The sequence below is a fragment of the Sphingomonas sp. CROZ-RG-20F-R02-07 genome (assembly GCF_022662335.1).
GTDB lineage: Bacteria > Pseudomonadota > Alphaproteobacteria > Sphingomonadales > Sphingomonadaceae > Sphingomonas.
Genome location: NZ_JAKNQJ010000002.1, coordinates 286793 through 342885 on the forward strand (window position 1 = coordinate 286793; position 56093 = coordinate 342885).

The window sequence follows — 56093 nt, forward strand, 5'->3', positions numbered from 1 at the left end:
CCCGCAGGGCGAGGCGCTGGCTGAGCGGATCGTCGCCAACAGCTTCGCCGACACGGTGTTCTTCACCAATTCGGGCACCGAGGCGGTGGAATGCGCGATCAAGACCGCGCGCCGCTTCCATTTCGCGGAAGGCAATCCGCAGCGCCACACGATCATCACGTTCGAGAACGCGTTTCACGGGCGGACGATGGGCGCGATCTCGGCGACCAACCAGTCCAAGATGCGCGACGGCTTCGAGCCGCTGCTGCCCGGCTTCGCCTATGCGCCGTTCAACGATCTGGCGGCCGCCTTGGCGCTGATCGACGACGAGACCGCCGGCTTCATGGTCGAGACGATCCAGGGCGAGGGCGGCGTCTCGGTTGCCACGCCCGAATTCATCCAGGGCCTGCGTCGGGTGTGCGACGAGCATGGCCTGTTGCTGATCCTCGACGAGGTGCAGTGCGGCTATGGCCGGACGGGCAAGATGTGGGCCTATGAGCATTACGGCATCGAACCCGACATCATGCCCATCGCCAAGGGCATCGGTGGCGGCTTTCCGCTGGGCGCCTGCCTCGCCACCGAACGCGCGGCCAAGGGCATGGTGATCGGCACCCACGGCTCTACGTATGGCGGCAATCCGCTGGCGATGGCGGCGGGGCAGGCGGTGCTCGACGTGATGCTCGAAGACGGCTTCCTCGCGCAGGTCGAGGCGATGGGCGAGCGGCTGCGCGGCGGGTTGGAGCAACTGATCCCCAATCACGACCATGTGTTCGAGGGCGTGCGCGGGCGCGGGCTGATGCTGGGGCTGAAGCTGAAGGCGGGCGTCGAGCCGCGCGATTTCGTGGCGCATGCGCGCGACAACCATCAGTTACTGCTGGTCGCGGCGGGCGGGAACGTCGTGCGCATCCTGCCCCCGCTGGTGATCGACGAGCGCCATGTCGTCGAATGCCTCGACAAGCTGGCCACCGCCGCGCGCGTCTATGTGCCGGCGGCGGACGACTGAGAACGACAGGCTCCGATGCGGGGAGCGACGAAGCGGACCGTCGCGAGCGGGCGCCGCCGGGCAGGGCGGCGTGATCCCCGGTCGTCATGGGGGGAGAATTGAGATGCGCCATTTCCTGAACCTGTCCGATGCGGGGCCGGACGGCATCGCGGCGATGCTGGCCGATGCAATCGATCGCAAGGCCGCGCGCGCCGGCTGGCCCAAGGGGCGCGCCGATGCCGACGCGCCACTCGCCGGCCATACGCTCGCGATGGTGTTCGAAAAGAGCTCGACCCGCACCCGCGTGTCGTTCGACATGGCGATCCGTCAGCTCGGCGGATCGAGCATCGTCATGGATGCCGGCACCATGCAGCTGGGACGCGGCGAAAGCGTCGCGGATACCGCACGCGTGCTGTCGGGCTATTGCGACGCGATCATGATCCGCACCGACGATCACGCCAAGCTGGACGAGATGGCGCATCACGCCGGCGTCCCCGTCATCAACGGGCTGACCGATGCCTCGCATCCCTGCCAGATCATGGCCGACCTGTTGACGATCGTGGAGCGCGGCAAGGCGCTGCCCGGCCTGAAGGTTGCGTGGCTGGGCGACGGCAACAACGTGCTCGCTTCGATCGTCGAGGCCGCGGGGCTGATGCATTTCGACGTGGTCGCCGCCTGCCCGCAGGGGTTCCAGCCCGAGGAGGAGGCGGTGATCGCCGGCCGGGGGCGTGCGCGGATCGTCGCGGATCCGCGCGAGGCGGTGGAGGGCGCCGACATCGTCGTCACCGACACCTGGATCTCGATGGGCCAGGCGCATGCCGACACGAAGCTGGCGGCGATGATGCCCTATCAGGTGACGCCCGCGCTGATGGCGGCGGCCAAGCCCGATGCGGCGTTCCTCCATTGCCTGCCCGCGCATCGTGGCGAAGAGGTGACGGCGGACGTGATCGACGGCCCGCAATCGCTGATCTGGGCGGAGGCGGAGAACCGGCTCCACGCGCAGAAGAGCGTGCTGCGCTGGTGCTTCGGCCAGATCGGTTGATCGGGGAGCGTATCTCCCTATCTCCGTCATGCCCGCGAACGCGGGTATTCCGCTGCTCGACGCGGCGGTGAAGGAAGAAGCGGGATCCCCGCTTTCGCGGGGATGACGGATGGACGGACCGATTACCGATGACACCGATCGCGCGCTCGGCTTCGCGATCCCGCTGCGCCATGCGCGGGGGCGGATCGTTCGGCTGGGGCCGACGCTCGACACGATCCTGTCGGCGCACGCCTATCCGCCCGCGATCGAGGCGCTGCTCGCCGAGGCGCTGACCTTGTGCGCGCTGATCGGATCGACGTTGAAGGACGCCGCCGGCCAGTTGACGATGCAGACGCGCAGCGACAGCGGCGTCGTCCAGTTGCTCGTCTGCGACTATCGCGGCGGCGAGCTGCGCGGCTATATCCAATATGACGCGGACAAGCTGGCCGAGGCGCCCGAGAACCCCACGCTCTTCGCGCTGTTCGGCCAGGGCTATCTCGCGATCACGTTCGACATGGAAACCAGCGGCGAGCGCTATCAGGGCATCGTACCGCTCGACGGCGAGACGCTGTCGGCGGCGGCACAAAGCTATTTTATCCAGTCCGAACAGATCCCCAGCCTCGTCCGCGTCGGTATCGACAAGCGCGCCGACGGCACCACGATCGCGGGCGGCCTGTTCCTCCAGCATCTGCCCGAAGGCGAGGATGGCCGCGAGCGGCTGCACACCAAGCTCGATCATCCCGAATGGGAGCATGTCGCCGCCCTGGGCCTCACCATGGGCGCGGACGAGCTCGCAGCGCCCGAGATCGCGCTCGAAACGCTCGTGTGGCGGCTGTTCAACGAGGAGGATGTCCGCGTGCTCGCCACGACCGGGCTGGCGCGCGGGTGCCGCTGCACCGCCGAGCATATCGCGGGCGTGCTGGCCAAGTTCGGCGTCGAGGAACGGCGCGAGATGGCGGATGCGGACGGCATGATCCGCGTCGACTGCGCCTTTTGCGCCAGCGTCTTTCCGGTGCCGGCGGAGGAAGTGGGCGTTTCGTAACGCGTCCTTTACCTTCCTCTGCAACAGAGGGGTGGTGCTTTCGGCACGCTTTTCTCCCAATCGGCCGCAAGGCCTGCCTTAGGCCGCCACCGTGCGGCCCTTTTTTTGTTTGCGATGGCGGCGGAGCGGGCCTAGCGGCGTGGGGATCATGACATCTCCCAAGCTCCTTGCGGTCGCGCTCGTGTCGGGCGGGCTCGACTCGATGGTGTCCGCCGCCTCCGCGGTGGCGGACGGTTACCGCCTGCTCGCGCTCTCGGTCGATTACAACCAGCGCCACCGGGTCGAACTCGCCGCCGCGGCGCGCGTCGCCGAGGCGATCGGTGCCGAGCGGCACATCGTCCTGCCGCTCGATCTGTCGGCATTCGGCGGCTCCGCGCTCACCGCCGACATTGCGGTGCCCAAGGAGGGCGTGCAGCCGGGCATCCCCGTCACCTATGTGCCCGCGCGCAACACGATCTTTCTCAGCCTCGCGCTCGGCTGGGCGGAGGCGGCTGGGGCGCACGACCTGTTCATCGGCGTCAATGCGCTCGATTATTCGGGCTATCCCGATTGCCGGCCCGAGTTCATCGCCGGCTTCGAGGCGCTGGCCGAACTGGCCACCAAGGCGGGCGTCGAGGGCGAGCCCTTCCGCATCCGGGCGCCGCTGCAGATGATGAGCAAAGCCGATATCGTACGCGAGGGGCAGCGGCTCGGGCTCGACATGGGGCTGAGCTGGTCGTGCTACGATCCGACGCCGGCGGGCGAGCATTGCGGGCTGTGCGACAGCTGCCGGCTGCGCGCGCGCGGCTTCGAGGAAGCGGGCGTGGCCGATCCCACGGTCTACGCCGTTCGGCCGGATTGAGGGCCCCGTGAGCTATGCCGTCAAGGAGATGTTCCTGACGCTCCAGGGCGAGGGCGTGAACGCCGGCGCCCGCGCGGTGTTCGTGCGCTTTGCCGGTTGCAACCTGTGGTCGGGCCGCGAACAGGACCGCGCGACCGCGATCTGCCGCTTCTGCGACACCGATTTCGTCGGCACCGATGGCCTAGGCGGCGGCAAGTTCGCCGATGCCGCCGGGCTGGTCGCCGATGTGGTGCGACACTGGGGCGATGGCGGTACGAACCGATTCGTCGTGCTCACCGGGGGCGAGCCGATGCTCCAGATCGACGATGCGCTGGTCGATGCGCTCCACGCCTCCGGGTTCCGGATCGCGATCGAGACCAACGGCACGTTGCCGGCGCATCCGGGGATCGACTGGGTCTGCGTCAGCCCCAAGGCGGGCAGCGTGGTCGTGCAGCGCCGGGGCGACGAGCTGAAGCTCGTCTGGCCGCAGGCGGGCAGCGATCTCGATGCGGCGGAGCGCTGGGATTTCACCCACCGGCTGATCCAGCCGATGGACGATGCGAACGGTGCGGCAAATGTGGCGGCGGCGATCGCGCTGGTGATGGACCGGCCGCAATGGCGGCTGTCGCTCCAGACGCACAAGATGCTCGGGCTGCGCTGAGCCTGAAGCGGATGGCATTGGCTTGACCGGATCACGAGATCCGTTCGTGCTGAGCCTGTCGAGGCACGCTCTCCGCAGGCGCGCCTTCGCATTCTGAACAGGCCCTTCGACATGCTCGGGGCGAACGGATCGAAGTAAGCTCATCGAACTCCGCCCCCATCTCCGCCGGTGCGGGGATGGGGGCGGGGGGCTTATTGCGACGCCACCGCATTCGCCGGCGCCGCCACGGCGACCGCGGCCGGTGCCATGGCGGGTGGCCAGTTGATCGGGCCGCACTTCTTCTCGACCCAATTGGCCTTCTTGTCCCAGCAGATCGCATCGAGCCGAGGCAGCTTCACCTGCGCGGTGTCGCGGCCGATATAGCGCGGAAAGCGCTGCTCGCCCCAGGGCGTCAGGCTGTTGCGCAGCTCGCGCATCCGCCCCTCGACCAGCGCGCCGAGCTGGCCGCGCGGCGTGAAGATCGCCTCGCGGCCGATCGAATTGGCGGTCTGGCAGAAATTATACTGCGCGTTGACCGTGGCATAGGCCGAATAGCTGCGCGTGTTGAACTGGTCGAACGCGTCCTGACCGGCCTTCTTGGTCTTGGCCATGCGCGTGTAATATTTGCTCACGCCGTCCATGGCGGTCTTCAGTTCGTCCTTGTGATCGGTGAGCAGCGCGTTGTAGTTCGACACGACGAGCAGGGTGGGCTCGAACTGGCATTGCAGCGCGGCGACGTTCAGCGCCGAACGCATCGTCCAGATCATCGCCGCGCGCTGTTCGGCGGCCGTCGCGCCCGGCATGTTGAGCCCGATATCGGCCTCGTCGCCGCGCACCGGCTGGCCGCTCATGTCGTGCGGTTGAAGAAAGAACTGGGCGGAGGCGGAATTCGCCGTCGTCGCCATCACCAATGCAGCCGATATGGCCGCCGAACGCACGTTACGCATCTTACCCTCCCCGGGAACCGGGGTGGAATCTAAGGCATTTCGCGCGACGGCCCAAATGCTTTTTAACCACGATCCGTCGCAGCGGGGGCTCGGAACGGCGCTACGCCTGCGCAACGATCCGGCGGGAATGCGGCGCACGAAAAAAGGGCCGCCCGGTCGCCCGGTCGGCCCCTTTCCGTCCGAAGACGCGATCAACCCTGGCGGGTTGATTACATCGCGTTCGTGGTCGTGGTGTTGGTGGTCGTCATGGTGCTGTTCGCCATCATGCCGCCATTGCCCATCGTGTCGTTCGCCATCATGCCGCCGTTCGACGCACCGTCGACCGCCGTCATGTTGTCCGACATCGTGTCCATGCCCTCGGTCGAGTTCATGTCGGTGACCATCGTGTTCTCGGTGGTCGTGTCGGTCTTCGGGCCGCAAGCCGAAACCGCGAGTGCCGCACCGGCGATCATCGAACCGGTCAGGACCTTGGAAATGAGTGCACGCATTGGATAGCTCCCTTGGATAGAGGATTTGGACGGCGCGGGTCGCCCCTTTAATACCCAAATCACAGTGGACATTAAACCGAAGCGCTTCCGCCCTCAAGCCTCGTTTTGTCGCGACGAAGAAAGAGTTTCGATGAAGTGGCCTGCATTGGCCGCCAGCGCCGCGTCGAACGCCGCCAGATCCGCATCCCGGCCGAGTGCGGCAAGACTGGTGACCGGGAATTCGGCGAGGCCGCACGGCACGATCCCGCCGAAATGCGACAAATCGGGCGCGACGTTCACCGCAAAGCCGTGGAGCGTCACCCAGCGCTTCACCCGCACGCCGATCGCACCGATCTTGGCCTCCGCGCCGCCGTCGCGCGTCCAGATGCCGACGCGGCCGGGCACGCTGAACGCGGTCACGCCCAGTTCGCCCAGCGCGGCGATCACCCAATCCTCGAGCGCATGGACGAACCCGCGCACGTCACGCCCCCGCCGCCCGAGATCGAGCACGAGATAGCCGACGCGCTGGCCGGGCCCATGATAGGTGTAGCGCCCGCCGCGCCCGGTCTCGACGACGGGAAAGCGCGGATCGATCAGCTCGGCGGCGTCCGCGCTGGTGCCGCCGGTATAGACGGGGGGGTGTTCGAGCAGCCAGACAAGCTCGCGCTGCTCGCCCACCGCGACCGCGGCGGCGCGCGCCTCCATCGCCGCCAGCGATTCGGCATACGGGATCAGCCCTGGGCTGATGCGCCATTCGGGATCGGCGATGGGATCGGTCACGACCACGCATCTGCGCACGAAGCGGGGCGCTTGCAAGCGTCGGGGCAAGCGTGGGGGCAAGCGTGGGGGCAAGCGCAGGGCTCGCTTTGGCACGCCGCTTCGACTAGCATGCCAAGCGAGGTCGCGGCGAAAACGGGGGCAATCGCATGGTGAGCATCGGACGGGTCTGGGACCGTACCACCGAGGTGCTCGGCGGACGCGGCGGCACGCTGGCGGGCATCGCCGCGCTCGCCATCTTCCTGCCCACGGTCGTCCGTACCGCGTTCACCGCCTATACCGCCTATGGCGCGGTCACGCCGAGCCATTCCGGGATCGTCGCGCTGATCGCGATCGTGGCGGCGTTGGCGACGATCTGGGGGCAACTCGCGATCGTGGCGCTGTCGTCCGATCCCGCCGTCACGCGCGACGATGCGACCCGGATCGCGGCGCGGCGCCTGCCCGCCGCGATCGGCATCGTCCTGCTGCTCGGCATCGCGCTCGCAGTGCTTCTCGTGCCGTGCATGGTCGCGCTTGGCGCGGCGCTCGGGCCGTCGTCGCTGGTGCTGATGCAGGCGGGCGTGATGCCCCGGATCGCGCCCGGTGCCGCGCTCTTCGTCACGCTCTATATCCTCGCGCTCGCGATCGTCTTTCTCGTGCTGGGGGCGCGGCTGTTCCTGCTGAACCCGGTGATCGTCAACGAAAGGCTCGGGCTGCGTTCGATCCCGCGCGCCTTCCGCCTGACGCGCGGGCTGACGTGGAAGCTGATCGGGCTGCTGATCCTCTATGCCATCGTGCTGCTCGTCGGGATGATCGCCGCGCAGGCGGTGGTCGGCATCGTCTTCCGCCTGATCCTCGGCGCCGGCGTCACCGCGGCGTTTCTGGGCGGGGTCGCGGGGGCGGCGGTGACCACGGCCCTGTCGGTTGTGGCCACGGTCTTCGCCTCGCAACTCTATGTCGCCGCCAGGGACGCCGCCTTCACCGAATGAAAATCGAAACGATGCGCGTCCTGCGCGATGCCTGGGCGCTGTTCCGCCGCGACGCGGACCTGTTGCTGCGGATCGCGGGGCCTTTCCTGTTCCTGCCCGCCTTCGCGCTCGCGCTGCTGGTGCCGGGTCCCCCCGCCGCCACCGCGGAGTCCGGCGCGGGCGATGCGCAGACGCTCGCCTGGATCCAGTCGGTTTCGGATTGGGCGGGCACCTATGGCGGCTGGTATGTCGCGGCATATCTGATCGGCTATCTCGGCACCGCGACGATCCTCGCGCTCTATCTGGAGACGCCGCGGCCTGATGCCGGCCAGGCGCTGCGCCGCGCGGCGCGGATCTTTCCCCGTTTCGCGCTCGCGACCGTCGTGGGATCGCTGCCGGCAGGGGCGGGGCTGTTGCTCTGGGTGCTGCCGGGCCTCTATGTGCTCGGGCGGCTGCTACCGGTGGGGCCCATCCTGCTGGCCGAGGCGCCGATCGGTGCCTGGGCCGCGATCCGGCGCAGCCTGGCGCTGACGCGCGGATCGGGGCTGGCGCTGACCGGTCTTTCCGCCTTCGCCTATCTCAGCGGCTGGCTGATCGGCACGCCGTTCCTCGAGGCGGACCGGATCCTGCGCGAGGGCGGGCAGGGCAGCCCGGCGCTGATCGCGCTGGTCGATGCCGGCGCCGCCATCGCGGCGATGGGTTCGGGGCTGGCCACCGCGCTGATCGCGCTCGTTGCCTATCGCGGGCTGACGCGGCAGCATCGTGCGCGGGAATGACGGCATGACGCGGGAGACCGGAGTGACGGACGGGGATCGGGTGACGGTGCGCCCGCGCGGCTGGCGGCTGCTGGCGGTGGCGCTGCGCACGCGCAAATCGGCGACGATGCTGGCGTTCGGCTTCTCGTCGGGGCTGCCGTTCGCGCTGCTGATCGGCACGCTGAACGCATGGCTCGGCGAGGCGAAGGTGAACCTTGCCACGATCGGCGTGCTGTCGTGGATCGGGCTGGCCTATGCGTTCAAGTTCCTCTGGTCGCCGCTGGTCGACCGGCTGGAGCTGCCGGTGCTCGGCCGGTTCGGGCGGCGCAAGAGCTGGATCATGCTGTGCCAGGCGGTAATGGCGGCGGCGTTCGTCGCGCTCGCGCTGACCGATCCGGCGACGCATCTCGGCCAGTTCGCGATCTTCGCCGTGGTGGCCGCGATCGCTTCGGCGACGCAGGACATCGCGGTCGACGCGTGGCGGATCGACGTGGCGGACGAAGCGACGCCGGTGGAATTGCTGTCGGCCATCTATCAGTTCGGTTACCGGATCGCGAGCATCGTCGGGGGCGCGTTCGCGCTGTTCCTCGCCGCGCGGATCTCGTGGGAGGCGGTGTATCTGCTGATGGCGGGTTTCGTCGGCCTGATGATCGTGGCAGCGTCACTCGCGCCCGACACCGCCCGGCCGCCGAGCGGGGCGCTGCACGCGCTGCTCGCGCAACCGGGCGAGCTGAGCCCGCGGGCACGCGCCGTCGCGCTGCTGGTCGTGGGCGCGAGTTGGGTATGGGCGATCGCGGCGATCGCGCGCTTCATGGTGGCGATGCTCGAGGAGTTGCCGCCGGGCGCTGTGCGGCCTTCGGCGGCGGATTTCATGCGCTATACCGGCCCGTGGATCGTGATCGCGACGATCCTCGTGCCGCTCGCGGTGGCGGCGACGATCAACCGGTTGCGCGCGCGGGGGCGCTATGTGCAGCAGGCGGCGGATCCGGTGCGATCGGGCGTGCGGACCTTCGCCAACCATCTCTACGGGGCGCTGATCGCGCCGCTCGCCGATCTGGTGGCGCGTCTCGGCTGGGGCGTGCTCGGCGTGATCGGGCTGATCCTCACCTATTCGCTCTGCTACAATCTCTGGTCGTCCTTCGCCTTTCCCTTCTATCTCGATTATCTTCACTACACGAAGGACGAGGTGGCGTTCGCGTCGAAGGTCTTCGGTATCGTGATGACGATCCTGGGCATCGCCACCGGCGGCTATCTGTTCGCGCGGATCGGCCGTTTTCCAACGGTGATGCTGGGCGCGGTGCTGCCGATCTTCGGCAATTTCGTCTATGCCGATCTGGCCGAAGGCGGCACGCATCTCGACATCGTGGCGCACCTGCTACGGCTCGACGTGCTGGCGAGCGCCATGGGTAGCGACGAACGGATGGTTCGGCTGTTGCTCGCGATCTCGGGGGAAAACATCGCGACGGGCATCTCGGGCGCGGCGTTCGTGGCCTATGTGTCGGGGATCGTGAGCAAGCGGTTCGCCGCCGTGCAATATGCGTTGCTGTCGTCGCTCACCTTCCTGATCGGGTCGCTCGGGCGCGGCGTGGCAGGCGAGATGTTCGATGCCTATGGCTATGCGCCGGTGTTCCGCTGGGTGGCGGCGGCGGGGTTGGTGGCGGTGCTGTTCGTCGGGCTGGAATGGTGGCGCTCGACCCGTATGGGCGCACGCGGCGAGCCGGGGCATACGGGCGAGGCGGCCTAGATCGGACGCTATCCCGTCTTCGGTGACGGAACCCTCTTTCTTGCCGCCTTAGGCGATGATCGGCCGTCCCTCGTCGGCGAAGGCCGCCGCCACCGCCGCCGCGCTCGCCAGCACGCCGTCGACCTGGCGGATGCCGAGCAGATCCGCCATCAGCAGCCGTGCCGCTTCGGGGGCGGTTTCGACCCGCGCGAGGACGGTCAGCAGCGCCTGTTCGGACGCGGTCATGCGCGCGCAGCAGCACGGCGCGATCGCGATCCGCCCCGCCGCGCTGCCCGAGACATCCGCCATCAGCGCGCGGAGCAGCAGCAGCGGCCGGCGAAACCCCTCGCCGAACGCGGTGAACAGCGCGTGCGAGGCGCGCGCGTCGCAAAGCCCGTGCGCGCCCATTCTTCGGATCGCGAACAGGGCGAGCCGCGCATCGGGGCAGCCGGGCTGGAGGTGGGGGAGGATGGCGGTGGCGGTATGCGTATCGGACATGGGGAACTCCGCTTCGGTGCCCCATGGTCGCTTGACCGTTATTGCAAGTCAATAGCAACTAGGCCGGCGGCTCGTCATTTGCGGCGAGCACCACGCCGGCGAGGTAGAGCGAGCCTGCGATCAGCACGGTGACGGGCGCGGCCGCCTTCGCGATGTCGGCCATCGCGCCCTCGGTATCCGGCGCCGTGGCCGCGTCGGTGCCGAACGACCGCGCCAGGGCGGCGAGCGATTCGGGCGCGTGATGCGCATGGCCGGGCACGGGCACCGCGATCACGCGCGAGGCGGCGGAAGCGAGCAGGCGCAGCACCGCGCTCGCGTCCTTGTTGGCGAGCATGCCGATTACCAGCGCCACGGGCTGGCCGCGCGCCACGCTGCGCAGCGTGCGCGCCACGGGCGCGGCGGCGCTCGGGTTGTGCGCGCCGTCCAGCCAGGCGGTGCTGCCCGGCGGCAGGCGGTCGACCAGCGGCCCCGACGCCAGCCTTTGCATGCGCGCGGGCCATTGCGCCCAGTCCGCCGCGGCGCGCATCGCCGCCTCGGGCACGCTCACCGCGCCCTGATGACGCAGCATCGCGAGGGCGAGGCCGAGATTGCGCGACTGATGGGCGCCCACGAGCCGCGGCCGGGGCGTCACCACCGAGAAACCCCGATCGGCATAACACAGCGTGGTCCGCGCGGCCTCGGTCGTCCAGGCGGTGCCGCGTGCATGCACCGGCGCGCCGGCCGACTCGGCGACGGCGGCGATCGCGGTGCGGATCGGGCGCGCATAGTCCATCGTCACCAGCGGCACGCCGCGCTTGGCGATCCCCGCCTTCTCGCGCGCGATCGCGGTGAGCGTGGCGCCCAGAAACGTCTCGTGATCCATGCCCAGCGCCGCGATCCCCGTCACCGCCGGCGTGACGACGTTGGTGGCATCGAGCCGTCCGCCGAGCCCCACCTCGACGATCGTGGCAGCGGCGGGCGTGCGCGCGAACGCCAGGAACGCCGCGGCGGTCGTCACCTCGAAAAAACTCGCGCCGATTCCGTCCGCCCGGTCGAGCACCTCGCCCAGCAGTGCGGCGAGCGGTTCGTCCTCGATCAGCCGCCCGGCGATGCGGATCCGTTCGTTGAAGCGGACGAGATGCGGCGAGGAATAGACATGGACCGCATGGCCCGCCGCCTCCAGCGCGGCGCGCAGGAAGGCGCAGGTCGAGCCCTTGCCGTTGGTGCCAGCGACATGGAAAACGGGGGGCAGCGCGTGCTGCGGATCACCCAGCCGCCCGAGCAGTTTGGTGATCCGCTCCAGCCCCAGCACGTCGGCGCCGGGCGACAGCGCCCAGAGCCGGTCGAGCTGCGCCTGCACGGCGGGATGCGCGGAGATGGCGTGATCGGGCATGGTGCGTCCTCCTTCGCAGATGGAGGGGAGCGGCCGCTCTATGCCGCCTGCTTCGTGCCCAGATAGCCGATCGTCCGCGCCAGCGTCTCGCGCAGATCGCGGCGATGAACCACCATGTCGAGCATGCCGTGATCGAGCAGATATTCCGCGCGCTGGAACCCCTCGGGCAGCTTTTCGCGGATCGTGCTTTCGATTACGCGCTGGCCGGCGAAGCCGATCAGCGCGTTGGGCTCGGCGATCTGCACGTCGCCCAGCATCGCATAGCTGGCGGTTACGCCGCCCGTGGTCGGGTCGGTCAGCACGACGATATAGGGCAGGCCGGCGTCGTGGAGCATCTGGATCGCCACCGTCGCGCGCGGCATCTGCATCAGCGACAGGATACCCTCCTGCATTCGCGCGCCGCCCGCCGCAGTGAAGATGACATAGGGCGCGCCGTCCGCGATCGCCGCTTCGACGCCGCGCACGAACGCCTCGCCGACCGCCAAGCCCATCGATCCGCCCATGAAGGCGAAATCCTGCACGCCGACCACCGCCGGGCGGCCGAGGATCGTGCCGCGCGCGTTGATGAGCGCGTCGCCCTCGCCGGTGGCGGTGCGGGCGGCCTTGATCCGATCGGCATAGCGTTTCGAATCGCGGAACTTCAGCGGATCCTCGGGCACCTTGGGGGTGGGCAGCTCGGCCATGCTGCCGGCGTCGAACACCTGTTCGAACCGCACCTTGGGGCCGATCCGCTCATGATGGTCGCAGCGCGGGCAGACGGAGAGATTTTCCTCCAGCTCCTTGGTGAACACCATCTGCCCGCAGCCCTTGCACTTGTGCCAGAGATTCTCGGGCGTCGTCTTCTTGGCGACGAACGGGATGGCGTTGCGGACGCTGTTGAGCCAGCTCATGCGGTTACCTTTCGGGCGGCGGCGACGGCATCCGCCAAAGTCCGGATATAGGCGCGGACGGGCCCGGCCGCATCCGCACCATGCTGCGCGACGAGCTCGACGATCGCCGAGCCGACCACCACACCGTCCGCGACGCGCGCCACGGCGGCGGCCTGTTCGGGGGTGCGGATGCCGAAACCCACCGCGATCGGCAGGTCGGTCGCCGCCTTCAGCCGCGCCACCGCTTCGTCGATCGAGGCCTGTTGCGCCTGCTGCTTGCCGGTGATCCCTGCGACCGAGACATAATAGACGAAGCCGCTCGCGCCGGCCAGCACGGTCGGCAGCCGGGCCGCGTCGGTGGTGGGGGTGGCGAGGCGGATCGGATCGATCCCGGCGGCGCGCAGCTGGGGGCCGAGCGCATCGTCCTCCTCGGGCGGCACGTCGACGCAGATGACGCCGTCGACGCCCGCGTCGCTTGCGGCGGCGGCGAACCAGTCGGCGCCGCGGCGGAGCATGGGGTTGCCATAGCCCATCAGCACCAGCGGCACCTGGGGGTGGCGCGCGCGGAAATCGCCGGCGATGCGCAGGATGTCCGCGGTGGTGGTGCCCGCGCCGAGGCTGCGGATATTGGCCGCCTGGATCGCCGGGCCGTCCGCCATCGGATCGGTGAAGGGCATGCCGAGTTCGATCACGTCGGCGCCGCCGTCCACCAGCGCGTCGAGGATCGCGGGCGTCGCGGCGGCGGTCGGATCGCCCGCGGTGACGAACGCGACGAGCGCGGGACGCGGCTTGGCGAAGGCGGCGGCGAGACGGGCTGTCATATCGCCACCCCCAGCGCCTCGGCGACGGTGAAGATGTCCTTGTCGCCGCGCCCGCACAGATTGGCGAGGATGATTTGGTCCTCGCGCATCTCTCGCGCCTTGCGCGCGACCGCGGCGATGGCGTGCGAGGGCTCGAGCGCGGGGATGATGCCTTCCGTCCGGCACAGCAATTGGAACGCGTCGAGCGCCTCGACATCGGTGGCGCTGTCATACTGCACGCGGCCGATGTCGCGCAGCCAGGCATGCTCGGGGCCGATGCCGGGATAGTCGAGCCCCGCCGAGATCGAATGCGCCTCGGTGATCTGGCCGTCCTCGTCCTGCAGCAGATAGGTCTTGTTGCCGTGGAGCACGCCGGGGGCGCCGCCCGCCAGGCTCGCCGCATGCGCCTTGTCGAGCCCGTGGCCCGCCGCCTCGACGCCCAGCATCGCGACGTCGGGATCGTCGAGAAACGGGTGGAACAGCCCGATCGCGTTCGATCCGCCGCCGATCGCCGCCACCAGCAGATCGGGCAGGCGATCGATCCGCGCCAGCATCTGCGCGCGCGCCTCCTTGCCGATCACCGACTGGAAATCGCGGACCAGCTCGGGATAGGGATGCGGGCCGGCGGCCGTGCCGATGATGTAGAAAGTGTCGTGGACGTTCGCGACCCAGTCGCGCATGCCCTCGTTCATCGCGTCCTTCAGCGTGTGCGCGCCGCTGGTGACGGGGCGGACCTCGGCGCCGAGCAGCTTCATGCGGAACACGTTGGGCGCCTGCCGCTCGACGTCCTTGGCGCCCATATAGATCACGCACGGCAGGCCGAAGCGCGCGCAGACCGTCGCGGTGGCCACGCCATGCTGGCCCGCGCCCGTCTCGGCGATGATCCGCGTCTTGCCCATCCGCATCGCCAGCAGGATCTGGCCGATGCAGTTGTTGATCTTGTGCGCGCCGGTATGGTTCAGTTCGTCGCGCTTGAACCACACTTGCGCGCCCATCCCCGCGGGCGCGGATTCGCGCAGCGCCGCGGTCAGCCGCTCGGCATAATAAAGCGGGCTGGGGCGACCGACATAATGTTCGAGCAGATCGTCGAACTGCGCCTGGAAGGCGGGATCGGCCTTGGCCGCGCGATATTCGCGGTCGAGGTCCAGCACCAGCGGCATCAGCGTCTCGGCGACGTAGCGGCCGCCGAAATCGCCGAAATGGCCGCGCTCGTCGGGCTGGTTGCGGAAGGAATTGGGGGCGTTCATGCCGGATCGTCTAGCAGTTCGGAAAGCGCTGTCACCCCTTGGCGGGCAAAGCCCGGCCGCTACGCCGCGACGGCCGCCAGAAACGCCGCGATCTTCGCTGTGTCCTTCACGCCGGGCGCGCTCTCGACGCCCGAGGATATGTCGACGGTTTCCGCGCCCGTGCGCCGGATCGCCTCGCGGACGTTTGCGGGATCGAGCCCGCCGGACAAGGCCCAGGGAAGCGGGTGGGCAAAGCCGTCCAGCAGCGACCAGTCGAACCGCACGCCCATGCCGCCCGGCAGTGCCGCGCCCTCAGGCGTCTTGGCGTCGTAGAGGATCCGGTCCGCCGCGCCGATAAAGCCGCGCGCGGCGTCCAGATCGGCGCGCGTCTTCACCGCGACCGCCGCCCATAGCGCGCGATCGAACCGCGCGCGGATCGCGGCGGCGCGGGCGGGGGGCGTCTTGTGCAGCTGCACCGCCGCCAGCCGCCCGGCCTCGATCGCGCGCGCCAGCAATTCGTCGTCGGGATCGACGAACACGCCGACGCGGTCGATATGGCCCGGCACCCTTTCGGCCAGTTGGGCGGCGCGATCGAAGGACAGGTTGCGGGGCGAGGGACTGAAGAAGACAAATCCCACATGCGCCGCGCCGCCGCCGATCGCGGCGTCCAGCGTAGCGGGGGTCGACAGCCCGCAGATCTTGACGGCGACGGTCATGCGGCCAGCGGCTTTTCGAGGACGGTGAGGAACAGCGGCGGATCAAGGGCGATCGGAAATGGCCGGACTTCGCCGGTCGGAGCATAGCCGCGGCGGGCATAATAGTCGATGAGCGCGCCGCGCATCGAGATGACGGTCATCTCCATCCGCCTGGCCTCGAACGTCTCGCGCGCGGTCGCTTCGGCGGCGGCGATCAGTCGCTTGCCATGGCCGCCCGCCTGGATCAGCGGATCGACGCACAGGAGCCCAAGATGGGCCAGGCCATGATCCGCGTGCGCGATGCGGACATGCCCGATCAGCCGATCGCCCAGCCACCCCGCCAGCAGGCGCTCCTTTGGATCGGCCAGCATCGTGCGGAGGTCGTCGAGGGTGATCCGTTCGCCCTCGGGAATGAGGTCGGCCTCGTGCGTCCAGCCCCCGCGTGACGTCTCGCCGCGATAGGCACGCTGGATCAGCGCCTGGAGCGGGACGAGATCGGTGTCGGTCGCGGGACGGATGGCGAGGTCGGACATTGGTAGCGCCGTAGCATGGTGCGCGCGGCCGGCAACTACAGCGTCGCGCCGATCGCGCGGGCGGCGGCGTCGGGATCGTCGGCGGCGGTGATCGGGCGGCCGATCACCAGGATCGAGGCGCCCGCATCGGCCGCGGCGCGGGGGGTGACGACGCGTTTCTGGTCGCCGACATCGTCGTCGGCGAGGCGGACGCCGGGCACCACGAAGAAGCCGTGCGGCCACGCCGCCCTGGCCGCGGCAACTTCCGCGCCCGAGCAGACGATGCCGTCCACGCCGCTTTCGCGCGCGAGTTCGGCGAGGCGGACGACGTGATCGTGCGCCGATCCGCCCACGCCCGTCGCCGCGAGATCGGCCGCGTCGAGGCTGGTGAGCATCGTGACGGCGACGACTTTGGTGGCGGGGGGGGCGGCGGCCTTCGCATCCTCCAGCATCGCGCGGCCGCCCGCGGCATGGACGGTGAGGATGGCGGGTTCGAGCGGCGCCAGCGCCTGCACCGCCTTGGCCACGGTGTTCGGGATGTCGTGAAGCTTCAGATCGAGAAAGATCGGCAACCCCAGCGCCGCCATCTCGCGAACGCCGGCCGGGCCGTGCGCCGTGAAGAATTCGAGCCCGAGCTTCAGCCCGCCGACATGATGGCGCACGCGCTTGGCCAGCGCCTTGGCGCGGGCGAGATCGGGCGTGTCGATCGCGACATAGATGCGGCTCGGCATGTCAGAGCAGCGTCCCGGCCGTCGGCGCCGGCCGGTCGCCCAGGTCCGCGACGATCACGGGTTCGGCGACCGGCACGGGCACCGCGATCGCGCGCGCGTCCGCGATCATCCGCTCGCAGGTGGCGAGCCGCTGGCGCAACCGCCAGCGCACCGCATGATGGTACATCAGCATCGGCAGCCAGCCGACCAGAAAGGCGACGAGCAGCAGCAGCGGCAGGTTCACGTCCGCCACCATGCCGCCCCACAGATGGATCTCCACCCGGTCCCAATTGCCATAGGTGAAGATCGCCGCGAGGAAGGTGAGCAGGCACCAAAAGAGGATCTTCAGGAACTGCATCGGCGGGGGCTCACTCCATGAAAGCGCAAAGGCTACCGCGTCGGTGCGCTTTTGGCCAGCCTCCGGGCGGCGGAAGCGTCAGCCGACCTCGCGCCGCAGCGTTTCGAACAGCGCGGCGATGCTCGTCAGCCGCGGTTGCTCCTCGTCGAGGATCGCGCGAAAGGCGGCGCGCTTGATCGCCGCGACGCGGCCGGGGCGCAGCCGCGCGCGGGCGGCCAGGGTGGAGACGGTGATGTCGATCATCCGCTCCGCGCTGTGGAGCCGCCCCCAGAGATAGTCGTTCTCGCGGTAAGCGCGGCTGAAGAACGCGCCGAAGCTGTTGAACTGGATGCCCTTCAGCGTCGCCTCGGCGCCGCCTGCGCGGATCGATGCGGCATCGTCGGGAGCGATCCGGTCGACCTTGATCGGGTCGAACTCGTCGAGCCCTTCGCCCTGCAGCAAAGGCAGCGTGGCGGCATCGAAATAGGGGAAGCCGAGATAGCTCATCAGCAGCGGCCGGCGCAGCGGCTTGGCGAGCCCTGCCAGCGCCTCGGCCAGCCGCACGTCCGTTTCGGCATCGAGCCCCGTGAGGTCGAGCGAGGTCGCCAGCGCGTCGAGCAGCGGCCCGCCGTCGCCGCGCACCGCTGCGATCAGCCGCCGCAGCGGCGCATGCGCATCCGCGCGCTGCCGGTCGAGATAGGCGGACAGCGAATGGTAGATCGCCGCGCGCATTGCGGCGAGCGCGTCGTCGCCCGTGTCGTCGCCCACGTCGGCGTCGATATCGGCCAGCCGCCGGGCCAGCAGGCGAAGGCGGCGGATGCGAAAGCCCAGATCGAAGGTGCGCAGGAAATCGATCGTTGCGGCGTCGCCGGCGCCGTCCGGCATTCGTGCCGCCACCGCCGCCTCGATCGCGGCGCGAATCCGGCGCCAGCGCTGGGTGCCGGGCTCGCCGCCGGCGTGGTAGAGAAGCGTGGCGACGCTCTCCACGACGGCCGCCACCTTCCAATGGCCATAGGCGGCATAGCTATAGCCCGCGCGTGCCGCGGCGCCCTCCTGCGCGCGGCGGCGCCAAGCGAACAGCCGCTTGGGCGTGGGCGAATCGAGGAACAGCGTGCGCCCGAACAGCGAATCGATCTCCGCCTCCACTTCCGGGCGGATCGCATCGACGATGCCGCGCATCCGGTCGATCCGGCGCGAGCGTTCGGCGATGGCGTCGAGATTGTCGCGGATCGGCTGCTGACGCGGCAATTCGCTGATCGCCGCCAGGATCGTCTGGAAGAATCCCGGCGTCTCCCCGCCGCGCCCCAGCCGGATCTTCAGCCCCGGCGAGGGATCGATATAGATGAAGCGCCGGTCGATCTGCCGTCGCGCCGGTCGCTCGCGCAACGCCTCGATCGCGGGGCGGAACGGCGCGTTGGCGAGCACCGATCCGTCGATCAGCACCACCTGCTCCACTTGCCCGGCCGAGAATTGCCGCGGCAGGACGCGCTTGAGGAAGCTGCCCCGGCCGGGCCAGCCGATCCGGCGGCGCTTCAGCACCGAATCGAGCTCGCCGACGCGGAACGGCGGAAAGGCGCCGGGAAAGCTCGACGTGGCGCGTGCGGCGAAGGCGAGTTCAGGAATGGCCGCCAGCGTTTCGGCGGGTTCGCCATGATCGCTGAACCCGACGACCAGCCGGTGTTCGGTCTCCACCACCTCGGGCGGCGAGTTGATGCGCAGGCGTTCGGGATGGCCGGTGAAATCGGTAACCGTCACGAACAGGTCGAGCGGCTGGCCGGGCGGCAGCAGGCGGGGGCCGCGCGCGCCCTTCGCCATCGTCGCGAAGGCATCGAGCAGCAGGCCGACGAACGTCTCGCCGCCGAAAGGCGGTTCGAACCAGCGCGAGCGGATGAAGTGCGACAGCTTCGCGCGCACCTCGTCGCGCGTCGGGGCGTCGAGCGCCTCCACCGTATCGGCGCTGCGCCCGGCCGCCATCCACGCGATCGGCAGCGCCCACAGCTTAGAAAAACGCGAGGCCGGGCGCGCCTCGGGGCCGATCAGCGCCTCGACATCGGCGGAGGTGAGCCACAGATCGGTGAGCGGATCGAGGCTCTGCCCGGTGGCGATCGCTTGCGCGAGAAAGATGCCGTTGATCCCGCCCGCGCTCGCGCCCGCGACGATATCGGCCAGCACGCGCACCTTGGTGCCGCCCTGTTCGGCCATTTCGGCCAGCAGCGCATGATAGACGGCGGCGGTGGCACCCTCTGCGGCCACGCCGTCGTGGAACGCGCGAGACGCGCGGGCGAGATGCCAGATCTCCTTGGTGATGCCGTGCATGTAGACCGCCAGGCTGATCCCGCCATAGCAGACGAGCGCCAGCCGCAGCTCCTTCTCGCGCATCAGGCGCGGGGCTCCACCATGGCCCAGATCGGCAGATGATCCGACGTCTTGCGCGCCTGCGCGCTGGCGTGCACGCCGCAGCCGGTGACAGCGAGATCGCGCGAGACCATGATCCGGTCGAGCCGCCCCACCGGCCGGCGTGCATGGAAGCTGGGGCCGGTCTCCGCGCAGGCATAGTCGCGCGCGAAATCGCGCAGGCACCCCGCCGCCGCGGTCCATTCGTTCAGATCGCCCATCAGCACCGTCGGATAGGCGCGCGTGCTGGCCGCGACATGGGTGATGATCGCCGCCGCCTGGCGCCGCCGCCATAGCCCCGAGAGATCGAGATGCATGCCGACGACCCGCACCACGCCGCCGGCGGTGCGCACGTCGGCGACGACCGCGCCGCGCGGTTCGAGTGCAGGCAGGTGGATCGTCTCGGCGGCTAGGATCTCGGCCGATTTGCGTACCAGGATGACGTTGCCGTGCCAGCCCATGCTGAGCCCGCGCATCCCGAAATCGACCGCCTTCCAATCGCTATGCTCGGCCAGCAGCGCGAGCGGCAGCACGCCGGCCTTCGCGCCGAAGCGCCGGTCCGCCTCCTGCAGCGCCACCACGTCCGCGTCGATCTCGCGCAGCACCTCGATCACGCGTTCGGGGTTGCGGCGCCGGTCCAGCCCGATGCCCTTGTGGATATTGTAGCTGGCGACCTTCAGCATCGACCCCCTCGTTCTCGGATCCGCCAACGCCGCAGGCCGGATGCCGGTTGCAGGACCCTGGGTCTCCATGCCGTGGGAGCCGCGCGGGGTCGAGTGGCGATGTCTCGCGTTGTCGCGCTCGAACGCGTCCGCCTCCGTGCAACAGAGCAGGTCCTTGCCCATGATTTCCCTTCGCGCCCTTCTCGCCAGGACCGATCGCTTCCTGCTGCTGCTGATCGCCACCGTTGCGCTGGCCTCGATCCTGCCGGCGCGCGGTGCCGCGGTGCCGATCGTGGACCGGGGCACGATGCTGGCGGTGGCGTTGCTGTTCCTGCTGTATGGCGCTCGGCTGTCGCCGCGGGCGATCGGGGCGGGGCTCGCGCATTGGCGGCTGCAATCATTGGTGTTTGCCAGCACCTTCATCGCCTTTCCGCTCGTCGGGCTGGGCGTCACCGCGCTCGTCCGGCCCTGGCTGCCGCACGACGTGGTGACGGGGTTGCTCTATCTCTGCCTGCTACCCTCCACGGTGCAGTCGTCGATCGCCTTCACGTCCATCGCGCGCGGCAACGTGCCGGCGGCCTTGTGCAGCGCGTCGCTGTCGAACCTGCTGGGGGTGGTGCTCACCCCGCTGCTCGTCGCCCGGCTGCTCGCGGGCGCGAGCGGCGGCCTGTCGCTCCTGGCGCTGGAGGATATCGCGTCGCAGATCCTGCTGCCCTTCGTCGTCGGCCAGGCGATCCGTCCGCTCGCGGGGCGATGGCTGCTCGCGCATCCCAAGCTTACCGCAGTGGTCGATCGCGGATCGGTGCTGGTCGTCGTGTACGCCGCGTTCAGCGCCGGCGTGGTCGCAGGGCTGTGGAGCGCGCTGTCGATCGCGAACATCGGCGCGATCCTGCTGTTCGATCTCGCCATCCTCGCCATCGTGATCGCGGGAACCATGATCGCGAGCCGGCGGCTCGGCTTTTCGATCGAGGACCGGATCACCATCGTCTTCTGCGGCTCGAAGAAGAGCATGGCGAGCGGCATCCCGATGGCCGCCATCCTCTTTCCCGGCCGCGCCACCGGGCTGATCGTCCTGCCGTTGATGATCTTCCACCAGGCGCAGCTCTTCGTGTGCGCGGTGCTCGCCCGGCGCTATGCGGCGCGCGCGGAACCGGAGTCCGCCGCGGCGTGATCGCCGGCATGAGTCACGCGCCCGTCATATGCCGGGGCTAGCGAACTTTCCATTCTGCCGTGGCGCATGCTGCGGCGGTCGGTGGGGGGTCGATCATGAAGAATCGTTTGGGTTCAATCATTCTGTTGGCGCTGGGTGCGCTGCTTTCCGGTTGCGGGGGCGATCATGCGCAGGTCGCGCCGGCACCTTCGCCGACGCCGACGCCCGGCCCGGTGCGCACGATCGTGATGGTGTGGGACGGCCTGCGCCCCGACGACGTGAGCGCGACCGACACGCCGAACCTGCTGGCACTCCAGCAGGGCGGGGTGAACTTCACCGACAACCACTCGACCTATCCCACCTTCACGATGATGAACGGATCGTCCTTCGCGACCGGATCCTTCCCCAAGACCTCCGGCTTCTACGGCAACACCTTCTGGACGCCGCCGCAGGGCATCGGCAACACCATTCCCGCCGGCAATTCGGCGGCGGGCACCGCGCAGGATTACCAGGATCCCGTCTTCACCGAGGATTATCAGGTCCTCACCACGCTCAACAATTATTACGGCGGCCAATTGCTGCTGGTGAAGAGCCTGTTCGCCACCGCGCAGGCGGCCGGCGTCGTCACCGCGACGGTCGGCAAGAGCGGCGCGGCCTATATCCAGGATCTGGGCAAGGGCGGCTATTTCCTCGACGAGAACACGGTGCAGCCGCGCAGCCTCGTCACCGAGCTTCAGGCGAACGGCACCGCGCTGCCCGCCAACACGGTGAACGGCTATTCGGGCACCAACGCGGTCACGCTCGCCGCCAACAACGGCAATCCCACGGCGCGTGCGGGCTATGTCACGTTCAACACCACGGCCTATGATCCCAACGGGCAGCTAACGGTCGCCGCGCGCGACTCGAGCGACACGACGCAGGGCGCGCCGGAGGATGCCGCCAACAAATATATGCTGTCGGTGTTCACCTCCTACATCCTGCCCAAGAAGAACCCGATGCTCTCGCTCATCTGGTTCCGCACGCCCGACAATGTCGAGCATGGCTATGGCCCCGGATCGGCGAACGCGCGGGCGGGCCTACGCTCGCAGGATGCGCGGCTGGGCGAGCTGATGGCGGCGCTGAAGGCGCAGGGGCTGGATACGACCACCAACGTCGTGGTCGTCTCGGATCACGCGCATTCCAGCGTCTCGGGGCCGCTCAGCCTCTATCCGCTGCGCGCGATCGCCGCCTCGGGCACCGCGCCCAACGGCACGCCGGTCAACGGCGCGACCAGCGGCACCAGCGCGGCGACGCTGGGCGGCGCGAGTTCGACGGGCTATTCCTTCTCGGGCGACGTCCGCTCCGCCGATCTGCTGACCTATCGCGGCTTCAAGGCCTATGACGGTAGCGGCTGCTCCACGAGCGCGATGTACGGCCTCGGCACGACGGGCACGCCGACGGTGCCGGTGCGCGCGGACGTCAGCGGCGCGCTGTGCGGCGCGGCCAACACCAAATATCAGGCGGTGAGCGCGACGCTCGCGGCCCCAGTCGCCAGCTTCAAGGTGCCCGCACCGGGCAGCCTGCCCACCAACGGCATCGTGGTCGCGGCCAATGGCGGCTCCGATTATTTCTACGTGCCGAGCCACGACCTGACGACGATCCGCAACCTCGTCCGCTTTCTCCAGCAGCGTGAGGAATATGGCGCGATCTTCGTCGACAGCCGGTACGGATCGATCCCCGGAACGCTCGCCATGTCGCAGGTGAACCTCGAAAACGCGACCCGGCGCGACAATGGCCAGCCCGACGTCGTCGTTTCCTTCGCCTGGGACGACACGGTGTCGATCCAGGGCAAGACCGGGATCGAGTTCGAAAGCACCGGCGGCCAGCGCGGCATGCACGGCAGCTTTGGCACCACCGACGTGCACAACACGCTCATCGCCTCGGGCCCCTCGTTCCGCAAGGCGACGACGCTGACCACGCCGACCGGCAATGTCGACGTGGCTCCCACCGTCGCGTGGCTGCTCGGTCTGTCGATGCCGCAGGCGGACGGGCGCATCATCAACGAGGCGCTGGTCTATCCGCAGAGCGCGAGCACGGCGAGCGTCGCGGCCTCCGCGGTGACGCCGTCCGCCGGCAGCGCCACCGGCCTGTCGTTCGAGGTGCCGACCGATCCGACCGGCAACACGCGCGACGCGCTGTTCACCCGCGGCACCTATGCGATCACGCTTCAGGTCAAGGACCTGACGATCGACGGCAAGACCTATCGCTACTTCGATTATGCCAAGGCGACGCGCCAGTGAGGGTGACAATAGCCGGGATTGCGCTTCGATCGGCGGGGGCGGCCATGGCGATCATGGCCGCCGCGCCTCTCGCGGCGGTCGCCCCGGCCGCGTCGTTCGATCGGATCTTCTCGGCGGCGGGCGAACCGGCGGCGCTGCGCTACGACGTGATGTTCATGGGCGACGGTCGCGTCCACCGCATGACGGTGTGGCGCGACGGGGATCGGCGGGTGAAGCGCGTCACCGACGACGCGCTCGTCAGCGTCGCCACGCACCGGCCGGGCGACGCCGCCTATGACCTGACCCTGCTCGACATGAAGCGGCGGATCAGCACGCGGATCGGTCGCTCCAACCTCTACCGTGTCGGCAATTTCACCGACTGGTTCGATCTGACGCACGGGCTGCGCCATCCCAAGGGCGCCTATCGCCTGACGCCCGGCACGATGCCGGCGGGTCTGCCCAAGCCGGTGGCCGGCTGCCGCTGGTACGATCTCGCCCAGGGGCCGCGCGTCGATCATATCTGCTGGGATCCGGTCGCGCGCATCCCGCTGCTGATCGCCACGAAGGACGGCCGGCCGGTCTGGCGCGTCACCGCGATGTCGCGCGCCGCCATCGCGCCCTCCACCTTCGCGATCGATGATCGCGGCTTCGTCCGCAACGACGCCAACCACGACATCGATCCGGATTGAACGATCCGGATCGAACACCGGCACCGTCATTCGTTCGGTCATGAAACCGACACGGCAGCGTAACGATCCCTGGTCATGGGTCCGCCGACGCCGCAGCGGCGCGAAGGGGAACATCATGACCATCGTCCATCGCCTCATGGCTGGCGTCGCTCTCGCCACGCTCTCGATCCCGCTGGCGGCCCATGCGCAGGTCGAGCCGGCAGCGCCGACGGCCACCGCGGACGCCACCGCCGCGGCCGCCGCCGCGGCGGACGACGCCGATTCGACGAAGGACATCGTGGTCCTCGGCTTCGGCCAGAGCCGCCAGGTGCAGAGCGTCACCGCCGCCGACCTCGCCCGGCTGACGCCGGGTTCGAGCCCGCTGAAGGCGATCGAGAAGCTGCCCGGCGTCAATTTCCAGGCGGCCGACCCGTTCGGCGCCTACGAATGGGCGGTGCGCATTTCGCTCCGCGGGTTCAACCAGAATCAGCTCGGCTTCACGCTCGACGGCGTTCCGCTCGGCGACATGAGCTATGGCAACGTCAACGGCCTGCACATCAGCCGCGCGATCATCTCCGAAAACGTCGCGCGCACCGAAGTGGCGCAGGGCGCCGGTGCGCTGGGCACCGCGTCGACCAGCAATCTGGGTGGCACGATCGAATTCTTCAGCGCGATGCCGCACGACACCGCCGCGATCACCGGCAGCGGCACCTATGGATCGGACAACACCTACCGCGCCTATGCCCGGCTCGACAGCGGCGATCTGGGCGGCGGGCTGAAGGGCTATCTCAGCTATGCCTATCTGACGACCGACAAGTGGAAGGGCTATGGCAGCCAGCGCCAGCACCAGGCCAATGCCAAGCTGGTCCAGGATCTGGGCAGCCTCGGCAGCATCTCGGCGTTCCTGAACTTCTCGGACCGGCGCGAGCAGGACTATCAGGATCTGAGCTACGACATCATCGCCCGCCGCGGCCTGCGCGACGACAATATCGCGAACAACTATCCGCTCGCGCTGCAGATCGCCAAGGTCTTCCAGAACCAGGTCGCCGCGGCATCGAAGGCGGCACAGCCCTGGCCCGGTTACGGCACGACCTTCCCGGCCGGCTTCGGCACCGTGGACGACGCCTATTACGACGCCGGCGGCCTGCGCCGCGACTATCTGGGCGGTGTCACCTTCGATGCGCATCTCACGCCCGAACTGACGCTGAAGACCACCACCTATTATCACAACAACCGCGGCCAGGGATCGTGGATCACGCCCTATTCGCCGACACCCGCTGGCGCGTTCAACCAGGACGGGTCGGTCATCACCGCCGCCAGCCCGCTCGGTTTTCGCACCACCGAATACCGGATCAAGCGGTTCGGCGGGATCAGCACGCTGGTGTACGAAACCGGGCCCAACCGCTTCGAAGTCGGCGGCTGGTATGAAAACAACGTCTTCACCCAGGCGCGCCGCTTCTACGGGATGACCGACACGACCACGCCCAACCGGGACACGCTGGAATTCCAGCAGAATCCCTATCGCACCCAGTGGGACGGCAAATACGGCACCGACACGCTGCAATATCATGTCGAGGATACGCTGCGGCTGATGGACGAGCGGCTGGTGCTGAACGGCGGGTGGAAGGGCGTGCGCGTCACCAACCGCGCGATCATGCTGGGCGACACCACGTCGCCGCTCGCCACCGGCCAGATCACCGCGCGCGATCTGTTCCAGCCGCAGGCCGGTGTCCTGTTCAAGCTGACGCCCGCCGCCGAACTGTTCGCCGACTATACCGAGAATATGCGGGCGTTCACGTCGTCGGCGACCACCGGGCCGTTCTCGACCACGCAGGCGGGCTTCGATGCGATCCGTGGCCAGTTGAAGCCGGAACGCTCGAAGACCGCGGAGGGCGGGCTGCGCTTCCGCGAAGGGCCGTTCCAGGCGTCGGCGGTCGGCTATTATGTTGATTTTTCGAACCGGCTGCTCGCCTTCGCCAACGGCGCGGGCATCATCGGCAATCCGGCCACGCTCAACAATGTCGGCAGCGTCCACACCTATGGCGCGGAACTGTCGGCCAATTACCGGATCGTCACGCCCATCTCGCTGTTCGCCAGCTATTCCTACAACCATTCGACCTATGCGAACGACGTGCGCAATGCGCAGGGCGTGCTGCTCGTCGCGACCAATGGCAAGATGGTGGTCGATACGCCCGAACACATGGTCAAGGGCGAGCTGGTGTTCGACCAGGACGGCTTCACCGGCCGCGTCGGCGCCGACTATATGAGCAAGCGTTACTTCACCTATCTGAACGACGAATCGGTCGCCCCGCGCGTGCTGGTCGATGCGAGCATCGGCTATCGCTTCCAGGGCGCGGGTGCGCTCCACGGCGTCGCCATCGAGGGCAGCGTGACGAACCTGACCGACAAGAGATATATCTCGACGATCGGTTCGAACGGCTTCACCGCCAGCGGCGACAACCAGACGCTGCTGGCCGGCGCGCCGCGCCAGTTCTTCATCTCGCTGAAGAAGGGGTTCTAAGGCGGGATGACGTCACCTCGCTCCGTTCGCTCTGAGCCTGTCGAAGGGCCTGTGCGCACGCGAATGTTCGCTTGCGGAAAAGGTGCTTCGACAAGCTCAGCACGAACGGATTTGGAGGCTGGATCTAACTAACGTCACCCCGCTCCAAGCCCCGGCTCCACCACGCCGCCGCAACGGCCGGCATGGTGGATGCGCCTCAGGGGAGCGGCTGGGGTTGCCACGGGTTGATCGGCCCCGCCTGCGCGCCGATCCATTCGCGCCACAGTAGGATGAGCGCGGCCATGATCGCGGGGCCGACGAACAGCCCGACGAGCCCCCAGGTCTCGACGCCGCCCAGCACGCCGAGCAGCACCCAGACGAAGGGCAGGCGGGTGGCGCCGCCGATCAGGATCGGGCGCACGCTGTGGTCCGCCACGAAGATCACCACCAGCCCGGCGACCACCACGCCGATCGCGGCGATGACGTTGCCTTGCGCCAGCAGCACCGCGCCCGCGATATAGACGCACAGCGGTGCGCCGAAGGGCACCATCGCGAGCAGCGCGGTCACCAGCCCGAACAGCGCCGCCTGCGGCACCCCCGCCACCCAATAGGCGATCCCGATCAGCAGCCCTTCGCCCAGGCCCACCAGCACCAGCCCGTCGACCGTGCCATGCACCGAGCGGATCACCTGCCGCCCGACATTCTCGCCGGCCGGCCCGAACGCGCGGGTGGCGCCGATCCGCAACTGCGCCATGATCTCCTCGGCATCGCGCAGCAGGAAGAAGAGCGTGAGCAGCATGAACACGAGCAGCATCGACCGGTGGATCGCCTGCGCGCCGACGACACGCGCGATCCGCAACATGCTGCCCTGCGCGGCATGCCCCGCCAGCAGCGACAGCTGGCCGGGCTGGCCGACCTGCTGCTGCCACATCGCTACCAGCGTTTCGCCGAACGGCAGGTGCGCGAGGAAAGCGGGGGTGCCCACCCCGGTCTGCTGCACCTGCGCCAGCCACCGCGCGGCGGCATGCGCATCGGCGATCAGCGGCACCGCGACCAACACCACGGGCACGACGAAGCCCAGCAGCACCCCCAGCACGAACAGCGCCGGCAACAGCACGCGGCGGTGCCGCGGCCAGCGCCGCGCGAGCCGCTGGAACAGCGGCCACACCGCGATCGCGAACACCGCCGCCCAGACGAGCGCGGGCAGGAAATCGCGCAGCGTCAGCACGCCGCCGATGAACAGCACGCCGGCCGCGACCAGCCCGGCGCGGCGCTGCGGTGCGGTCATGATATCGCGCCGATCGCGGATATGCGTGCCGGCGGGGGAGTGGCTATGGGGTTCGGAGGTCATGTCGTGAAATTCATACTACAAAAGAAGCCCGAGCCGATAGAGTGGGTTGGCGCTGCGCCGTCACGGCGCGAGGCATTGGCCGCCATGAGTGGAATGGGAATCGCGTGAATCGCCGCACCAGGCATCGGCCCGACCGTCGCGGCGAAGCGGGCTGCGCGTGACGCTCGCCCTCTCCATCCTCGGCCTGCTGCTGGTGAGCGCGTCGCTGGTGGGGTCGCTGCTGCTCGTCTGGGCGGCGTGGCTCGCGGGGCGGCTCGGACGCGGCGCCCCGCCGCGCCCGCGTGACGTTCCGGTCACGCTGCTGAAGCCGCTGCACGGCGCCGAGCCGCGGCTGGCGGCCAATCTCGCCAGCTTCTTCGCATCGGCAGGGGCGGGGCCGGCGGTGCAGATGCTGTGCGGCGTCCACCGCTCCGACGATCCCGCCCATGCCGTCGCGGCCGGGCTGGAGGGCGTGCGGCCGATCGACGCCATGACGATCGTGGTGGGCGGCACGGCGCGCGGCGCCAATCCCAAGATCGCGAACCTGATCGCGATGCTGCCGGCCGCACGGCACGACGTGCTGGTGCTGAGCGACAGCGACATCGCGGTGGCGCCCGATTATCTCGACCGCGTGGTCGAGGCGCTCGACCGGCCCGGAATCGGCGCGGTGACGTGCCTCTATCGCGGGCGCGGCGATGCCGGCTTCTGGTCGCGGATCGGTGCGATGGGGCTCGATCTCCATTTCCTGCCCTCGGTGCTGATCGGTCTCGGCACGGGCATGGCGCATCCCTGCATGGGGTCGACGATCGCCATCCGCCGCGAGACGCTGGCGCGGATCGGCGGTTTTGCCGCCTTTGCCGATCGGCTGGCGGACGATCACGCGATCGGGGCTGCGGTGCGGGGACTGGGGCTGCGCGTCGTGGTGCCCGACATGCTGGTCACTCATGGCTGCGCCGAGCCCGATTTCGCCGCTCTCGTCCGCCACGAGTTGCGCTGGAACGCGACGGTGGCGGGGATCGACCCGGCGGGCTTCGCCGGCAGCATCGTGCTCCACCCGCTGCCGCTCGCGTTGATCGGCACGGCGCTGATGGGATTTCCGGCACTTGGCTGGGGCCCGATCGCATTTTCGCTCGCCGCGCGTGCCGCGATGGGCTGGCGGTTGCGGCGGATCACTTGTATGCGCGGGACGTCGCTGGCGTTGATCCCGCTGCGCGATCTGCTGGCGTTCGCCCTGTTCGTCGCCGGCTTCTTCGTGCGTTCGGTCGATTGGCGCGGGCGCAGGCTTGAAACGGAAGACGGCCGGATCGCGGCCACGGAGTCCTGAGTTATGATGCGTTCGCTGTTCCTCCAGGCGCCCTCGTTCGACGGTTATGACGGCGGCGCGGGTGCGCGCTACCAGATGAAGCGCGAGGTCAAATCCTTCTGGTATCCGACTTGGCTGGCGCAGCCCGCCGCGCTGGTCGAGGGCTCCAAGCTGATCGACGCGCCCGCGCACGACCAGTCCTGGGACGATATCAAGCACGAGGTGGACGACCGCGACCTCGTCATCCTCCACACCTCCACGCCGTCGTTCCGGCAGGACGTGCACACCGCCGAGCTCATCAAGCAGCGCAACCCGCGCATCCTGATCGGCCTGATCGGCGCGAAGGTCGCGGTGCAGCCGCAGGAGGCGATGGATGCGTCGCCCGCGATCGACTTCGTCGCGCGCAACGAATTCGACTTTACCGTGCTCGACGTCGCCAAGGGCATGCCGCTCGCCGAGATCGACGGCATCACCTGGCGCGACCGCGACGGCGCGATCATTCACAACCGCGATCGCAAGGTGATCGAGGACATGGATTCGCTGCCCTTCGTCTCGCCGATCTACAAGCGCGACCTGACGATCGAGAAGTATTTCGGCGGCTATCTGCTGCACCCCTATATCAGCTTCTACACCGGGCGCGGCTGCAAGAGCCGCTGCACCTTCTGCCTGTGGCCGCAGACCGTCGGCGGCCACAACTACCGCACCCGATCGATCCCGCATGTCATCGAGGAGGTGAAATACGTCATCGCGAACTTCCCCGAGGTGAAGGAGATCTTCTTCGACGACGATACGCTGACGGACAATCTGCCGCGCGTCGCCGAACTGGCGGTGGAACTGGGCAAGCTCGGCTTCGGCAAGCCGGGGTTCAAGATGGCGTGGAGCTGCAACGCCAAGGCCAACGTGCCCTACGCCACGCTGAAGGTCCTGAAGGAAAATGGCCTGCGCCTGCTGCTGGTCGGGTATGAGAGCGGCAACCAGCAGATCCTGCACAACATCAAGAAGGGCCTGCGCACCGACGTCGCGCGCCAGTTCACCAAGGATTGCCACGCGCTCGGCATCGTCATCCACGGCACCTTCATCCTAGGCCTGCCGGGCGAGACCGAGGAGACGATCGAGGAGACGATCCAGTACGCCAAGGAGATCGATCCTCACACGATCCAGGTGTCGCTGGCGGCGCCCTATCCGGGCACGTTCCTGCACAAGCAGGCGAGCGACAATGGCTGGTTCGACACCAGCAACGAGCTGCTGACCGACGACGGCAACCAGATCGCGCAGCTCAGCTATCCGCACCTGCCCTCCACCGTGATCTTCGACAAGGTCGAGGAATTCTACAAACGCTTCTATTTCCGCCCGTCCAAGATCTGGTCGATCGTGTCGGAGATGCTGCGCGACTGGAACATGATGAAGCGCCGCCTGCGCGAAGGCGTCGAATTCTTCGACTTCCTGCGGCGGCGCAAAGAGGCGGCGTGATCCGGCGTCTTCGATGATCCGACTGGTGGTGACCGCCGACGATTTTGGTCAGGCGGTCGCTGTGAACGAAGCGGTGGAACGGGCGCACCAGGAGGGCATTCTCACCGCCGCCAGCCTGATGGTGGCGGCGCCCGCCGCAGCCGATGCGGTGGCGCGCGCGCGGGCGATGCCGTCGCTCGGCGTCGGGCTGCACCTCGTGATGGTGGAGGCCCGGCCATTGCTCGCGCCCGATCGCATCCCCGATCTGGTGGGGGCGGACGGCCTGTTCCGCACCGATATGGCGCGCTTCGGGCTCGACATAGCGGTGCGCGGCACGGTGCGGCGGCAATTGCGCGACGAGATCGCGGCGCAGTTCGCCGCCTTCGCAGATACCGGGCTGCCCTTCGACCATGTCAACGCGCACAAGCATTTCCACGTTCATCCGGTGATCGCCGGGATGGTGATCGAACGCGCCGTGCATCACGGCGTGCGCGCGATCCGTGCGCCTGTCGAGCGTGGCCGGCCGCGCGGGGTGGACTGGTTCGCGGCGCCCTTTGCGCGCTCGTTGCGGACGCGCGCGCGGCGGCGGGGTATGACGGTGCCCGATCAGGTCTATGGCCTCGCTGCCTCCGGGCGGATGGATGCAGCGGCGTTGCGCGCGGCGATCGCCGATCTGCCGCTGGGGCTCAGTGAAGTGTATAGCCATCCCGCCACGTCCGACGATTTCGCCGGGCACGGCCCCGCCTATCGCCACCGCGACGAACTCGCCGGGCTGCTCGACCCGGCGGCGCGCACCGCGCTGGTGAAGCGCGGTATCCGGCTCGGCCGTTTCGCCGATTTCGCCGGAGCGGGGCGCTGAGCGGGCGGATCAACGGGCTGATCCTGATCGCGACGCTGATCGGGCTGGCGGTCGCGATCTGGGCGTTCGCGGCGACCGGGTTCGACGGCATCGTCCATGTCGTGGCGCGAATGGGGCTGAGCGGCCTACTGCTTTATTGCGGTTATTCGGCGTGTGTCTTCGTGATCCTGGGCGCGGCCTGGCTCGCCGCCGCACCCGGCGAGCCGGCGGCGAAGCTCGGCCTGTTCGCCTGGGGGCGGGCGGTTCGCGAGGCCGTGGCGGACCTGCTGCCCTTTTCGCAGATCGGCGGGATCGTGGTCGGCGCGCGCACGATCGCGGGCGGCGACGTGCCGCTCTACCGCGTCTATGCCTCGCTAATCGTCGACATGACGACCGAACTCGCCTCGCAGCTCGCCTTCACGCTGTTCGGGGTGGCGACGGTCGTCTCGCTGCTGGCGGCGGGGCCGGATGCGGACCGGCTGAAGCCGTTGCTGCTCGCGGGCGTCGCGGTGCTCGCGGCGATCGTGCTGGCGCTGTTCGGCGCGCAGCGGCTGTTGCTGCGGATCGCGGCCGGCCTCGCGCAACGGGTGCTGCCGGGCTCCGCCGCCACGATCGAGGCGATCGGCGGCGAACTTACGCGGATCTACGCGCACCGCGGCCGCGTCGCGCTGGCGCTGGCGCTCAATCTCGCCGCCTGGATCGCGAGCGCGGGGGGTGCGTGGCTGGTGTTGCGGCTGATGGGCGTGATGCTACCGCTCGGGACCGTGCTGGCAATCGAGGCGCTGATCTTCACGCTGCGCAGCGTCGCCTTCGCCATCCCCGGGGGGATCGGCGTGCAGGAGGCGGCCTATGCGCTGGTCGGCCCCGCGCTCGGCCTGCCGCCCGACGCCGCGCTGGCGCTGGCGCTGGCGAAACGCGGCCGCGACGTGGCGCTGGGCATTCCCACGCTGCTGCTGTGGCAGGCGGGCACGATGCGCCGCCTCGTGCGCGGCTGACGCTCAGCTTTCCTCGACGCGGCGCTTCTCGTCGGGCAGCAGAACCAGCGTCCGCCAGTCGATCTCCTCCTGCACCTGAAGATAGGTCTCCGCGCCGATCCGGTGCGAATCGTGCAGATCCTCCAGCCGCTGGCGCTCGGCCTTTACCGCGGCCAGGCCCAGCGTGCGGCGGCGGTGAAGCGGATCCGCGATCGGGGGTTCCTCGGCGGCCTGCCGTTCCGCCTCGTAGCTGTGGCGCAGCGCATCGGCGGCGACGCCGTCCTTGTCGTCGAGCGTGGCGAGCGCCGCCTCGGCGATGCTGCGCCGCGCGACCGCCAGGTCATGGGCATAGGCGTGCTGCTGATCGAGCCCCAGCCAGCGGATCAGCGGCGCCAGCGTCAGCCCCTGCACGACCAGGCTGACCATCACCACGGTGAACGCCGCGAGCATCACGGTGTCGCGTTGCGGGAAATCGGCTGGCAGCGCGAAGGCGGTGGCGAGCGTCACCAGCCCACGCATCCCGCTCCAGCTGACCAGCACCGCCTGGCCGATCGTCGCCGTTTCTGCGTCGTCCTCGCCGCGACGCCGCCACGCCCGGAATCGGTTATAGCCAATGACCACCGCGAAGCGCGTGAGGATCGTCGCCGCCACGACCAGCCCGGCAAACCCCAAAGCGTCCATGAACTCGGCGTGGTGCATCCGCCCCGCGATCAGCCGCGCCTGCAAACCCATCAGCAGGAAGGCGAGCACGTTCAGCAGAAAGACGACCGTCGACCACACCGCATAGGAATGGACGCGCATTCGGGCCGATGCGTTGATCTCGGTCGACCGTGCGACCGTCATCGCGCACGCAACCGTCGCCAACACGGCGGAAAGATGCAGCCGGTCCGCGATGATCCAGACCAGGAAAACCTGCACGAACTGCAACAGGCTGCCGCCGAGCGTTCCCACGACGTGCCGGTTGGTGCGGCGGACGATCATCGCGCACCCGATGCCGAACAGGATCCCGCCCGGCGCCGCCAGCCCGAGTTCCAGATCGACGGGCAGGGTGAAGCCGCCGCCCGACTGGACCGAGAGCGCTGCGGTGAAAAGCAGCAGCGCAGTGGCGTCGTTGAACAGGCTTTCGCCGCGCAGCACCGCGTCCGAACTGCGCGGGATCGACACGCCGGACAACACCGCGGTGGCCGCCGCCGCGTCGGGCGGCGCCACGATCGCGCCGAGCACGACCGCCGCCGCGATCGGCAGCCCCGCGACCGCCCAGCCGATCCACGCTACCGCCGATGCGGTGACCAGCACCGCCACGACCGCGAAGGCGACGAGCGGGCCCCATAATTTGCGCGCCGCGCCGACGGGAAAGTCGAACGCGGCGTCGAAGAGCGTCGGCGCCAGGAACAGCGCGAGCGCGGTGTGCGGATCGATCGGGATGGCGGGCGCGCCGGGGATTAGCGCCACCACCACGCCCGCTGCCGCCAGCATAGCGGGATAGGGCAGCGACAGATGGCGCGAGAACTGGAGCAGCACGATGGCCGCGAGCAGCAGCGCCAAGAGGCTTTCGAAGAAGGTCATGCCGCGCGGCTGGGCACGGTGGGGGCGTCAGCGCGGATCGTCGTCGTCGGTGTCGCCATGTCGATAGGTCTCCCATGTCTGTTCGCCATCGACCTCGGTCGGCACCGGCCGGCCCTGCGCGTCGGTCGCCGGGCGGTAGCGCAGGCCCCGGCGGATGCTGTCGCACACCACGCGGTCGAGCGGCCCGTTGCCGCTCGGCACGGTGACGCGACAGTCTGTCACGCGGCCCTTGACGCCCACCGTGAAGACGAGCTGCACCGTTTCCCGCTCGATGCCACGATAGGGTATGTCATTGGGGAAGCGAACCTTTTCCGACAATAGCCGCAACGGCGATCCTCCGCCGCCGCCATCGCCGTTCCCCGCACCGCCGCTGCCCGTGCCGTTGCCGATCCCGCCGCTGCCGGAGCCTGGCCCCCGCACCGGCGCAGCGCCGGCGGACGCCGCGGCGCCGATGCCGGCGACCGGCGCGGAGACGATCGGCGGCGGCAGGATGGGCGGCACGATCGGCGGTGGTGCGACGATCGGGGTCGCCTTGGCGCGCAGATTGGGCGGCGAGGCGGCGCCTTCCTTACGCGGGCTTGCCCGGTGTTCGGGCTCGACCTTGCGCTCAGGTGGGGGCGGGGGCGGCGGGATCACGTTGAACGTCGTCAGCGTGTCGCCGACTGCGCGGGGCAGTTCGACGCCGAGCCCGCGCAGGAGCGCGAGGCCGAGCGCCAGATGGATCACGACGACGGCAACTACCGAGGCCATACGGCCCCGGTCGATCATGGGCTCATCGGAGCGATAGCGCGCCATGGGTCGGATCGGAGGGGTGGCGGGCGAAGGCGCCCGTCACCCGCCCCGGATCAGCGGCAGCGGCGCGGTGCGGTGATCGTGCGGTCGATCGCGCGGCCGGCAAAGGCGCCCCCGACGCCGCCGGCGATCGTGCCGAGCGCGCCATGGCCGAACACCGAATTGCCAAGCAGCGCACCGCCGACGCCGCCTGCCACCAGGCCCGTCGTGCCGCTCGAATGGCGGCAGCGGCCACGATAATGGCGATAGGCGCGGCCGCGATAATGATGCCGATATTGCGCGCTCGCGCCCGCGGCCGGGATGGTCACCGCCATCGGCAGGCTGAGCGAAAGAGCGGTAAGCGACAGCAAGAATTTACGCATGAAACAATCCCCTGAAAAACGGTGACGCCTGCGTAACGTCCTGTGTCGCGGTAAGTTGCATCGGGCCGGTCGGAGAGGCGCGGCGCGCGCGTCGGCTGGACGCGCCGTTCCCGATCGTGCGAACGGTCGCTTTCCCGCACGATCGAATCGGAACCGCCATGACCGCCGCTAAGCCCCCCCTCATCGTCGGTATCGGCGGCACGATCGGCGGCGTCTCGTCGACCGAGCGGGCGTTGCGGATCGCGGTCGCCGCGGCCGGCGAGATCGGGTTTCGCACCCGCATCTTCGGCGGCGACGCGCTCGCGCAACTGCCGCTCTACGATCCGCGCGCGACCGAGCGCACGGAAGCTGAGCGCGCCTTTGTCGATGCGGTGCGCGATGCATCCGCGGTGGTGATCGCCAGCCCTGGCTATCACGGCAGCATATCGGGTGTGGTGAAGAACGCGCTCGATCTGCTGGAGGAGACCGCGCGCGATCCACGGCCTTATCTTGCGGACATGCCCGTGGGGCTGATCGCCACCGCTTATGGCTGGCAGGCGACGGGATCGACGATCGCCGCACTGCGCTCGATCGTGCACGCGTTGCGCGGCTGGCCGACGCCCTTCGCGGCGGCGATCAACACGCAAATCACCAAGTTCGACGACGAGGGCAGCGCGAGCGATCCGGCGGTGCTCGCACAATTGCGGCTGATCGGGGAACAGGTCGCGCGGTTCGCGCCGCTGGCCGGGGGGCTTGCGGTTCCGGGTTGATGGCTTCCGACCGGCGGCGTTCTCAGTCGATCAGGTCGAGATAGGCCACCACGTCGTTTTCGGTGGCGAGGAACAGCCCCGCCTGAACCTCGTCGCTCTCGCGCGCGGCGCGCGCCATCGCCTCGGCTAGGCTGCCGTAGAGCAGGGTGGTCGCCGCGCCCCCGTCCACCCCGTCCGCGCGGTGGTAGAGGCGCACCGACGTCGTTTCCGAGACGGTGCGCACCCCGTCAGTCCAGATCATTCTCGCTGATGACGATGATCTCCTGATCGGGATCGCGCGCCAGCGCGGTCGCGCCGATATGCGCAATCTCGTCGATATGTTCGCGGAACAGGGCGGCGGCGTCGCCCTCCGGGGAGACGGTGCTCAGTGCTTCGAGCACGTCATATTGTACGGCGAACTGATAGCGTTCGTCGCTCACCTCGGCTTCGAACTCAACCTGGCGGGAGTCGCTATTGTCCTCGATCGTGCGCATGTCGATGTCCAGCCGGTCTTCGGCCATGATGATCCTCCCGTTGACGCCGCGACACTGCGGCCGTGGGGGGCAAAGCGCAGCGACCCGCCCCGCGGTTCCCTGTCACGGGCTTATCGCGGAGTGCCCGGTCGAAAGCGAAAGATCGACGCTTGCCGGCTCATCCGCCATACACCATGTCTTCTCAAGACATGGGATCTGGCTGGACGATGCAGGACGACACGATCATCGAAACCGCCGACGGCCCGATGACCTGGGCCGAATGGAAGAAGAAGAACCCCGTTCAGATCCCGTCGCGGCGCACCAAGGGCAAGAAGCTGCCCAACAAGGTGAAGCTTCGCACCGACGAATGAGCGCCGCGATCCGTCAGCGACCGTGGCTGTCCAGGCTGGCGAGCTGCTGGGCATTCGCGTCGACCGTGTCGCTGTCGGGCGCCACGGCAGCGGGCTCTACGGGGATCGGGTCGCTCGAGGCGGCGTCGGTGACGATCACCGTCGTGCCGACATTGGTCACGCCGAACAGCTTCTTGGCGAAGGCGGCGGGCACGCGAATGCAGCCATGCGAATCCGGGAAGCCGGGATTGCGGCCCGCATGGATCGCGATGCCATCCCAGGTGAGCCGCTGCATGAACGGCATCGGCGCGGCATTGTAGAGATTGGATTTGTGCATCGCGTCCTTTTGCAGGATCGTATAGGTGCCGATCGGCGTGTCCTTGCCGTCGCGACCCGAGGACACGGTCGTCGCGGCGACCAGCGTCTTGCCGCGATAGACATAGGCGCGCTGAAGCGGGATCGACACGACGATCACCACGGGATCGAGGCCGGTGGCCGTATCGTTCCAGACGAACTGATTGGCCGAAAGGCCGCTCGACGCCGTCTCGATCGCGGCGCCCGAATCCGCACCGCTCGCCGCCATCGCCGGAACCGCAGTCATCGCAAGAAGCGTCATGGTCAAGCCGGTGAAGAAGCGCATGATCGGATTCCTTTCCAAGCCCGTTAATTTCTGTTGACATTCCAAACGCGCGACGATCGCGATGGTGCCATCTGTCGATGCGACGAAACGTGGGGCGATCGCGGCGAATGACGGGGCGAGGCGTGTAACTCCGTGGAAACGCAGCAGAAAATTCAGCAGATTTGCGCTACATCAAGGATCGAGGGGTCAACGACATTCCTGGAGCTTCGATGCACGACGATATGGCTGTGCGCACCCGGCGCGCGCTTCTGAAGAACGGCTTGGCCCTGACCGGCGCGCTCGCGCTCACCGGCGCGGCTGGGGCCACTGAACGGCTGACCGGGCGCATGCTGCGCCCCGTTAGCCAGCCACCCCTCCCGTCCGCGCCGCTCACCTCGCCGCGCGCCATTCGCCCCGAACTCTTCCGCCGCGCGCTCACCGCGCTCAACCAGCACGGCGCCGCGATCCCGCATCGCGACAAGATCGCCATCGCCGATTTCACCGCCCCCTCGGCCCAGCCCCGCTTCCACATCGTCGACATGGTCGACGGCCGCAGCACCTCGTTCCTGGTCGCGCACGGCAGCGGTTCGGATCCGGCGCACAGCGGCTATCTGAAGCGCTTCTCGAACGATTTCGGTTCCAACGCCTCGTGCGAAGGCGCGTTCGTGGCGTCGGATTACTATGTCGGCAAACATGGCCGCTCGCAGCGGCTGGAGGGGCTGGACGAAACCAACGGCAATGCGCTCGGGCGCGGGATCGTGGTGCATTCGGCCTGGTATTCCAATCCCGACATGCTGCGCACGCACGGCATGCTGGGCCGCAGCCAGGGCTGCTTCGCCGTCGGCGAGCACGACCTGGATCAGGTCTTCGCCCAGCTCGGCTCGGGCCGGATGATCTATTCCGCCAAGGTGTGACGCGTCCATCGGCGGTGCGCCCGGCGCACACCGCCGACCAGGCCGGACCAGAGCAGATCGCCTGCGCCGGCATAGCCCAGGCCCAGATGGGGCGGCCGGACGGCGATCACGTCGGCCACCCCGATCGTTCCCGCCCGCAGCCCCGCCCGCCCGATTCGCGCCCAGCGCAGCGCGGTTTCCCAGCGGATCAGCCGGATATCCTCGGCCGAGCAGGACGGGTGGCTCGCCAGGAACGTGGCCTGCAGCGTCGCGATGCCCCAGCCCAGTGCCGCCAGCGTGGCGCGATCGGGCACGGGCAGCTTGGTCATGTTGTGGCGCACCAGCAGGTCTGCGATCTCCGCGGCGCGGTCGCCGAGCGTTGCCGCATGCGCCTCCGCCAGCACGCGGGCGGCGCTCGTCTCCATCGTGCCGACGAAGCGTTTCGAGATGCCGCCCGCATGCTGGCGGTAGACCAGGAGCGGCGTGTCGAGCCGCGCGATGCCGCCGAACGGGCGGATGCGGTGATACAGGTCGAAATCCTCGGCATAGAGCATCGCGGGCCGAGTGAAGGGATCGAGCCGCCGCGCCGCATCGGTACGCAGCATCACCGACGACCAGACGAGCGGGTTCTCGATCTGGCTCAGCCAAGCGATCAGCGCGGGGCTGGTGGTGACGGGATAGATCGACGGCGTGACCTTGCCGTCGGTCAGATAGTCGGCGGCGGTGCCCAGCAGGGCGATCTCGGGATGCGCGTCGAGATAGGCCACCTGCGCGGCGAAGCGGCCCGGCCGGCACAGATCGTCGTGATCGAGCGCGGCGATATAGCGCCCACGCGCCTCGGCCACCCCCCGGTTGCGCGCCAGCACCGGGCCGCCGTTACTGTCCTGTACGATCAGCCGCACGCGCGGGTCCGGCCAACGCGCCACGAACGCGGCGGTGTCGTCGGTCGAACGATCGTCCACCACGATCGCCTCGAAATCGCCGAAGCTCTGCGCGGCCAGGCTGTCGAGCGTTTCGCCGATCAGCTCGGCCGCATTGTAGGCGGCCATGACGACGCTGATCGTGGGGGCCGCGCTCACGCCGCGGCCCGCCGGCGTTCGCCGAGGATGCGATCGACGATCATCAGCCCGACGTCGTTCTGCCACAGCCACAGGCCGTTGGCCTGCCCCGAGAAGCTGGCCTCGCCGCCCAGCGTGCCCCAGGGCACGAAGCCGGCGGCGAGGCCGATCCCGAACGCGCCCGGGATCGCGTCGCCCGCGCCATCCACGATCCGGCAATGGCGATCGACCATGGGTCGCCCGGCCTGCGCCGCGAGCGGGATCGGCGCGCCCGTCACGTCCGCCAGAGGCAAAGCAAGCGGCCGGTATCCCAGCGCGGCGACGACCAGATCCGCGGACTGCACGATCCGGCGGGCCGCCGCGTCGTCGTCGCCGGTGATGCGGTGGAGCGCGACGCGCGGATCGGGCGCGCGGCCGTCGATCGCCAGCATCCGCAGCACGAGATCGCGCGCCTCCAGCCGGAAGCCCGCAAGCCGATAGACGAAGCCCGAGACCGGGCAGACATCGTCAGGCCCGAAATCGGTGAAGCCCTCCGCCCGCGCCGCCTCGATCGAGGGGTAGAAGGGCCGCAACGGCCGCCGGTGGAGCAGGGTGACCGCACCCGCACCCAGCGGCAGCGCGGGTTGCCCCTTCAACAGGCGCGCCACCGTCATCAGCGCGCTGGTCGAACCGCCGATGACTGCGATGCGCGGCGCGCGCCGGCCCGAAAGTAGATCGCTCATTTTTTCGAAGCCGCCGAGCGTCAGCACCTCGTCGGACTGGACGAGGCGACCCGCCGCCAGATCGAGGAGCCGCGCCCCGGCGACCTGCTGCGCGGCCAGCCGGTCGAGCGGCTGGTGACCGCCGGTCGCGACGACGATGTTGCGCGTCAGTCGGTCGAACTCATGCCCGTCCGCCTGGCGCCGAAGCCGCACGCTCCACAATCCATTGCCCACTTGCCGCGCGCCGATCGCGGCGTGACCCGTCAGCACGGTGCCGCCCGCCGCGCGCACGATCCCCGCGAGCGCCTGGCCCGTGGCGCGCAGCAGCGGCCCCACCTCGGCGAGCGGCACGCCCAGCGCGCCGGCATGCGCCGCCACTGCGCGCGCGGCCGGATGATCCGCCAGCGCGGCGATCTCGGGATGGATAGTGTCGCTCACCGCGGTGAGAAACGTCTCCGCGGTGGAATCGGAGGTGATCGCGTATCGCCCGAGCTGGCCGCCGCCGATTCCCGCATCGCGCTCCACCAGCACCAGCCCCTCGGCAAAGGCGGGAAACAGCCCCCGCCTGGTCGCCGCGGTCAGCAGCGCGGTGCCGGCCGGGCCGCCGCCCACGATCAGCACCTCGGCGACGGGCGACGGCGCGACTCGTGCGGGTTCGGCGCGGCGGCAGGCGCGCGCGAGCGCCCCGGCGGCGCGCGCCGCATCGGCGACGCTCATCGCATCGCTCATCGGCAGCGACAGCATGCGCGCCGCCAGCGCGTCCGCCACCGGCGTCGGCTCGATCGCGGCGGTCGCGCGGATCCAGGGCTGCTCGCCCAGATGCGGGCTGAAATAGGTGCCGCAGCCGACCCCCTCGGCCGCCATCGCCGCAACGATCGCGGCGCGCGCGCCGGCCAGCCGCTCGGGCAGCAGCACGGGCATGAACTGCATCGCGCGCCGTGCGCCACGGACGCGCTGAAGGGTGAAATCGCCGAGCGCGGCGCGGTACGCCGCCTCCAGCCCCGCGCGGTGGGCGCACACGCTATCGATCTCGCGCAGCTTGGCGCGGGCCATCACCGCGAGCACTTCGGGCAATTTGGCGTTGAGGCCCGGCAAGGTCGCGCTGCGGCCGCTCTCGAAGCCGAAATTCGCCATCGCGCGAAGCCGCGCGATCAGCCCCGCATCGCCGCTGTGGATCAGCCCCCCTTCGGCCACCGCGAACGTCTTGGTGGCCTGCATCGAATGGACCACGGCGAACGGCGCATCGGCACCGAAGCCCATGCCGGCATCGTCGCTCGTGCCGAGCGAGGATGCCGCATCGACGACCACGCCGATCCCGTGGCGCGCCTGCAACCAGGCATAGCGGTCGAGATCGATCGCGTTGCCGAACGTCGCATAGGGCACGATCGCGCCGATCCGCCGCCCGTGGACCGCGATCAAGCGGTCCTCGGCGCGCGCGCAGGCGCTCCAGTCGTCCGGACCGACGTCGCATACCAGCGGCGTCAGCCCCGCCCAGGAAGCCGCCTGCGCGGTGGCGGCGAAGGTGAGCGCGGGCATCAGCGCATAGGTGCCGGGCTGCGGGTCGAGCCAGGCGGCATGGCGGATCGCGATCATCAGCCCCAGCGTGGCATTGGCGACGGCCAGGCTCGCGCCGCGGCCGTCGAACAGCGCGTCGGTCACCTCCGCCTCGAACGCGCGCACTTCGGGGCCGTTGTTGCTGAACAGGCCCGAGGCCTCGACGCGGCGCAACGCCTCGCCCGCTTCGCTCAGCCGCGGCGGATTGGGGGCGATGAGGGGCAGGGGCGGCATAGGCGGATCCACGGCGAGGCACGTCGCCCCGCTATGTCGCGCCGCCTCCTAAGAAGCGGTTACGCAGGGCCGATCGCGCGGAACGGTTGAGGAGGGAGCGTGCGATAATCGGACCCGTTGGACCGATGCACAATCGGCCATGATGCGGAGCCGAAGCGGAACTCGCCATGTTCGTTTCCGGGCACTTTGTCGACCAGCCTGCCAGCCTCTGGCAATCCCGAACGCGTCATGCCAACCTGAAGCGACAGGAGGGCCGACCCTTGGCGACGATCGATCAGAGGACGGTGTTCGACGACCGGACCGACAGGCTGAAGGCATGGGAGATCGCGCTTGATAGCGACGGCTTGCCGGGTTTCGTCACCGAACGCCTGCGCGGCGCGGCGGCCGGGAGCGGGGCATGGGTCGCGACCATGACGCCGTCGGAACTGCTGCTGGCGCGGAGCCACGGCATTCGACCGATCGCGACGGTGTCGGGAACGTGCTGGTTCTACTATGGGCAGAGCTGGACGGAAGGGCACGCGCAGGGGTGGCACGAGGCGCTCGAGAGGATCCAGAGGGAAGCCGCGGCGGCGGGCGCCAACGCCGTCGTCGATGTCCGGCTGCGCACGCTGCGCCATGCCATGGGCGCCAGTATGGACTATACGCTCATCGGCACGGCGGTGCGGATCGAAGGGCTCGCGCCGAGCCCGCATCCGGTGATCGCGACCGTCCCCGCGCTCGAATTCGTGCGTCTGCTGGAGGCGGATATCGTGCCGGTCGGGATCGCGGTCGGCGCGCGCTACGACTGGCTGGGCAATCCCTATTCCGGCGGCGGAGACTGGACGGCGCTGTCCGACATCCAGGCCAAGCTGCGGTCGTTCCGCAGCATCCCCATCATGACGCTTACGGATTTCTGGGAGCGCATCCGGCGCGAGGCGCATGCCGATTTGCGTCAGAAGGCGGCGCGTCAGGGCAACGGCGTTCTTGCACACACGCATTTCGGCCAGTTGCTCCGGCGCGAGCGCGACAAGCAGCCGCCCGCCTATCTCGGGCGTCACATCGTGGTGGGGACGGTGGTGGACACCAGGCCCGGGGCCCGCGTGCCGCATCCGATCGAGATGGTCGTCGACATGCGCGACGGCCTGTCGCCGCTCCGCAGTCCAGACGGGCCGAAGCGGTCGGCCTATGAGAACGACGTGATGGATCAGGAGGGTGGGATTTGATGGCCGATCAACAGGGCATTCCGGAACATGCGCTCGCGCGTCTCGCGGGCCTGCGGCGCGAAGGCCATCCGGGCGGCGTGTTCACCTCGGATTTCTCGGTCAACGAGTTCCTCCTCGTCCGCAAGGCAGGCTTCGAACCCGTCGGACTCTGCGTCGGGTCGTGCATCTACCATCTCGGTTTCCAGATGGCGGGATGGGGCACGAGCGTCGAACTCGATGTGCTGAGCACGGCGATGTACGAGGCGCGGGCGCTGGCGATGGAACGCATGCGTCAGGAAGCGGCCAACATGGGGGCCGACGGCATCGTCGGCGTCCGCCTGACGGTCAAGCGGCTGGAATGGGACACCAAGGTGCTCGAATTCGTCGCGATCGGCACCGGAATCGTCCATGCCAAGGGGCACAAGGGGTTCAAGGGGCCGCGGGGCGAGCCGTTCACGTCCGCTTTGTCGGGCCAGGATTTCTGGACGCTGCTGCAGGCGGGTTATCGTCCGCTCGAGATGGTCATGGGCAGCTGCGTCTACCATGTCGCGCGGCGGGGGCCGTTCGCCTCGATGGGAAGCATCGGCCGCAACGTCGAACTGACCAACTTCAGCATCGCCCTCTACGAGGCGCGCGAGATCGCGATGGAGCGGATGCAACTGGAGGCGACGCAGGCCGGCGCCGAGGGCGTGGTCGGCGCGGACCTGCACGAGGGCAGCCACGGCTGGTCGAGCCATGTCATCGAATTCTTCGCGATCGGCACCGCCGTGCTGCCGATCGAGGGGCATGCTGCGACCGAGATTCCCGATCCCGCGCTGGTGCTCTCCGTGAATAGCTGATCCGAGGTCGTCGCCTCAGTTCGTGCCGCTCTCATATTTCAGTTCGAGGAACCGCCGCTGTGTCGCCAGTTCTTCGAAGGCGCCGCGGGCGAGCTGCACGGTCATGCGTCCGATCTCGTCGTCGATGACGCGAAGGCCATCGGCGAGTTGCGCGTCCGGGCTGCTTCCGCCATCTCGCGCGGAGGCTCGCATGCTTGACGGCACGCTCTGGTAGCCGCCGACGAGCGCCGGAATATCCGTCGCCAGGAGGCGCCTTACCGCATCGGCCGCAGGGCTGGCAGGGTCGAGCGCGCGCAGTTGCGGCGCCATGTCGCCGAGACGGAGGGAGATGGAGGCGATCGACGCGGCCGCCGCGTGTGGAAGCGATGGCTGCTGCCGATCGAGCCAGGTCGCGGTCTGCCGAGGAAGCGCATCGAGACTTGTCGTCCCGAGTTGCTCCGCCGAGACGGGACGATCCCGCGAGAGCATGGCGATGATGCTGCATGCCATGATGACCGCGATGAGGGTGACGATCACGCCTGCCGTGTGCAGCGACGCCACCTCGCTGTCGATCAACGTCGCAACGAGCAGGATGGCGGCCGTTGCCGATCCCATCCGCACGCCGGTTCGGACGTTCCTGCGTCGACGCCGTTCGTGCGCGATGCGCGCCTGCTCGCGGCCTTCGGGCGAGACGCGGTGTATCATGGCTTCCGCCTGCGAGCGCACTGGGAATCGATCCGACATGCCGTCCTTATCCACCAGTTCGGTGCCGGTTCTCAAGATCGGTGATGCGAGAGCAGGGCAGGGTGATGACGTAGATCGTGACGGGTTCTCTCCAGGTGGGGGAACATGAGCCGGCGCGCTGGGCGCAGCGACCTTACCCGCCTTGGGCGGTGCTTCCCCCGTCCGATCGTCCCTTCTGCCACGGCCAACGCCCATCGATTTCGACTTCGAGCGAGAAGCTCAGGAAGGTCCGGATGATGACGATGCCGGCCAGAACGAGGAGGCTCTCGATCGTCGGCTCCACCGCCACGGTGTTGATGATGTCGGCGGCGACCAGGAACTCCAGGCCGAGCAGGATCGATCGGCCGAGGCCAGAGCGAAAGTCGGCGACAAGCGTCGGCCGGCTCGTCGCGCCTCTGGCCAGCCCGATCAGAAAGGCCGCCAGCGTTCCGAACGCGCCCACGACGATGATGGCCGTGCCGACGATCTCGACGACACTCGTCGCCAGGTGGATCCAATAGGCTTCGTTCGTCATCATGGTGCCTCATGCCTCGACGGCATATCGGGCCGTGCGAGCAGCTCCGCCAGCCGGACCGGTCGGAAGTTCCGGGCATCGACGCCCACGTCATGCTGGCGGAGCATGGGCTTCAGCCTGCCATGGCTGTGGCCGTGCAGATTGATCGCGCGGCGGTGCTGGCCGTTCCAGCTCCTGAACGGATAATGGCAGAGGACCAGTCGGTGCCCGTCCTCCGTCAGTTCGACATAGTCGCCGACGCTTGCCCAGCCCGCCGCTTCGCCCGTCGCCACGGGATCGTTGTTGCCGCGGATCAGATGCTTGGTGCCGTTGAGACGGGAGAGCAGCGCCGCCACATCGGCCGGTCGCCGCGCCACATCCCCCAGGTGCCACACGACGTCGTCCGCCCCGACGATCGCGTTCCATGCCGTGACGAGCGCCTCGTCCATCTCGCCGACCGTGGCGAACGGCCGGCGATGGATGTTCAGCGTCCGATGATCGCCGAAATGGGTGTCGGCGGTGAAGAACAGCGCCATGGCCGCTCAAAGCATCTCGAGCGGCCGGCGGCCGCGTGGGGGCGGGAAGGCGGCTTCGAGCGCGGCCATGTCCTCGGCCGACAGCGCCAGATCGACGGCGGCGCGGTTCTCGCGGACATGCGCAGCGGTGCCCGCCTTGGGTATGGCGATCATGCCGCTCCGTCGCAACGTCCAGGCGAGGGCGACCTGCGCAGGGGTGGCGCCGATCGCCTCGGCGATCCTGCGGAGCGTCGTGTCGGCGACGAGGCGGCCCTGCTCCACCGGGCTGTACGCCATCGCCGGGAGGGCGCGGGCCTCCAGCCACGGCAGCAGGTCGTGCTCGGGGCCGCGGCGCGTGAGATTGTAGAGGATCTGGTCGACGGCGCAGCCATCGCCGCCGGCGGCGAACAGCTCCTCCATGTCGCGCGTGTCGAGATTGCTGACGCCCCAGTGGCGGATCTTGCCGGCCGTGCGCAACGCCTCCATCGCCTCGGCCGTCTCGCCGAGCGGCACCGACCCTCGCCAGTGCAGCAGGTAGAGATCGAGCCGGTCCGTTCCGAGCCGCCGCAAGCTCGCCTCGCAGGCCGCGCGCAGCCGCGCGCGCGACGCATTCTGGGGATAGGCCTTGCTGACGAGGAAAAACGTGTCGCGAACGTCGCGCAGCGCTTCGCCGATGAGTTCCTCGGCCGCGCCTTCGCCGTACATCTCCGCGGTGTCGATCAGCGTCATGCCGAGATCCACGCCCAGGCGTAACGCGGCGATCTCGTCCGACCGGCGATCGGGTCGCTCCCCCATCATCCACGTGCCCTGGCCCAGCGCGGGCACCTGTTCGCCGCCCGGTAACGACACTGTTCGCATGATCTGCCTCGGCTATCCTGTTGCAGCGGACAAACGAACGACGTCGCCGTCCGGTGCATGCCGGTCGATGACGCATGCGCCCAAATGATGAACGAGGGTCGCCTAGCGCGGCGCGGATCGAAGCGCCGCGCCAGATCGCGCTGCCATGAAGGCGGATCGTCGAACCCGATCAGTGCGTTAGCGTGAAAGGATGGGTCCGAAGAGGATGTGGACGTGGTCGCTGTCACGAAGATCATGGATGGCGTCCGCGCGCGATCCGATCGCGAGGTCGCGGCGCTGGGCGGTCCGCACGAGCGTATCGACGGGCCGCTCAAGGTCTGCGGCGTGGCCGATTTTCCGGGCGACACGATCCTGCCGGGCATGGCGCACGCTGCGCTGGCGGTCAGCGCGATCGCGTGCGGGCGGATCACCCAGATCTATCGGGAGGCCGCCACCGCTATGCCGGGCGTGCTGCTGGTCCTGACCTATGAGGATGTCGGCGAGGCGATAGCCCCGATCAAGCATCTGATGGCGGGCGGATGGGCGAACAGCAGTTGGCGGCCGCTGTCATCGCCCGCGATCCGCTATGCCGGGCAGATCGTCGCGCTGGTCGTCGCGGAAACGCCCGAGATCGCGGCAGCCGGAGCGGCGGCGATGCGCTTCGCCTATGCGGGCGAGCCGCCGGTGGCGACACTCGCCGACCCGCGCTGCACGACGCAGCCGCTGGCCGAGGTCGATCCCGAGCACATGGACCGCCGCAAGGGCGATCTGGACGCAGCATTGGCGCGCGCCGCGGTGCGGATCGACGCACGCTACACGACGCCGATCCAGCACCACAATCCGATCGAGCTGCCGAGCACGACGTGCGTCTGGGAGGGCGACACCCTGACCGTGCTGGAGCCCACGCGCTATATCGGGGCGGCGCAGCATGGTCTGGCGGCGCAATTCGGATTGAAGCCCGAGCAGGTGCGCATCGTCTCGCATTTCATCGGCGGGCATTTCGGCTCGAAGCTCGCGCTGTCGCAGCACACCGCGCTCTGCGCGCTGGCGGCGCGAAGGCTCGGGCGGCCGGTCAGGCTCGAGGTGAGCCGGCGCGACCAGTTCACCGTGGCGAATCACCGCACCGAGACCCGCCACCGCGTTCGCCTGGGCGCGACACGGGACGGCACGCTGCTCGGCGTCGGCCACGATGCGGCGACAGCATCCTCGCGCTTCGACGATTTCGCGATGGAGGGCACCGACGTCTCCACCGCGATCTATGCCGCCGAGGCGGTGGCGGGGCACGAGCGGTTGGGCCGGGTCGACCGCAACACGCCGGGGCCGATGCGCGCGCCGCCCGAGGTGCCGTTCCTCTTCGCGATGGAAAGCGCGATGGACGAACTGGCGCATGCGCTCGCCATGGATCCCATAGAGCTGCGCCGCCGAAACGACACGCTGGCCGATCCGGTGACGGGCAAGCGCTTCACGACGCGCCCGCTGATGCGGTGCTTCGATGCGGCGGCCCAGGCGTTCGGCTGGTCGAGCCGGATCGCCCAGCCGCGGGCGACGCTGCGGGACGGCTGGTGGATCGGCCATGGCTGCGCGGCGGCGGCGCGCCCGGTGAAGATCGGGCCCGCGAGCCTCCGGATCGCGCAGGACGCGACGGGCGCGGTGCGGATCGAGACCGCGCATCACGAAATCGGCAACGGCCTCTACACGCTGCTGGCGACGATCGCGTCCGAGCGGCTGGGCGTGCCGCTGGGCGCGGTGACGGTCGCGCTGGGCGATACGCGGCTGCCGCCCGCGGGCATCTCGGGCGGGTCCTCGACCACCACCAGCTTGGCGAACGCGCTCGCCGAGGCGTGCGCGGCGCTCAAGCGGCAACCCGACGGCGCGCGCGAGGTGGCGTTCGATTATGTGCCGGCAGGCGCGGGCTGCGATGCGCTCGACGAGCTTCGCGCAGGGCACATCAAGCTGCTGACATTGCCCAAGGACCAGCTCGCCTGGGCATTCGGCGCGCACATGATCGAGGCGCACGTCCATGCGGCGACCGGCGAAATTCGCATCCCGCGCCATGTCGGCGCGTTTGCCGCGGGCCGCGTGCTTAATCCCCTCACGGCGCGCAGTCAGTATCTGGGCGGCATGGCCTGGGGGCTGAGCTCCGCGCTGCTGGAGAAGACCGAGGTCGATCCGCGGACCGGCGTCTATCTCAACCGCGACCTGGCGGAGTATCTCGTGCCCACCGCGGCCGACATCGCCGAACAGGTGGTCGTGATGGTGCCCGACGACGATCCGACGGTGAACCGCGAAGGCATCAAGGGGCTCGGCGAGATCGGCATCATCGGCGTCGCCGCCGCGGTGGCCAACGCCGTCTTCAACGCGACGGGCGTGCGCGTCCGCGACCTGCCGATCCGGGGCGAGATGCTGCTCGATTGAGTCGCGTCGGCTGGACCGCGCGATTGTTGAACGGGCCATGCTTTGGGCGCCGCGAACGGTCTGTGCCGAGCGTCGATGACGCACGGCACCATCGTCAGGCCTGGGCAGAGGCTGCCGCGACCTCCCGTTCGGCCTGGACGAACCCATAGGCGGGAACGATCTCGCCGGTGCGATCGACAAGCGCCGGCCAATGGGCGATGACATGCTCGCCGGCATCGTCGCGGGGCGCCTGCAACCCCGCCGTGAGCGTGACATGCGCTGCGGCGAAATGGCCGGCGCCGGCGCACAGGATCGCGCGGGTGGGCGCGTCGTCCTCGACCAGCGCCAGCAACGCCGGACTGACGAGTGCCGGATCGAGCAGCGCGAGGCTTTCGGGTGGAAGGACGCCCTCCGTCATTCCGGTCGCCGCGGTGGGCGCAAGGCAGTTGACGCGGATGCCGTATTTTTCGCCTTCGATCGCCAGCGTCTGCATCAGGCCCACCAGCGCCATCTTCGCCGCAGCGTAGTTCGCCTGACCGAAATTGCCGTACAGGCCGGACGAGGAGGTGGTCATCACGATGCGCCCGAAGCGCGCCTCGCGCATCGGCTCCCACACCGCCTTGCAGCAGACCGCCGCGCCCATCAGGTGGACGTCGATCACGGCGCGAAAGTCGGCGATGCTCATCTTGGCAAAGCTTTTGTCGCGCAGGATGCCGGCATTGTTGACGAGGACATCGACGCGTCCCCAGCGGGCGAGCGTCGCCGCCACCATCTCTGACACCGCGGCCTCGTCGGTCACCGATCCTGCCGCCCCGATCGCCTCGCCGCCTGCCGTGACGATGGCATCGACGACCTTGGCCGCGGCATCATCCGACAGATCGTTGACGACCAGCCGCGCGCCCTTGCTCGCCAGATACATCGCATGGGCGCGCCCCAGTCCGCCTCCCGCTCCGGTCACGATCGCGACACGACCCCGTATCGACATCCCCGTCTCCTCGAATTTGCCGCCGTTTAGCCCTGGCGACGGACACTATCAAGAGAGTGAATATCAGGCTATCATTCGGTGGGGCGGCGGCAGATCTCGATGAAGCCTGCGGCCATGAAGCTCGCCATCCGCTGCTTGATGGCGACGAAATCGTCCGAGCGGTTCATCCCGTTCGACAGCTTGTCGATGCGCCCGGTTCGCGCGAGCGTCAGCATCAGCGCACCGGTGACGAAGTGATAGCCCCAGAAGATGTCGGCTTCGGCACAGTCGGGCAACGCGCGTCGCAGCAGGCGGACGAGGCGGAGGACCACCGGATCGAAATGCTGGTCCATCAGGTCGGCGCCCCAATGCGGTGTGTTCGCCACCTGAGCGCCGAGCTTCGCGTAATTGCGCCAGCCCTCGTCGCCTTCGATGTAGAGATCGAGATCGGTGTCGAGAAACGCCCGCAGCGCACCCTCCACGGTGGGCGCGTCGCCCGCTTCGCGCTCATAGGCGTCGAGCGCATGCATCCGCCGTTCGCTGGTCACGACCGCGCGGCGCGCGAACACCGCGTCGAACAGCGCTTTCTTGTCCGTATAATAATAGTTGAGCAGCGTGTGGTGGACGCCGACCTGCTTGGCCACGTCCTTCAACGTCACGCCGTACAGCCCGTGTTCGGCGAACAACGCTTCGGCCGCGTCGAGGATCTGCTCCGTCATCGCGGCACGTTGCTCCGCTTTTCGCGATCGGCGGACGGGTTTGGCTGCTTCGGTCACGCCCTTCGCCTTCCAGCTCGCCGGCGGTGCGTCAAGCCGCCGCCGTCGTGCCGCCGAATATTCACACACGAGAGAGCGTCCATTGACAAGTCGGATGCGGCGTTCATGATGGCGGAAAGCGGCAAAGCATCGCGAGGAGAGGATTTTGGTAGCCGACAGGGCCATACGGACGGTCGCGTCCGATCGCGCCGGAAGACCCGTGCGTCGCTGGCTGGTGCTGGCGATGCTGACCTTCGTTTACGTTCTCAATTTTCTCGATCGGCAGTTGCTCGGCATCCTGGCCAAACCGATCCAGGATTCGCTTCATATCACCGATGGGCAGCTCGGGTTGATCGGCGGCTTCTACTTCGCCCTGTTCTACTGTTTCATCGCGGTGCCGGTAGGCTGGTTCGCCGACAAGACCAATCGCGTCGCGATCGTGTCGCTCGCCTGCGCGATCTGGAGCGGCGCGACCACCGCTTGCGGCCTGGCTGCCAGCTATCCGCAACTCGTCGCGGCGCGGATGGTCGTCGGCTTCGGCGAGGCGGGGGGCGTGCCGCCCTCCTATGCGATCATCACCGACACCTATCCGCCCGGACGGCGCGCCACCGCGCTGAGCCTTTACAATCTGGGACCGCCGATCGGCGCCGCGCTCGGCATCGCCTTCGGCGGCTGGATCGCGGCGACCTTCGACTGGCGCCGCGCCTTCGTCGCCATCGGATTGGTCGGCATGGTGACGGCGATCGTCGTCCGCCTCGTGGTGCGCGAACCGGTGCGCGGCGGCCTCGACCCATCCTCCGCGCACCCGCAAGGCGGTGGTGTGTTCTGGGGCACGGTGCGGATGTTCGTCACCAGCCCGGTGCTGATGCTGGTCGCGCTGGCGAGCGGCGCGACCCAGTTCGTCACTTATGGGCTGGGCAATTTCGCCGTCCTCTTCCTCATGCGGGAAAAGGGGATGCGGCTCGAACAGGTCGCGATCTGGTATGCGCTGGTCGTCGGGGTCGGCATGGCCGCCGGCATCTTCGCCTCCGGCCGCATCCTCGACCGGCTGACCCGCCGCTCGCGCGTGGCTTATGCGGCCGTGCCGGCGGTGTCGTTGGCGGGCGCGCTGCCCTTCTATCTCGGTTTCGTCTGGGCGCCGGGCTGGCCGCTGGCGCTGGTGCTGCTGGCGGCGGCGATGTTGCTCAACTATTTCTACCTCTCCGCCGCGGTCACGCTGGTGCAGGAGGAGGTGCGGCCCGACCAACGCGTGCTGTCGGGGGCGTTGCTGCTGCTCATCATGAACTTCATCGGGCTGGGGCTCGGCCCGACCTGGGTCGGCTGGGCGAGCGACTGGTTCGCCGCGCAGGGCCACGCCCACGCGCTGCAGCTCGCCCTCTACACCCTCGCGCCCTGCTACATCGTGGCCATCCTGCTGTTCGCCTGGCTTGCCCGCATTCTCCACCGGTCGAATCATTCCCGAAAGGTCGTCGCATGACTCCGTTCCGTCGCCTGCTCGCCGCCTCCTGTCTTCTGCTTCCCGCTCCCGTGCTCGGCCAGAGCGGCGCCCCGGTCGTCACGGCGCCCGCTGGCGCGATGGCCGGCATGACGCAGGGCGATCTCCGCGTGTTCCAGGGGATACCCTACGCACAACCGCCGGTGGGGGCGCTGCGCTGGAAGCCGCCGATGCCGATGACGCGCTGGCAGGGCGTGCGACAGACGACCGCCTTCGGTCCCGCCTGCGTCCAGCCGCAGGGCGGCCCCGCGTCGGTCTATTCGCCGGCGGCGCCGCTGCCGGTCAGCGAGGATTGCCTGACGCTCAACATCTGGGCGCCCGCGCACGCGGAACGCGCGCCGGTGTTCTTCTGGATCCATGGCGGCGCGCTGGTGACCGGATCGAGCCGCGAGCCGCTCTACGAGGGCCGACGCCTGGCCGAGCGCGGCGCGGTGGTGGTGTCGATCAACTATCGGCTCGGTGTGCTTGGCTGGATGGCGCATCCCGGGCTGAGCGCGGAGTCCCCGGCGTATATTTCGGGCAACTACGGCCTGATGGACCAGATCGCCGCGCTGCAATGGGTGAAGCGCAACATCGCCGCGTTCGGCGGCGATCCGGCCAATGTGACGATCGCCGGCGAATCCGCGGGCGCGCTCAGCGTCCTATACCTGATGAGTTCGCCCCCCGCGCACGGCCTCTTCGCCAAGGCGGTGTCCGAAAGCGGCTATATGATTGCGATGCCCGCGCTCAAGCGCAGCCTCTATGGCGCGCCCTCGGGGGAAGCGGCGGGGCAGATGCTCGGCGCTGCGCTGCATGCCCCCGACATCGCCGCGCTGCGCGCCCTCGATGCGCAGGCGCTGACCGATGCGGCGGCGAAGGGCGGGTTCGGGCCTTGGGGGCTGGTCGACGGCAAGCTGTTGCCCGAACAGATGGTCGACGCGTTCGATGCCGGGCGGCAGGCCAAGGTGCCGCTGCTGGTCGGCTTCAACCAGGGGGAGATCCGGTCGCTCAAGATGCTGGCGCCCAAGGTGCCCGGAACGCCGGCCGACTATGAACGGATGATCCATGAACGCTATGGCGAACTCGCCGATGCGTTCCTGCGGCTGTATCCGTCGGCGACGATGCAGGAGAGCGTGTACGCGACCACGCGCGACGCGCTTTACGGCTGGACCGCGCAGCGCATGGCGATCAAGCAGACCGCGATCGGCGAGCCCGCCTATCTCTACCTGTTCGATCATGGCTATCCGGCTGCCGACGGGGCCGGGCTGCACGCCTTCCACGCCAGCGAACTGCCGTTCGTGTTCGGCAATATCGACCGTACGCCGCCGCGCTGGCCCGCGATCCCCGACACGGCCGGGGAACATGCGCTGGCAGACGCGATGGTCGGCTATTGGACCAGCTTCGCGCGCGACGGCCGGCCGAGCGCGCCCGCTGCGCCGGCGTGGCCGGCTTATGGCACCGAGGGCCGCTTCCTCCATGTCACCGACACACCGCGGGCCGAAGCCGGTCTGATGCCGGGCATGTACATGCTGACCGAGCAGATGGTGTGTCGCCGCCGCGCCGACGGCAAACAGCCATGGAACTGGAATGCGGGGCTTGCCGCCCCCAAGCTGCCGCCGGCGACCCCGCGCTGCCCCTGATCCGGAAGGATCAGCGGCCGATCACCGCCCCGGTGATCCGGCCGGCGGCATAGTCGGCCCGGAGCCGCGCCTTGTCGATCTTGCCGGTTGCGGCGAGCGGCATGGGCGCGACTTCGGCGATCTCGGCGGGGATCCACCAATCCGCGACCTCGCCGCGGAGCAGCCCGAGAAGCATGGCCGGGTCCAGCCGCTCCGCCATCTCGACGATCAGCACCGGCCGCTCGCCCCATTTGGCATCGGCGCGGGCGATCACCGCGACGTGGCGGATCGCCGGATGGCGGCCGATCACCGTCTCGATCTCGGTCGGGTTGATCCACTCCCCACCCGATTTGATCAGATCCTTGGCACGCCCGTTGATCGTGAGGTTGCCGTCCGCATCGATGGTGGCCAGGTCGCCGGTGTCGAAATAGCCGTCCGCGTCGAGCAGCGACACGTCGGACTTGTAATAACGGTCGATGACGCTCTGCCCCTTGACCCACAGCCGCCCCTCGACGCCGCGCTGCTCGGCCAGGGTCGCGCCTTCGGCATCGGTCAGCTTCAGGTCGACGCCGATGATCGGCCGCCCCGAGCCCGTCGATGCGCCGGGCACGTCGCCCGGGGGCGCGATCGTGCCGGTCGGCGACAATTCGGTCATGCCCCAGCTCGTCTGCACGCTGGCGCCGAGGATGTTCTCCATATGGCGGATCAACGCGTCGGGGCATTTCGAGCCACCGATCACGACGCGACGCAGCGAGGGGAGGGCGATCCCATGCGCCTCGACATGATCCGTCAGGCCCAGCCAGACGGTCTGCACGCCCACCGCCACCGTCACGCCCTCGTCGCGGATCAGCCGGGCGAGGCTGGCCCCGTCGAGAACGCGGCCGGGCAGGACCAGCTTGGTTCCGGCCGCCGGCGCCGCAAACGGCAGGCCCCAGCCATTGGCGTGAAACATGGGAACGCCGAGCAGCAGGACGTCGCTGGCGGTCAACGCGATCGAGTCCGCCTGCAACGTGCGCAGCGTGTGCAGATAGTTCGACCGATGGGTGTAGACGACGCCCTTGGGTGGCCCCGTCGTTCCCGAGGTGTAGCAGAGGCCCGCGGGCGTCTCTTCGTCGAACCCGCCCCAGGCACGGGACGCGCCGTGTTCGCGCAGCAGCGCCTCATACGCGATCGCCCCGTCGGGGGCGGGCGCGTCGTCGCGGGAGTCGAGCACGATGACCTGTTCGACCGTGGGGCAATGCGGCGCCAGTTCGCGCCACAGGGGCATTAGGTCTGCGGCGACCGCGATCATCCGATCCTCGGCCTCGCGGATCATGCCGACCAGATGCGCCGTCGACAGGCGCGGGTTGAGGGTGTGGCACACCATCCCCGCGCCCATGACGGCATAATAGAGTTCGAGATGGTGCAGCGTATTCCAGGCAAGCGTCGCCACCCGATCGCCCGGCCTCAATCCCATATGGCCCAGCGCGCCCGACAGGCGATTGCTCCGCTCATGCATCGCGGCATAGCCGATCCGCCGAACGCCGGTGCCATGGGCGGCCTCGACGACCTCCCGATCACCGAACCATTTCGCCGCGTGATCGAGGAATTTATCAACGGTCAGAGAATAGGGTTGCATAGATATTGTCGCATGAGATCCCGTTGAAAAGACCGGCCGCAAAAGGATATCGCGGCCGGAGACCGGGGAGATCAGAAGGTCTTCAGGATCTTGACACCGTACTGGCGCGGCGGTCCCGCGAAGTCGAGGCTGCTGTTCAGCGCGGCGACATAATGCTGGTTGGTCAGGTTGGTCGCATAGCCGGTGACGGTGAAGCTGCCATGCGTGAAAGCCAGCTGTGCCGCGAGGATGTTGCGTTCACCTAAACGGTCGCCGAGTTGCGGGTTCTCGAACAAGGTCGCCCATTGTGGCGCGATGTGCCCGAAGTTCACGCGCGGCGTCAGCTTGTCGCCATTGCCGAACTCGAAGTCATATTGCGCCCCGGCGTTGATGGTGAAGTTGGGCGCATAGGTTTGTTCGCGCCCCTTCAGATCGATGCACGAAGCGCTGGCAGGACCGGCGGCGATGCTGCACGCCGTTGGTGCCGGGAGGCGGGAGTCGGTCGCGAAGAACTGGCCGAGGCTGCTGTGCAGGACGTTGACGCCGAAATCGAAGGAGAAGTGGCCGAACTTGACGTCGGCGTCCGCTTCGGCGCCGTAGATCTTGGTCGAATTGGGCACATTGACCTCGATCCCGAACACGGGAATCGTCGGATAGCCGATGATGACCTGGAAGCCCTTGAAGTCATTGTAGAAGCCATCAACCGTGGTGCGGATATGGCCGCCCG

At 68.9% G+C, this 56093-nt stretch carries 55 protein-coding genes (2 of these 55 running past the window's edge); 24 read left to right on the forward strand and 31 right to left on the reverse strand.

Annotated elements, in window-relative coordinates:
- The 5 genes from L8H00_RS05150 to queE form a co-directional block, all read left to right on the forward strand.
- On the forward strand, positions 1 to 982 hold the 3' portion of the coding sequence (locus L8H00_RS05150; protein ID WP_242096162.1) for an aspartate aminotransferase family protein. It extends 215 nt beyond the left edge of the window; 982 of the gene's 1197 nt are visible here — the last part of the coding sequence; its start codon lies beyond the left edge, outside the window; it ends in the stop codon at positions 980 to 982.
- Between the two features lie 103 nt (positions 983 to 1085).
- Complete coding sequence (argF, locus tag L8H00_RS05155) at positions 1086 to 2003, forward strand: ornithine carbamoyltransferase (RefSeq protein ID WP_242096163.1); 918 nt, start codon at positions 1086 to 1088, stop codon at positions 2001 to 2003.
- A 109-nt stretch (positions 2004 to 2112) separates the two neighbouring features.
- Complete coding sequence (locus L8H00_RS05160) at positions 2113 to 3024, forward strand: Hsp33 family molecular chaperone HslO (protein WP_242096164.1); 912 nt, start codon at positions 2113 to 2115, stop codon at positions 3022 to 3024.
- A 148-nt stretch (positions 3025 to 3172) separates the two neighbouring features.
- A complete protein-coding gene (queC, locus tag L8H00_RS05165) occupies positions 3173 to 3865 on the forward strand; it encodes a 7-cyano-7-deazaguanine synthase QueC (RefSeq protein WP_242096165.1) in 693 nt (230 codons plus the stop codon).
- A 7-nt stretch (positions 3866 to 3872) separates the two neighbouring features.
- Complete coding sequence (gene queE / locus L8H00_RS05170) at positions 3873 to 4505, forward strand: 7-carboxy-7-deazaguanine synthase (RefSeq protein ID WP_242096166.1); 633 nt, start codon at positions 3873 to 3875, stop codon at positions 4503 to 4505.
- 191 nt (positions 4506 to 4696) lie between these two features.
- Here queE and L8H00_RS05175 read toward each other — a convergent pair whose 3' ends face one another.
- From L8H00_RS05175 to lipB, 3 genes are all read right to left on the reverse strand, one after another.
- Entirely contained in the window at positions 4697 to 5431 is a 735-nt protein-coding gene (locus L8H00_RS05175) for a hypothetical protein (RefSeq protein ID WP_242096167.1), read from the reverse strand.
- A 209-nt stretch (positions 5432 to 5640) separates the two neighbouring features.
- Complete coding sequence (locus L8H00_RS05180) at positions 5641 to 5919, reverse strand: hypothetical protein (protein ID WP_242096168.1); 279 nt, start codon at positions 5917 to 5919, stop codon at positions 5641 to 5643.
- A gap of 93 nt (positions 5920 to 6012) precedes the next feature.
- Positions 6013 to 6678 carry a lipoyl(octanoyl) transferase LipB gene (gene lipB, locus L8H00_RS05185; protein WP_242096169.1) on the reverse strand — a complete coding sequence of 222 codons (666 nt, stop codon included), beginning with the start codon at positions 6676 to 6678 and terminating at the stop codon, positions 6013 to 6015.
- A 146-nt stretch (positions 6679 to 6824) separates the two neighbouring features.
- Here lipB and L8H00_RS05190 point away from each other — a divergent pair, with 146 nt between their 5' ends.
- From L8H00_RS05190 to L8H00_RS05200, 3 genes are read left to right on the forward strand one after another with little or no spacing between them, the layout of a single operon-like run.
- The gene (locus L8H00_RS05190) at positions 6825 to 7643 is read left to right on the forward strand and encodes a hypothetical protein (RefSeq protein WP_242096170.1); all 819 of its coding nucleotides are present in this window, start codon (positions 6825 to 6827) and stop codon (positions 7641 to 7643) included.
- A gap of 11 nt (positions 7644 to 7654) precedes the next feature.
- A complete protein-coding gene (locus tag L8H00_RS05195; protein WP_242096171.1) occupies positions 7655 to 8398 on the forward strand; it encodes a hypothetical protein in 744 nt (247 codons plus the stop codon).
- Positions 8399 to 8402: 4 nt separating this feature from the next.
- Positions 8403 to 10121 carry an MFS transporter gene (locus tag L8H00_RS05200; protein WP_242096172.1) on the forward strand — a complete coding sequence of 573 codons (1719 nt, stop codon included), beginning with the start codon at positions 8403 to 8405 and terminating at the stop codon, positions 10119 to 10121.
- A 48-nt stretch (positions 10122 to 10169) separates the two neighbouring features.
- Here L8H00_RS05200 and L8H00_RS05205 read toward each other — a convergent pair whose 3' ends face one another.
- From L8H00_RS05205 to L8H00_RS05255, 11 genes are all read right to left on the reverse strand, one after another.
- Entirely contained in the window at positions 10170 to 10598 is a 429-nt protein-coding gene (locus L8H00_RS05205; RefSeq protein WP_242096173.1) for a DUF6628 family protein, read from the reverse strand.
- 58 nt (positions 10599 to 10656) lie between these two features.
- Positions 10657 to 11970, reverse strand: a complete 1314-nt coding sequence (locus L8H00_RS05210) for a bifunctional folylpolyglutamate synthase/dihydrofolate synthase (protein WP_242096174.1) — start codon at positions 11968 to 11970, stop codon at positions 10657 to 10659.
- 38 nt (positions 11971 to 12008) lie between these two features.
- Entirely contained in the window at positions 12009 to 12860 is an 852-nt protein-coding gene (gene accD, locus L8H00_RS05215) for an acetyl-CoA carboxylase, carboxyltransferase subunit beta (RefSeq protein ID WP_242096175.1), read from the reverse strand.
- Positions 12857 to 13660: a tryptophan synthase subunit alpha gene (gene trpA, locus L8H00_RS05220; protein WP_242096176.1), complete on the reverse strand. Its 804-nt coding sequence runs from the start codon at positions 13658 to 13660 to the stop codon at positions 12857 to 12859. The genes accD and trpA overlap by 4 nt, the downstream gene beginning before the upstream one ends.
- The gene (gene trpB, locus L8H00_RS05225; RefSeq protein WP_242096177.1) at positions 13657 to 14886 is read right to left on the reverse strand and encodes a tryptophan synthase subunit beta; all 1230 of its coding nucleotides are present in this window, start codon (positions 14884 to 14886) and stop codon (positions 13657 to 13659) included. Before trpB ends, trpA begins: the two co-directional genes overlap by 4 nt.
- A gap of 59 nt (positions 14887 to 14945) precedes the next feature.
- The gene (locus tag L8H00_RS05230) at positions 14946 to 15581 is read right to left on the reverse strand and encodes a phosphoribosylanthranilate isomerase (RefSeq protein WP_242096178.1); all 636 of its coding nucleotides are present in this window, start codon (positions 15579 to 15581) and stop codon (positions 14946 to 14948) included.
- On the reverse strand, positions 15578 to 16093 hold the full coding sequence (locus tag L8H00_RS05235; protein WP_242096179.1) for a GNAT family N-acetyltransferase: 516 nt from the start codon (positions 16091 to 16093) through the stop codon (positions 15578 to 15580). Before L8H00_RS05235 ends, L8H00_RS05230 begins: the two co-directional genes overlap by 4 nt.
- A 35-nt stretch (positions 16094 to 16128) precedes the next feature.
- Positions 16129 to 16803, reverse strand: coding sequence for an orotidine-5'-phosphate decarboxylase (pyrF, locus tag L8H00_RS05240; protein ID WP_242096180.1), 675 nt, complete (start codon positions 16801 to 16803; stop codon positions 16129 to 16131).
- Between the two features lies 1 nt (position 16804).
- Positions 16805 to 17140: a hypothetical protein gene (locus L8H00_RS05245; RefSeq protein ID WP_242096181.1), complete on the reverse strand. Its 336-nt coding sequence runs from the start codon at positions 17138 to 17140 to the stop codon at positions 16805 to 16807.
- A gap of 78 nt (positions 17141 to 17218) precedes the next feature.
- A complete protein-coding gene (locus L8H00_RS05250) occupies positions 17219 to 19498 on the reverse strand; it encodes a patatin-like protein (RefSeq protein WP_242096182.1) in 2280 nt (759 codons plus the stop codon).
- Entirely contained in the window at positions 19498 to 20196 is a 699-nt protein-coding gene (locus tag L8H00_RS05255) for an endonuclease/exonuclease/phosphatase family protein (protein ID WP_242096183.1), read from the reverse strand. Before L8H00_RS05255 ends, L8H00_RS05250 begins: the two co-directional genes overlap by 1 nt.
- A gap of 160 nt (positions 20197 to 20356) precedes the next feature.
- Here L8H00_RS05255 and L8H00_RS05260 point away from each other — a divergent pair, with 160 nt between their 5' ends.
- The 4 genes from L8H00_RS05260 to L8H00_RS05275 all read left to right on the forward strand — a co-directional run bounded on the left by L8H00_RS05260 (position 20357) and on the right by L8H00_RS05275 (position 26772).
- Positions 20357 to 21346, forward strand: coding sequence for a bile acid:sodium symporter family protein (locus L8H00_RS05260; RefSeq protein WP_242096286.1), 990 nt, complete (start codon positions 20357 to 20359; stop codon positions 21344 to 21346).
- A gap of 95 nt (positions 21347 to 21441) precedes the next feature.
- Complete coding sequence (locus tag L8H00_RS05265; protein WP_242096184.1) at positions 21442 to 23604, forward strand: alkaline phosphatase family protein; 2163 nt, start codon at positions 21442 to 21444, stop codon at positions 23602 to 23604.
- A 44-nt stretch (positions 23605 to 23648) separates the two neighbouring features.
- Positions 23649 to 24272 (forward strand): hypothetical protein, encoded by a 624-nt coding sequence (locus tag L8H00_RS05270; protein WP_242096185.1) that lies wholly within the window; start codon positions 23649 to 23651, stop codon positions 24270 to 24272.
- A gap of 115 nt (positions 24273 to 24387) precedes the next feature.
- Positions 24388 to 26772: a TonB-dependent receptor gene (locus L8H00_RS05275; RefSeq protein ID WP_242096186.1), complete on the forward strand. Its 2385-nt coding sequence runs from the start codon at positions 24388 to 24390 to the stop codon at positions 26770 to 26772.
- Between the two features lie 196 nt (positions 26773 to 26968).
- On the opposite strand, the gene L8H00_RS05280 is transcribed toward L8H00_RS05275, so the two are convergent.
- Positions 26969 to 28102, reverse strand: a complete 1134-nt coding sequence (locus L8H00_RS05280; RefSeq protein ID WP_242096187.1) for an AI-2E family transporter — start codon at positions 28100 to 28102, stop codon at positions 26969 to 26971.
- A gap of 157 nt (positions 28103 to 28259) precedes the next feature.
- Here L8H00_RS05280 and hpnI point away from each other — a divergent pair, with 157 nt between their 5' ends.
- Genes hpnI through L8H00_RS05300 form a run of 4 tightly spaced genes read left to right on the forward strand, consistent with a single transcriptional unit; the run spans position 28260 to position 32666 of the window.
- A complete protein-coding gene (gene hpnI, locus L8H00_RS05285; RefSeq protein WP_242096188.1) occupies positions 28260 to 29405 on the forward strand; it encodes a bacteriohopanetetrol glucosamine biosynthesis glycosyltransferase HpnI in 1146 nt (381 codons plus the stop codon).
- Positions 29406 to 29408: 3 nt separating this feature from the next.
- On the forward strand, positions 29409 to 30854 hold the full coding sequence (gene hpnJ / locus L8H00_RS05290) for a hopanoid biosynthesis associated radical SAM protein HpnJ (protein ID WP_242096189.1): 1446 nt from the start codon (positions 29409 to 29411) through the stop codon (positions 30852 to 30854).
- 13 nt (positions 30855 to 30867) lie between these two features.
- Entirely contained in the window at positions 30868 to 31692 is an 825-nt protein-coding gene (hpnK, locus tag L8H00_RS05295; protein ID WP_242096190.1) for a hopanoid biosynthesis-associated protein HpnK, read from the forward strand.
- A gap of 26 nt (positions 31693 to 31718) precedes the next feature.
- Positions 31719 to 32666, forward strand: a complete 948-nt coding sequence (locus L8H00_RS05300) for a lysylphosphatidylglycerol synthase domain-containing protein (protein WP_267383205.1) — start codon at positions 31719 to 31721, stop codon at positions 32664 to 32666.
- A gap of 3 nt (positions 32667 to 32669) precedes the next feature.
- Here L8H00_RS05300 and L8H00_RS05305 read toward each other — a convergent pair whose 3' ends face one another.
- The 3 genes from L8H00_RS05305 to L8H00_RS05320 form a co-directional block, all read right to left on the reverse strand.
- The gene (locus L8H00_RS05305; RefSeq protein ID WP_242096191.1) at positions 32670 to 34211 is read right to left on the reverse strand and encodes a cation:proton antiporter; all 1542 of its coding nucleotides are present in this window, start codon (positions 34209 to 34211) and stop codon (positions 32670 to 32672) included.
- 27 nt (positions 34212 to 34238) lie between these two features.
- Positions 34239 to 34979, reverse strand: coding sequence for an energy transducer TonB (locus L8H00_RS18775; RefSeq protein WP_277924280.1), 741 nt, complete (start codon positions 34977 to 34979; stop codon positions 34239 to 34241).
- Positions 34980 to 35056: 77 nt separating this feature from the next.
- Positions 35057 to 35365 (reverse strand): hypothetical protein, encoded by a 309-nt coding sequence (locus L8H00_RS05320; RefSeq protein ID WP_242096192.1) that lies wholly within the window; start codon positions 35363 to 35365, stop codon positions 35057 to 35059.
- Positions 35366 to 35523: 158 nt separating this feature from the next.
- Between L8H00_RS05320 and L8H00_RS05325 the strand changes: the two genes are divergently transcribed.
- Positions 35524 to 36114 (forward strand): NADPH-dependent FMN reductase, encoded by a 591-nt coding sequence (locus L8H00_RS05325; RefSeq protein ID WP_242096193.1) that lies wholly within the window; start codon positions 35524 to 35526, stop codon positions 36112 to 36114.
- Between the two features lie 22 nt (positions 36115 to 36136).
- Here the strand turns inward: L8H00_RS05325 and L8H00_RS05330 are convergent, their stop codons facing one another.
- Positions 36137 to 36337 carry a hypothetical protein gene (locus L8H00_RS05330; RefSeq protein WP_242096289.1) on the reverse strand — a complete coding sequence of 67 codons (201 nt, stop codon included), beginning with the start codon at positions 36335 to 36337 and terminating at the stop codon, positions 36137 to 36139.
- 4 nt (positions 36338 to 36341) lie between these two features.
- Complete coding sequence (locus tag L8H00_RS05335; protein ID WP_242096194.1) at positions 36342 to 36614, reverse strand: DUF1488 family protein; 273 nt, start codon at positions 36612 to 36614, stop codon at positions 36342 to 36344.
- A gap of 146 nt (positions 36615 to 36760) precedes the next feature.
- Between L8H00_RS05335 and L8H00_RS05340 the strand changes: the two genes are divergently transcribed.
- Positions 36761 to 36937, forward strand: coding sequence for a hypothetical protein (locus L8H00_RS05340; protein ID WP_242096195.1), 177 nt, complete (start codon positions 36761 to 36763; stop codon positions 36935 to 36937).
- Positions 36938 to 36950: 13 nt separating this feature from the next.
- Here the strand turns inward: L8H00_RS05340 and L8H00_RS05345 are convergent, their stop codons facing one another.
- Positions 36951 to 37556: a L,D-transpeptidase family protein gene (locus L8H00_RS05345; protein WP_242096196.1), complete on the reverse strand. Its 606-nt coding sequence runs from the start codon at positions 37554 to 37556 to the stop codon at positions 36951 to 36953.
- Positions 37557 to 37765: 209 nt separating this feature from the next.
- Between L8H00_RS05345 and L8H00_RS05350 the strand changes: the two genes are divergently transcribed.
- On the forward strand, positions 37766 to 38449 hold the full coding sequence (locus L8H00_RS05350) for a murein L,D-transpeptidase catalytic domain family protein (protein ID WP_242096197.1): 684 nt from the start codon (positions 37766 to 37768) through the stop codon (positions 38447 to 38449).
- Here L8H00_RS05350 and L8H00_RS05355 read toward each other — a convergent pair.
- A complete protein-coding gene (locus tag L8H00_RS05355; protein ID WP_242096198.1) occupies positions 38431 to 39507 on the reverse strand; it encodes a glycosyltransferase family 2 protein in 1077 nt (358 codons plus the stop codon). The two genes, L8H00_RS05350 and L8H00_RS05355, sit on opposite strands and share 19 nt — an antisense overlap.
- Positions 39504 to 41975, reverse strand: a complete 2472-nt coding sequence (locus L8H00_RS05360) for a DegT/DnrJ/EryC1/StrS family aminotransferase (RefSeq protein ID WP_242096199.1) — start codon at positions 41973 to 41975, stop codon at positions 39504 to 39506. The genes L8H00_RS05355 and L8H00_RS05360 overlap by 4 nt, the downstream gene beginning before the upstream one ends.
- 260 nt (positions 41976 to 42235) lie before the next feature.
- Here L8H00_RS05360 and L8H00_RS05365 point away from each other — a divergent pair, with 260 nt between their 5' ends.
- Both L8H00_RS05365 and L8H00_RS05370 read left to right on the forward strand, forming a co-directional pair.
- Complete coding sequence (locus L8H00_RS05365) at positions 42236 to 43177, forward strand: heavy metal-binding domain-containing protein (protein ID WP_242096200.1); 942 nt, start codon at positions 42236 to 42238, stop codon at positions 43175 to 43177.
- Positions 43177 to 43995: a heavy metal-binding domain-containing protein gene (locus tag L8H00_RS05370; protein WP_242096201.1), complete on the forward strand. Its 819-nt coding sequence runs from the start codon at positions 43177 to 43179 to the stop codon at positions 43993 to 43995. The genes L8H00_RS05365 and L8H00_RS05370 overlap by 1 nt, the downstream gene beginning before the upstream one ends.
- 15 nt (positions 43996 to 44010) lie before the next feature.
- On the opposite strand, the gene L8H00_RS05375 is transcribed toward L8H00_RS05370, so the two are convergent.
- The 4 genes from L8H00_RS05375 to L8H00_RS05390 all read right to left on the reverse strand — a co-directional run bounded on the left by L8H00_RS05375 (position 44011) and on the right by L8H00_RS05390 (position 46584).
- Positions 44011 to 44595, reverse strand: a complete 585-nt coding sequence (locus tag L8H00_RS05375) for a hypothetical protein (protein WP_242096202.1) — start codon at positions 44593 to 44595, stop codon at positions 44011 to 44013.
- A 256-nt stretch (positions 44596 to 44851) separates the two neighbouring features.
- Entirely contained in the window at positions 44852 to 45235 is a 384-nt protein-coding gene (locus tag L8H00_RS05380; protein ID WP_242096203.1) for a DUF1622 domain-containing protein, read from the reverse strand.
- The gene (locus tag L8H00_RS05385; RefSeq protein ID WP_242096204.1) at positions 45232 to 45747 is read right to left on the reverse strand and encodes a metallophosphoesterase family protein; all 516 of its coding nucleotides are present in this window, start codon (positions 45745 to 45747) and stop codon (positions 45232 to 45234) included. Before L8H00_RS05385 ends, L8H00_RS05380 begins: the two co-directional genes overlap by 4 nt.
- 6 nt (positions 45748 to 45753) lie before the next feature.
- Complete coding sequence (locus L8H00_RS05390; protein ID WP_242096205.1) at positions 45754 to 46584, reverse strand: aldo/keto reductase; 831 nt, start codon at positions 46582 to 46584, stop codon at positions 45754 to 45756.
- 213 nt (positions 46585 to 46797) lie between these two features.
- Here L8H00_RS05390 and L8H00_RS05395 point away from each other — a divergent pair, with 213 nt between their 5' ends.
- Positions 46798 to 48978 (forward strand): xanthine dehydrogenase family protein molybdopterin-binding subunit, encoded by a 2181-nt coding sequence (locus tag L8H00_RS05395; protein WP_242096206.1) that lies wholly within the window; start codon positions 46798 to 46800, stop codon positions 48976 to 48978.
- A 94-nt stretch (positions 48979 to 49072) separates the two neighbouring features.
- Here L8H00_RS05395 and L8H00_RS05400 read toward each other — a convergent pair whose 3' ends face one another.
- Positions 49073 to 49942, reverse strand: coding sequence for an SDR family NAD(P)-dependent oxidoreductase (locus tag L8H00_RS05400; protein WP_242096207.1), 870 nt, complete (start codon positions 49940 to 49942; stop codon positions 49073 to 49075).
- Positions 49943 to 50013: 71 nt separating this feature from the next.
- Positions 50014 to 50640 (reverse strand): TetR/AcrR family transcriptional regulator, encoded by a 627-nt coding sequence (locus L8H00_RS05405; protein WP_242096208.1) that lies wholly within the window; start codon positions 50638 to 50640, stop codon positions 50014 to 50016.
- A gap of 256 nt (positions 50641 to 50896) precedes the next feature.
- Here L8H00_RS05405 and L8H00_RS05410 point away from each other — a divergent pair, with 256 nt between their 5' ends.
- Together L8H00_RS05410 and L8H00_RS05415 are read left to right on the forward strand one after the other, a co-directional pair.
- On the forward strand, positions 50897 to 52153 hold the full coding sequence (locus tag L8H00_RS05410; RefSeq protein ID WP_242096209.1) for an MFS transporter: 1257 nt from the start codon (positions 50897 to 50899) through the stop codon (positions 52151 to 52153).
- Positions 52150 to 53790, forward strand: a complete 1641-nt coding sequence (locus L8H00_RS05415; RefSeq protein WP_242096210.1) for a carboxylesterase family protein — start codon at positions 52150 to 52152, stop codon at positions 53788 to 53790. Before L8H00_RS05410 ends, L8H00_RS05415 begins: the two co-directional genes overlap by 4 nt.
- A 10-nt stretch (positions 53791 to 53800) precedes the next feature.
- On the opposite strand, the gene L8H00_RS05420 is transcribed toward L8H00_RS05415, so the two are convergent.
- Both L8H00_RS05420 and L8H00_RS05425 read right to left on the reverse strand, forming a co-directional pair.
- Positions 53801 to 55387 carry an AMP-binding protein gene (locus L8H00_RS05420; RefSeq protein ID WP_242096211.1) on the reverse strand — a complete coding sequence of 529 codons (1587 nt, stop codon included), beginning with the start codon at positions 55385 to 55387 and terminating at the stop codon, positions 53801 to 53803.
- Positions 55388 to 55458: 71 nt separating this feature from the next.
- Positions 55459 to 56093: the end of a TonB-dependent receptor gene (locus L8H00_RS05425; protein WP_242096212.1), read on the reverse strand. The gene runs 1624 nt beyond the window's last position; the window shows 635 of its 2259 coding nt (coding positions 1625-2259); its start codon lies beyond the right edge, outside the window — the gene reads right to left on this strand; the stop codon is at positions 55459 to 55461.

Excerpts from the sequence above, each read along its gene's own strand:
- L8H00_RS05280 (WP_242096187.1), bottom strand. The coding sequence starts at position 28,102 with ATGACCTCCGAACCCCATAGCCACTCCCCCGCCGGCACGCATATCCGC.
- L8H00_RS05380 (WP_242096203.1), bottom strand. The coding sequence starts at position 45,235 with ATGATGACGAACGAAGCCTATTGGATCCACCTGGCGACGAGTGTCGTC.
- L8H00_RS05420 (WP_242096211.1), bottom strand. The coding sequence starts at position 55,387 with ATGCAACCCTATTCTCTGACCGTTGATAAATTCCTCGATCACGCGGCG.
- L8H00_RS05265 (WP_242096184.1), top strand. The coding sequence starts at position 21,442 with ATGAAGAATCGTTTGGGTTCAATCATTCTGTTGGCGCTGGGTGCGCTG.
- L8H00_RS05335 (WP_242096194.1), bottom strand. The coding sequence starts at position 36,614 with ATGGCCGAAGACCGGCTGGACATCGACATGCGCACGATCGAGGACAAT.
- trpB (WP_242096177.1), bottom strand. The coding sequence starts at position 14,886 with ATGAACGCCCCCAATTCCTTCCGCAACCAGCCCGACGAGCGCGGCCAT.
- L8H00_RS05230 (WP_242096178.1), bottom strand. The coding sequence starts at position 15,581 with ATGACCGTCGCCGTCAAGATCTGCGGGCTGTCGACCCCCGCTACGCTG.
- L8H00_RS05200 (WP_242096172.1), top strand. The coding sequence starts at position 8,403 with ATGACGCGGGAGACCGGAGTGACGGACGGGGATCGGGTGACGGTGCGC.
- L8H00_RS05160 (WP_242096164.1), top strand. The coding sequence starts at position 2,113 with ATGGACGGACCGATTACCGATGACACCGATCGCGCGCTCGGCTTCGCG.
- L8H00_RS05235 (WP_242096179.1), bottom strand. The coding sequence starts at position 16,093 with ATGTCCGACCTCGCCATCCGTCCCGCGACCGACACCGATCTCGTCCCG.
- L8H00_RS05360 (WP_242096199.1), bottom strand. The coding sequence starts at position 41,975 with ATGCCGCCCCTGCCCCTCATCGCCCCCAATCCGCCGCGGCTGAGCGAA.
- L8H00_RS05260 (WP_242096286.1), top strand. The coding sequence starts at position 20,357 with ATGATTTCCCTTCGCGCCCTTCTCGCCAGGACCGATCGCTTCCTGCTG.
- L8H00_RS05320 (WP_242096192.1), bottom strand. The coding sequence starts at position 35,365 with ATGCGTAAATTCTTGCTGTCGCTTACCGCTCTTTCGCTCAGCCTGCCG.
- L8H00_RS05190 (WP_242096170.1), top strand. The coding sequence starts at position 6,825 with ATGGTGAGCATCGGACGGGTCTGGGACCGTACCACCGAGGTGCTCGGC.
- L8H00_RS05250 (WP_242096182.1), bottom strand. The coding sequence starts at position 19,498 with ATGCGCGAGAAGGAGCTGCGGCTGGCGCTCGTCTGCTATGGCGGGATC.
- L8H00_RS05405 (WP_242096208.1), bottom strand. The coding sequence starts at position 50,640 with ATGACGGAGCAGATCCTCGACGCGGCCGAAGCGTTGTTCGCCGAACAC.
- accD (WP_242096175.1), bottom strand. The coding sequence starts at position 12,860 with ATGAGCTGGCTCAACAGCGTCCGCAACGCCATCCCGTTCGTCGCCAAG.
- L8H00_RS05255 (WP_242096183.1), bottom strand. The coding sequence starts at position 20,196 with ATGCTGAAGGTCGCCAGCTACAATATCCACAAGGGCATCGGGCTGGAC.
- L8H00_RS05390 (WP_242096205.1), bottom strand. The coding sequence starts at position 46,584 with ATGCGAACAGTGTCGTTACCGGGCGGCGAACAGGTGCCCGCGCTGGGC.
- L8H00_RS05400 (WP_242096207.1), bottom strand. The coding sequence starts at position 49,942 with ATGTCGATACGGGGTCGTGTCGCGATCGTGACCGGAGCGGGAGGCGGA.
- L8H00_RS05350 (WP_242096197.1), top strand. The coding sequence starts at position 37,766 with ATGCACGACGATATGGCTGTGCGCACCCGGCGCGCGCTTCTGAAGAAC.
- L8H00_RS05325 (WP_242096193.1), top strand. The coding sequence starts at position 35,524 with ATGACCGCCGCTAAGCCCCCCCTCATCGTCGGTATCGGCGGCACGATC.
- L8H00_RS18775 (WP_277924280.1), bottom strand. The coding sequence starts at position 34,979 with ATGATCGACCGGGGCCGTATGGCCTCGGTAGTTGCCGTCGTCGTGATC.
- L8H00_RS05345 (WP_242096196.1), bottom strand. The coding sequence starts at position 37,556 with ATGCGCTTCTTCACCGGCTTGACCATGACGCTTCTTGCGATGACTGCG.
- L8H00_RS05305 (WP_242096191.1), bottom strand. The coding sequence starts at position 34,211 with ATGACCTTCTTCGAAAGCCTCTTGGCGCTGCTGCTCGCGGCCATCGTG.
- L8H00_RS05195 (WP_242096171.1), top strand. The coding sequence starts at position 7,655 with ATGCGCGTCCTGCGCGATGCCTGGGCGCTGTTCCGCCGCGACGCGGAC.
- L8H00_RS05245 (WP_242096181.1), bottom strand. The coding sequence starts at position 17,140 with ATGCAGTTCCTGAAGATCCTCTTTTGGTGCCTGCTCACCTTCCTCGCG.
- L8H00_RS05275 (WP_242096186.1), top strand. The coding sequence starts at position 24,388 with ATGACCATCGTCCATCGCCTCATGGCTGGCGTCGCTCTCGCCACGCTC.
- L8H00_RS05415 (WP_242096210.1), top strand. The coding sequence starts at position 52,150 with ATGACTCCGTTCCGTCGCCTGCTCGCCGCCTCCTGTCTTCTGCTTCCC.
- L8H00_RS05270 (WP_242096185.1), top strand. The coding sequence starts at position 23,649 with ATGGCGATCATGGCCGCCGCGCCTCTCGCGGCGGTCGCCCCGGCCGCG.
- L8H00_RS05340 (WP_242096195.1), top strand. The coding sequence starts at position 36,761 with ATGTCTTCTCAAGACATGGGATCTGGCTGGACGATGCAGGACGACACG.
- hpnK (WP_242096190.1), top strand. The coding sequence starts at position 30,868 with ATGATCCGACTGGTGGTGACCGCCGACGATTTTGGTCAGGCGGTCGCT.
- L8H00_RS05385 (WP_242096204.1), bottom strand. The coding sequence starts at position 45,747 with ATGGCGCTGTTCTTCACCGCCGACACCCATTTCGGCGATCATCGGACG.
- hpnJ (WP_242096189.1), top strand. The coding sequence starts at position 29,409 with ATGATGCGTTCGCTGTTCCTCCAGGCGCCCTCGTTCGACGGTTATGAC.
- L8H00_RS05210 (WP_242096174.1), bottom strand. The coding sequence starts at position 11,970 with ATGCCCGATCACGCCATCTCCGCGCATCCCGCCGTGCAGGCGCAGCTC.
- trpA (WP_242096176.1), bottom strand. The coding sequence starts at position 13,660 with ATGACAGCCCGTCTCGCCGCCGCCTTCGCCAAGCCGCGTCCCGCGCTC.
- L8H00_RS05175 (WP_242096167.1), bottom strand. The coding sequence starts at position 5,431 with ATGCGTAACGTGCGTTCGGCGGCCATATCGGCTGCATTGGTGATGGCG.
- L8H00_RS05180 (WP_242096168.1), bottom strand. The coding sequence starts at position 5,919 with ATGCGTGCACTCATTTCCAAGGTCCTGACCGGTTCGATGATCGCCGGT.
- L8H00_RS05370 (WP_242096201.1), top strand. The coding sequence starts at position 43,177 with ATGGCCGATCAACAGGGCATTCCGGAACATGCGCTCGCGCGTCTCGCG.
- argF (WP_242096163.1), top strand. The coding sequence starts at position 1,086 with ATGCGCCATTTCCTGAACCTGTCCGATGCGGGGCCGGACGGCATCGCG.
- L8H00_RS05205 (WP_242096173.1), bottom strand. The coding sequence starts at position 10,598 with ATGTCCGATACGCATACCGCCACCGCCATCCTCCCCCACCTCCAGCCC.
- queC (WP_242096165.1), top strand. The coding sequence starts at position 3,173 with ATGACATCTCCCAAGCTCCTTGCGGTCGCGCTCGTGTCGGGCGGGCTC.
- pyrF (WP_242096180.1), bottom strand. The coding sequence starts at position 16,803 with ATGCCGAGCCGCATCTATGTCGCGATCGACACGCCCGATCTCGCCCGC.